Below are 57,671 nucleotides of genomic sequence, written 5' to 3' on the forward strand. Positions count from 1 at the left end.
CAACGGGTCGCCGAGATCGACTACCAGTACGGCGGCAAGCAGGGCCATGACCGGCTGCCGTACGCCCCGGTCATGGCCGCGTTCACGGCCGCGCACCAGGGCGGCGGGTGGTTTCGGGACCGGGATGGCCAAGCGTTTCGCGACTCCCTCTCGGCTAGCGGCGGACCGAAGGTGCGATACGGCAAGGACCGCAATGGCGTCCCGCTCGCTGAACGATCTTTCCAATTAGAGCGTGCGGTACGAGACGGCTGGATCCGCAAACTCCACCGCCTCGGTTCACCGCTCGCTTCTCGGCTGGACGCGTTGGTCGGTGGATCCTTCCTACGGGTCACCTCGGTGGAGCCGGTGTCGCCCGACGTCACCTACGACATTCAGGTCGGCAGCGACGAGCACGCCTTCGTTGCCGAGGGCTACGTCGTCCACAACTGCATGGGTAAGTACCATCCGCACGGCGACACGGCGATCTACGACGCCATGGTCCGCCTCGCGCAGGACTTCTCGCTCAACGTGCCCCTCATCGACGGGCATGGGAATTTTGGATCTCCAGACGATGGCCCGGCTGCCTCGCGTTACACCGAAGCACGAATGTCCCGTGAGGCCATGCTGCTCGTCGGTGAGCTGGGCGAGGACACCGTCGACGTCGAGCCCAACTACGACGGGTCACTGACCCAGCCGACAGTGCTGCCGGCCGCATTCCCCAACCTGCTGGTCAACGGCGCGTCCGGGATCGCGGTCGGGATGGCCACCAACATGATCCCGCACAACCTGGGCGAGGTCGTCCAGGCGGCCCGCTGGCTGATCAACCACCCGGACGCCACTCTGGACAAACTCATGGAGTTCGTCCCCGGCCCCGACCTGCCCACCGGTGGCGTGCTGCTCGGCCTGGACGAGGTGCGCCGGGCGTACGAGACCGGGCGCGGCGTGGTGCGGATGCGCGGCAAGGTGGAGATCGGCCCGATCGAGGGCAGCCGGGGCCGCCAGGCGATCACTGTGGTCGAGCTGCCCTACGGCGTCGGTGCGGAGAAGGTCATCGCGGCCATCACCAACGAGGTCACCAAGACCAAGCGTCTGACCGGCATCGCCGACGTCAAGGACCTCACCGACCGGGAGAGCGGCACCCGCCTCGTCGTCGAGTGCAAGGTGGGCGTCAACCCGCAGGCGCTGCTCGCCGACCTCTACCGGTTGACCCCGCTGGAGCAGTCGTTCGGCGTCAACAACCTGGTCCTGGACGGCGGTCAGCCGCGCACGCTGGGGTTGAAGGCGCTGCTGGAGGTCTTCCTGGCCCACCGTTACGAGGTGGTCACCCGGCGCACCTCGTACCGTCGGCGCAAGCGGCAGGAGCGGCTGCACCTGGTCGACGGTCTGCTGATCGCCCTGCTGGACATCGACGAGGTGGTCCGGCTGATCCGGGGCAGTGACGACGCGCAGGCCGCGAAGGACGGGCTGATGAGCCGGTTCGGCCTGTCCGACATCCAGGCCACCTACATTCTGGACACTCCGCTGCGCCGGTTGACGAAGTTCGACCGGATCGAGCTGGAGGCCGAGCAGGAGCGGCTGCGCGCCGAGATCGCCGAGCTGAGCAAGATCCTCGACGACGAGCGGGTGCTCAAGAAGCTGGTCTCCGACGAGCTGGCCGTTGTGGTCAAGCAGTTCGGCACCGAACGGCGTACGACGCTTGTCGACGGTGACCTCAAGGAGGTGCTGGCCGCGTCCGCGCCGGCCGGCCCGCTGGAGGTCGCCGACGACCCGTGCCAGGTGATCCTCTCCGCGACCGGGCTGGTCGCCCGGACCGCGGCCGAGTCGGAGGAGAGCTCCGAGGGGCGCCGACGCAACGGCCGGGTCAAGCACGACACCGTACGCGCCATTGCGCACTCCACCGCCCGTGGTCGGGTGCTGCTGTTGACCAGTGCTGGCCGGGCCTTCAAGGTCGATGTCCTGCCGCTGCCGGTGTTGCCGGAGCAGGCCGGCACGGTGTCGCTGCGAGGCGGGATGTCCGCGGCCGAGTTGGTGCCGTTGGAGGCGGGGGAGACCGTCGTCGGCCTGGCCCCCCTGGGTGGGCAGGCGGAGGGCTCGCCGGGGCTGGCGCTGGGCACCCGGCAGGGCGTGGTGAAGATCTGCGCTCCGGAGTGGCCGGTGCGCTCCGACGAGTTCGAGGTGATCGGTCTGCGCGACGGTGACGAGGTGGTCGGGGCGACCTGGCTGACCGACGGCACCGAATCGCTCACGTTCGTCACGTCGGAGGCGTCGCTGTTGCGCTTCCCCGCCGGGCTGGTTCGTCCGCAGGGCCTCAAGGGCGGCGGGATGGCCGGCATCAACCTGCCGGCCGGTGCGCGGGTGACGTTCTTCGGCGCGGTCCGCACCGACGACCCGGGGCACGGCGAGCCGATGGTGGTCACCTCCACCGGGGCGACGGTCAAGGTGACGCCGTTCAAGTCGTACCCCGCGAAGGGCCGGGCGACCGGCGGCGTGCGCGCGCACCGCTTCCTCAAGGGTGAGACGGACGTGGCGGTTGCCTGGGTGGGCCCGCGCCCGGTCGGCGCGACCGGCACCGGCGATCCGGTGGAGCTGCCGGCGGCGGACCCCCGCCGCGACGGCAGTGGCTTCGCGGTGATGCTCGGCCCAACGGTGGTAGGCCACCTCATCGAACGGGACTGACCCACCAACCCCGCCGCCCCCCGGGGCGTGCGGGGTGTCCCGACCTCAAGATCCGCGCAACTTCGGGGGAGTTGCTGCCTCCGACATGCCGCAGGCAGCGCTTTCCCTGAAGTTGCGCGGATCTTGGCGTCTGAACGCGGTCCGCGCGCGGGGTATGGTGAGGGTTCTTGTTGTCGGTGATGGCCTGGGTGCGCCGCCAAGCACCTTTCACATGATCTTTCTTCTGTCCGGCGGAGTCGCCGGCGCGGCGTGAGCGCCGCCATCCGGGTCCGGCCAAGGCGTGAGCTGCGTGCCGCCCGCCGACCCCGCCAGCATCGCTGCTGGGGTCATCTGATCGCCGCCCCGCTCTGGCCGCTGCACGGCGCGAACCTGGGCACCCTGCTGCGCACCTGTGACGCGGTCGGTGCCTGCCTGGCCGTGCCGCCGTTCCGGTGGGTGGACGAGGCTCTGGCCCGGGGCAACACCCTGCGCCGGCCGGGCTGTGTCCACCGGGTCGGCAGCCCGCTGCGGTGGCTGGCCGCCGAACGGGCCGCCGGCTCCCGGATTCTCGGGGTGGAGTTGGCCGACGAGGCCGTCAGACTCGGTGACCTGCCCGCCGCTCGGGGGCGCACCGTGGTGCTGCTCGGGCACGAGTCGACCGGCATCCCGCCCGAGGCACTCGACCACCTGGACGCGGCCGTGGAGATTCCCATGGTCGGGCACGGCCAGAGCCTGAACGTCGCCGTCGCCGGGTCGCTGGTCCTCTACAGACTCGCCGGCCTGCTGTAGGGCAGGCCGGGGTGGCGCCGCCAACGTCAGGCGACGTTGACGGGGCGGAACTGCACGCTGACCCGGGGGCCGACGGGGCGGGTGGTTTTCGGGATGGCATGTTCCCAGGTGCGTTGGCAGGAGCCGCCCATCACGATCAGGTCGCCGTGGCCCACCGGGAAGCGCAGGCTGCCGCCGCCGCCACGTGGGCGCAGCAGCAGCGGTCGGGGTGCTCCGAAGGAGACGATCGCGACGATGGTGTCGGTGTGTGCTGACCGGCCGATGGTGTCGCCGTGCCAGGCGACGCTGTCCCGTCCGGAACGGTAGAGGCACATGCCTGCGGTGACGAAGGGCTCGCCCAGCTCGGGCGCGTAGTGCCGGGTCAGCTCCGCCCGTGCCGTGGTGAGCACGGAGTGGGGGAGTTGCCGGTCGCCGCCATACCAGCAGAGCAGGCGGGGCACGTCGACCTCGGTGTCGTACATGGTGCGCCGCTCAGCACGCCAGGGCACCTCGGTGAGCAGGGTGTTGAGGACGGCGTCGGAGCCGCGCACCCAGCCCGGGAGGTGGTCGACCCAGGCGCCCCGGCTGAGCTCGTGTCGTCGGATCTGACCGGGCAGTGGCCCCAGGGCCGGCTCGGCGTCGGCGAGGTCGAGCATCGACGGCTGGTAGGCGGCCTGCATCATGCGGCCACCCTAGCAGCCCTTTCGTACACCCGTGCTATGCCTGTGCCACGCGGATCCCTCAAGATCGTGCTCGATCCTGGATGTAGTGCCCGTGCGATCGAGGAGACTATTTCCAGGATCGAGCGTGACCGTGGCGGGCGCGGCGTTGCTCGCGTGCGACAGCGTCAGTCGCCTACGCCGGCGGGCGTACGGCGTCGAACACCGCGTCCACGACCCGTGCCCTTCCCTGCCCGTCGACGGTGGACCAGGCTTGCGCGGCGCGGCGCGCGCCGCTGCGGCGAGCCGAGCAGCCCGTGCAGGATGCGCGCCGCCGTCGCGCGCGCGGCTCGGGTCCGCCACCAGGGCAGCCTGTGCCTACCCTTCTGCGTTGGCGGGGTGGAACGCGTCCGGTTCACCCGGGAGTGCCCCGGGTAGGGTGCCCCGGGTACGGCCCCTGCTGGGCCGTCGCGGGCGTCGCCGTCGCGCCGTCCGACGTCGTACCGAGGAGGACACGCACGTGCTGGTGACCTTGCCGAGCGTCGGGATCCCAGCATGACGAGCGCCGCCGCGGCGACGGCTGCCCGGCCCGCCCCCGCGTCGGCCCGGCTGCCCTCGCTGACCGGGCTGCGCTGGATCGCCGCGTTGCTGGTCTTCGGATTCCACGCGGGCACCATGCGGATCATCGCCGAGCCGGACTACAAGGCCGTGGTCGACGCGCTGTTCACCCTCGGCCTGTCCGGGGTGCAGTTCTTCTTCATCCTGAGCGGTTTCGTGCTGGTCTGGTCGGCCCGCGTAGGCGACTCCCGGCGCACCTTCTGGCGGCGACGGGTCGCCAAGATCTATCCGAATCACCTGGTGCTGTGGGGGGCGGCGCTGCTGGTCGCCTGGTGGTTCGCCGACCCGGTCCTGCCGGCGGTCGCGCTGGAGAACCTGCTGTTGTTGCAGGCCTGGGATCCCCGACCGGGCTGGTTCTACAGCATCAACACCGTGAGCTGGTCGCTCTCCTGCGAGTTCTTCTTCTACCTCTGCCTGCCGTTGGCGCTGCCGCTGCTGCGCCGGGCCCGGCCGAAGCTGCTCTGGGTGCTGATCGTCGCGCTACCTCTGCTGATCCTCGCGCTCTGGCCGGCCCAGCACCTGGTGCCGGAGGCGAGCCGCTGGTGGTTCACGCAGATCTTCCCGCCCGTACGGTCGCTGGAGTTCTGGATGGGCGCGGTGGCGGCCGAGCTGATGCGCCGTGGCCTCTGGCGGGGCCCGGGGCTGACCGCAGCCAGCGTGATCTTCCTGGCCACCTGGGTGGCAGCGGCAGAATGGATTCGCGCCGAGCTGTGGACCACGCTGCTCGCGGTGGTGTATCTGCTGGTGATCACTGCCGCCGCGGACGCGGACGTCCGAGGTAAGCGTTCCCCATGGCGGTCCCGACCGGTGGTCTGGCTCGGCGAGGTCTCCTTCGCCTTCTACCTGGTGCACGTGCTGGTGATGACGAGCGTGCTGCGCTGGAGCGGTGACTGGGGGACCGGCTTCCAGGGCTGGCGTGGCCCCGTCGCGGTGCTCGGCTTCCTACTGGTGAACCTGGTCCTCGCCGGGCTGCTGCACCGCTTCGTCGAGACCCCGATGATGCGCCGGCTCGCTCCACGCCGCCCGGCCCGCCAGGTGGCCGTCCCTCAGCAACGCACCGCCAGCATTGAAGTCAACGGCCGCGAAGACCGCACCGCCGATGGCGTCGGGACCCAGGCCCAGGCCGGCGAAGCCGCCGTCGGCGACGTCGAGCAGGCCAGCGATCGATCGACGTACGTCGACTCGCGCTGAGGCGTCCGCACTGGTCAGCACGGTCGGCGCGGCGTACGCCGACACGCCCGTGGTCGATGCGCCCGGGCCGGCGTGACGGTAGCGTGGGGGCGTGCTTCCGGTCGCGTTCACCTGTCCCCTGTGGTGGGTGGCGCGCTGGGCGACACGGGTGCTGACCAGCCTCGCCGTCGTCGCGGCCCTGGCGCTTGGCGCAGGCCCGGCCTCGGCCGCCGCGCCAACGCCGACCGCCGCGTCAACGCCGACCGTGCACGCGGCCTCAGCGGTCGCTGAGGGAGCCGCCGAGAAGGCCTTCCCGGTCTGCTCGGTCGACTCGCACCCGGCCCTGCGCGGCCGGGGCGTCATCGTGGTGGCCGGAATGCCGGTGGTGTGCGCGGCCGGGTCTGAACGGCTGCCCCTCGTGGACGGTCCGAGGAGCTGGGCGCCCCGGGCTCCGCCCGGGCGCTGATCCACCGGGAGGAGCGTCCCGTCGCCGCGCCCTGTCGATCCACCCGTCCCGCACCTCGCCGATCCGTGGCCCACCGTGGCCCGGTGGCCGGTGGGGCTCCCACCGCATTGTTCTCTCCCCGAGGTGCCGACCATGGAGACCGTCGTCTTCTACCAGTTCGTGACCGAGGTGCCGCAGGCCGCCGCCATCTGGTCAGCCCTGTTCCTGCTGGCACTGGGCGTACTCATCGTGCTGACCGCCCGCCCCGAGCGGGACCGGCCAACGGACGACCCGGCCCCGGTGGCGCCCACCGCCCGGGAGTTGGCTGAGGCCGAGGCCGTCGACCTGCGTCGGTACGCCGAGGAAGTGGCCGTCGCCGCGGCCGGCGCGGGGCAGAACGCCCGGCGGCGACGGGCTTCCTGGCTGACCGCTCAGGAGCAGATGGAGCGGGCCTGGGGCAGGTACGACGAGGCGGACGCGGCCGCGCGTCGCTTCGCGGGGGCCGGGGCGCTGCCCACCCCGCATACCCCCCGCACCCCCGCCGAGTACGCCTCCCGGGAGCGCTACCTGCATCGCGCGGCGGCGGCGGCGCACTGGCGGGGCGACCTGACCATGGCGCAGTTCGGCGACGTGTTCGGGCACCGGCACGGTTGGGATCCCCGGCGGCACCCGGTCGAGCAGGAGGTGCTGCTGAGCCGGGCGATCCGGGACGCGAGGCTGGCCGACTACCAGGCCGCCGCCACCCGGGAGCGGGCCGCCTGGCGGGACGCGGAACTGGCCGCCGAGTCGGCCCGCACTCTCGCCGAGGAGGCGTACGCGGCAGCGGCCCGGCTGCGGCCGAACCCGGTACCCGCCCGCCGGGCGGCTACCCGGGCGTTCCGCCCTGCCCTCGTGGCACGTTGGCGCCCGGCTCGCGCGGGTTGAGCCCGATCCGTTATGTGAGCCCGGTCATGTCAATGGCGAATCGGGCGTCGGGCACGATTGGCTCGATTTTTCCCGTGATTGTGGCCGCATATTCGGCGGCCTGTCCGGTTGTCGCCCGCAGGCGTCGCCGTAACCGGTTGTCCCATCGAGTCACATCATCGGCAATACGCGCAGAAATTGTCGCGCCGATTGGGGTTTACACAGGTGAACCCGGCTTGGCAGGGTGAGAGCCGGCCAGTACTGTCGTCCTGTCCGGTGCGGTAACCGTTCGCAAGAGGCGACGCCGCGCCGACCCGCTCAATCGTGATGAACGAACCGGGGACCCATCAGTAAGTCCGGGGTGAATCCGCGAGCCACGGCCCGCGGTAGGGCGATCTTCCCGCCCGAATCCGTCAGCTAACCCGGTAGGCGGTGTCGGAAGGAGTTCCATCCTCGTGCAGCACCTTTCCACCCCTCGGTTGTTCCCTCGCCTCCACGGCGTAGCGGTGCCCCCGCTCATTCGTCCAGTGACGGTGAGCTGACCCCCCCGGGTCATCGCCTAACCGCCCGGCCGCGCCGGGCGTTCCCCTGAGCGGTTCACCATCCGCGGACCATCGTCCGCGCGCTGGCGCCTGCCCGGATACCGGTCCCGCCCCGGTGTGCCGCTCTCCCCCCGATCCGTGGAGGACCCCGTGAAGCACACCCTGAAGCGTCAGCTCCGTCGCCTCGCCACCGAGCGTCCGTACCAGATCGTTGCCGCCTCCGCCGCGGCCCTCGCCATCGCCACCACCACCGGCGCCCTGCTCACCACCGCCGACGACGCGCCGGCCAGCCAGCACACCGCGACCACTGTCGCCGAGATGCGCAGCGACACCGCTGCCTCCCGCAGCGAGGCGCGCGACGCGTCCCCCTCGGCCAGCACCGCACCGACCACCGCCGCCCCCGCGCCGGCCACCAGTGCCGCGTCGCCCGCAGCCACGGCCAGCAGCAACCCGGATCTGACCCGTAAGCCGGAGCCGCCGAAGCCGCCCGCGACCAAGGTGCTCGACTACGACTACCAGGCGCAGAACACGTACTACAACTGCGGCCCGGCTGCCACCCGCAACGCGCTCAGCGCCGCCGGCATCGACCGCACCCAGAATGAGCTCGGCGCCGAGCTGGGCACCACCGAGATGGGCACCAACTCGGCCCTGGACACCACCCGGGTGCTCAACGCCGAGGTGAAGGGCTCCCCGTACCGGACCCGGATGTTCGCCGGCACGCCCAGCCCGGCCCAGATGGACCAGCTCCAGGCCGACGTGGTCAAGGCCATCACCGACGGCCGTGGCGTGGTCGCCAACGTCGTCGGCGACGCCACCGACACCAACGGCGGCTGGCACTCCTACGGTGGCGGTCACTACATCGCCGTCGTGGGTTACAAGGACAACGGCCGCACCGTGCGGATCGCCGACTCGGCGAACCCGGCCGACGCGTCGTACTGGATCACCACGATCAACCTGGCCAACTGGATCGCCAGCCGGGGCTACTCCGCCTGACCCAGGCACGTTGACCGCTTCGGGCGCCGTCCTCCACAAGGGGCCGGCGCCCGCGGCGTCTTCACCGGGCGGTCAGGCCTGCGCCGCATCGACGACCCTCGTACCTGGTCGCGAACCGTGGGAGACTGCGGCCGTGGTGGATGAATCAGGTGGCCGGGCAGGCCGTGGGCCGATCCTGTTGCTGCTGCACGGGATGGGGGCGACCGGGGACGTCTGGCTGCCCTCGGCCCCACTGCTGAAGCAGCACTGGCCCGGGCGGTGGCTGGCACCGGACCTTGCCGGTCACGGCTGGTCGGCCCCGCTGCCGTCGTACTCCTTTGATGGGTTCGCCGAGCGGATCGCCCACGGCCTGGTCGCCGACGACCGGATCGTCGTGCTCGGGCACTCGCTGGGCGGGGTGGTCGGCCTGGCGTTGGCCGCCCGCGCCGCCGGGATGCCGGTGGACGCGGTGGTCGGGCTGGGCATCAAGGCGGTCTGGTCACCCGACGAGCTGACCCGCGCGACCGAACTCGCCGCCCGCCCGGTGAGCTGGTTCGCCAGCCGCACCGAGGCGGCCCGCCGCTACCTGCGCGTCTCCGGGTTGGTCGGCCTGGTCGCGCCGGATCATCCGGTGGTGGACGCCGGGTTGCGTCAGGTCGACGGCCGGTGGCGCCTCGCCATGGACCCGACAGCCTTCGGCGTCGGCGAGCCAGACCTGGCCCCGTTGCTGGCGGCGACCGACGTGCCGGTGGTGCTGGCCCGCGGGGAACACGACTCGCTGGTCACCGACGAGCAGCTCAAGGCGTACGGCGTACCGGTCGTCACGCTGCCCGGTCTCGGCCACAACGCACACGTGGAGGACCCGGCTGCCGTGCTGGCGCTGCTCGACCCGTACCGACGCGGGTGAGCTGGATGAAGCGGACGCGGTGGCTGGTCACCTGGCTCCGAGCATCCGGCGGACCCGGCCGGCGACGGCCTGCTTGACCCGCTCGCGCAGTGACCGCGCGTGGAGGGTATTGACCTCTGTCTGGAGCGTCCGGGTTTCGTCCCGCAGCCACTGGATGCGCGTCAGCAACTCCTCGGGAGAGTAGGCGGAGACCGGCCGGACCGCAGCTGGGTAGACGGTCTGGCGGACCTGCTCGTCGAAGCGGGTGGCGCTGTCTCCATCGGCGAACGAGAGGCCGAGGTCGTGCTTGGCGAGGAACGCGGTGATCCGCGCGAAGCGCTCCTTGTGGCCCTCGTTCAGGGCCGTGTAGTCGGCTTCCGCATAAAGTTGGGCAGCGTCGACGTCGGCCGGCGCATCGCGCAACAACCGGTGCGGGATGTCGAAGTATCGGGCCAGCTCCAGGGTGCGCGAGTCGTGCGCCAGCAGATAGCCGGGGATGCCCGAGATCAGCGCCGTGATGGTGCCGTGGATCCGGGTGCCGAAGGCGAAGTCGAACCCGGAGAGATAGTCCATCCAGGGCCACGGGTCCATGAACATCCGCACCTTGTCCTCGACGAAGAGCGGGTGCGAGGTGTGGATCGGCATGTCGGCGGTCTTGCCCCGCAGCTTCGGCGCGTCGCCGTAGAGCAGGGTGCCGAGGGTGTAGAGGTCCTGTGCCACGTAGCGCAGGTTCGGGTAGCGCTGGTGGTGGTGCAGGATGAGGGGGGCCAGCGCCTTGACGTACGGCGAGATGACGAACGCGAGCCGGTCGTCGATGCCCAGGGTCGCCTTCGTCTTCTCGATGCGCAGGCTGTCGCCGTGTAGGAACATCGACGGGCAGCCGATCTGCTCGACAGCCGAGAAACCCAGCTTGCGTAGGTAGTTCTCGGTGATCTCGCCGCGTACGCCGATGCTGTGCGAGTGGTCGAGCACCGCCCGGCAGAACGCGCTGACCGGCTCGTCGATCGGGCGGAGCTGCTCCAGGTCGCCGTCCACGTCGGTCTGCGCCCCGACTCCGAGCACCACCACCGGGATCTTCAGCCGTTCGATCAGCCGAGCCATCGACGTCAGCCGCTTCGCGTAGTCATGGCGGAACGCGTTGGCCAGTGGTATCACGAAGACGTCGTACTTCTCGTTGATCTCGTCGGCGTCGCGTGGGTCCGCCCGGAAGCGCGACGGGGTGATCTCGGCCGTGGAGGTGGCCAGCAGCTTGTGCGCGGCGTGGCTGAAGACCAGATTGCCGGTGTTCTTACCGATCCAGTCCCGCTCGTACGTCTCCTCGGCGCTGAGGACGTCGAACGGGCCCTTGCGGGCGCGCAGCAGGATCCGCTTATGCATCGGTGGCTCCACCTCTCGTCCGGCGGCGGTGGCGTCCGACCCCGGAGATCGCCCGGCAGTGTCCCGGGAGGCAGCACATCCGTCACCTCCGGGCCCCGCGATACTAGGCCACCGGCCGGCCGGCGGCCGCACGCGGCGATCGGCCCGCAGGATCGCGGCGGGTCAACGATTCAACAAGCGTCGCACCCGGCCGCCGACCGCCTGCCTGACCCGGGTCCTCAGCTCTTGCTGCTTGAGGGTCTCGACCTCGGTCAGCAGCCTTCGGTTGTGGTCGCGCAGCCACTGCACCCGTTCCAGCAGCACATCGGAGCCGGTGGCGCCGGCCGGGCGGACGGCGGGTGGGAAGGTGGTGGCGCGGACCTGCTCGTCGAAGCGGGTGGCGCTGTCGCCATCGGCGAAGGCGTGCCCCAGGTCGTGCTTGGCGAGGAAGGCGAGCATGGTCTCGAAGCGGGCCTTGTGCCCGTTGTTCAGCGCCGTGTAGTCGGCCTCCGCGTAGAGGTCGGCGGCGTCGACATCGGCCGGCACGTCCGCCATCACCCGGTGCGGGATGTCGAAGTACCGGGCCAGCTCGAGCGTGCGCGAGTCGTGCGCGAAGAGGTAGCCCGGCGTGCCGGCCACCAGCGCGGTGATGGTGCCGTGGATGCGGGTACCAAAGGCGAAGTCGAACCCGGACAGATACTCCATCCAGGTCCACGGGTCCACGAACATGCGCACCTTGTCCTCCGTGAACAGGGGGTGCGAGGTGTGGACGGGGATCGCGCTGGTTTTCCCTCGGTCCGCGGGAGCGTCGCCGTAGAGCAGCGTGCCGAGGGTCTTCAGGTCCTGCGGGAGGTAGCGCAGGTTCGGGTAGCGCTGGTGGTGGGCGGAGACCACCTCCGCCATCGACTTCACGTACGGCGAGATGGTCAGCGCGACCCGGTCGTGCGGGGTCAGGAACTCCTTGCGCTTCTCCACCCGCAGGCTGTCACCGTGCAGGAACATCGACGGGCAGCCGATCACGTCGACCGCGGAGAAGCCCAGGGTGCGCAGGTAGCTCTCGGTGATCTCGCCCCGAACCCCGATGCTGTGCGAGCGCTCCAGCACGGCCCGGACGAAGCGGCTCACCACGTCGTCGATCGGGCGCAGGTATTCCCGGTCGCCGGCGACGTTGGTCTGCACGCCCACCCCGAGAACCACCACCGGGATCTTGAGCCGCTCGATCAGCTTGGTCATGGCCGCCACGCGATGCGCGTAGCTGCGCCGGAAGGCGTTGGCGAGCGGGATGACGTACACGTCGTACTGCTCGTTGATCTTGTCGGCGTCGCGCAGGTCGATCTTGAACTCGGTGGAGGTGATCTGCGCCGTCGTTGTGCGGAGCAGCTTGTGGGCGGCGTGGCTGAAGACCAGGTTCCCGTTGTTGTCGCCGATCCAGTTGCGTTCGAAGGTCTCCTCCGGCGCGTAGACGTCGAAGGGGCCCTTCTTGGCCCGCATAAGGATCCGCTGGTGCATCACTAGCTCCACCTCTCGTCCGTGGCGACGTCCGCCCGGAACACCCCGGACCGGCCGGGATCGGCGGTGCGCATCGAGCACCTCCGGCCCCGCGATTTTAGGGCACGCGACAGCTGACGCCTCGGACCGTACCCGTCCAACCGTTCCCCAGCTGGCCAAGCGGGCGGCCCGCCCAGGCTGCTCTCCCCGGACCGCCGGGGGTGACCGAGGCCGGGCCGCCCCCGGCGGCCCGGCGGCTCAGGTGGTGGGGGAGGCCGCCAACCGGTCCGGCTCGACCGGCCGCCCGGGCGACGGCGGGCTCCAGCCCGGTTCCAGCTCGCGCCTGGCGGCGTCCAGGAACGCGTCGGCGTACGACTCGGCGGGGAAGTCACCGAGGTAGCGCCGCCGGGTCGCCCAGCGCTCCGGTGCCATCGGATCGGCGCCGAGCAACCGGCCCAGCACATCGTCCAGGTTCGTCATGTCCCGGTGCAGCACGTAGCCCGCGCCGGCCAGCGGGAACCGCTCGGTGAACCGGTCACCCTCACCGCCCATGTCGGTCACCGCGAAGGGCTTGCCCGAGTAGAGGTAGTCCGAGATCACCCCGGAGACGTCGGAGATCAGCGCGTCGGAGCGGTTCACGCAATCCACCAGGCTCAGGTCGCGGCCGGCGGCACCCCAGACGTGTGGCCGGCCAGTCCGCGCCCGGTCCGCCGCGAGCAGCTCGGTCAGCCGACCCAGCTGCCGTGCCGATGTCGGGTTCTGCGTGGTGTACGGGTGGGCGCGCAGGATGACCGTTACGCCCCGGTCGAGCAGCTTGCGCAGCATCGGTTCGGCCACCGGCAGCGAGCAGTAGTCCGCGTCCGCGTGGTGTCCCGTCCAGGTCGGGGTGTAGAGCACCGTGCGGGGTGCCTCGGCAGCCAGGGGCTCCGGGCGTACGTTTATCGACTCGACCTGCGGGCGGCCCACTACCACGAACTTCTCCGCAGGGATCTGCACCCCGGCCCGGGCGTACCGGTCGATTGCCGCCGGGCCGGCCACGAAGATCCGGTCGAAGATCCCCGACACCGGGTTGGCGCTCGGCGCCTTGTCGCTGTCGCCGTGGTGCAGCTGGACGTGGGTGAGCTGGGTGAAACGGATGCAGTGGCTGTTCTTCGCACCGTGGTTGACGTAGAACGCCGCCCGGAGGCTCGGCACCAGCACCTCGTCCATCGCCCTCAGGGTGGGGCAGTAGACCACTGGCGCATCGGTGGCCGCGGCGATCGGGGCCAGGAACTCCGGCTCCCGCAGCACGACCATGAACGGCCGGCCGATCCGCTCCAGATACGGCAGCCACATGGTGACCTGGTACTCCGAGCCGGGAGGCGCGGAGAAGTAGAGCAGGAACTCCGGCTGGTGCCGGCGCAGCGCCTGGCCCACCGCCCCGCCGCCGGCCGGTGGCCGGAACCGGCGCCGGGCCAGATCCAGCGCGATCGCGCCGGCGCCGGCGCCGACCAGCAGGGCCGCCGCGAGAGCGACCAGGGCCGGCATGGTCGCTGCGGCGGCCAGCGCCACCACGGCGAGAAGCCCGAGCAGCGCGTCGCCGAGGTGCGTGGCGACCGGCACCGTCCAGGACCGCACCGGCAGGTTGGCCGCCCGGATCTCCAGGTTGCCGGCGTGCCGCAGCGGGCCCACCAGCAGCACCAGCCCGAGCAGCACCAGCGCGGCGGCGGCCAGCGCGGGGTCGAACCCACCGTCCAGCCGTCGGGCGTAGCCGACCAGGACGGCGGCGGCGATCAGTGTCGTCTCGGCGGCGGTGTCCGCGCCCTGGCGGATCCGTCGCTCAGCGGCGGTGGCGACGAGGGCGGCCACCGCCAGCGCCAGCCCCCAACCGGTCGCCCCGGTCAGCGCCACGACCAGGAAGGCCAGCACGGCCAGCCCGATGCTCAGGCACCGTGCGATCAGTTTCCGGACCAGGTCACCACGCATGTCGCTCCGTTCACCATCGTCCCGGTCAGCAGTGCTCGGCCGTCAGCCGACGGTCGCCGAGGCGACATTGGTCTCGTCGGCCACCCGCGGCGTCTGGGCCGGCACGGCCTGCGTCGCTTCGCCCGGCGCCCGGCGTACGTCGATGACCTGCCCGGTGAGCTCCGAGATCAGCACGTCCAGCGACGACTGGGCGACGGCCTCCGCGGCGAGCAGGGTGTGCTCCGGCTCCTCGCCGAAGGCCCGCGTCCGCATCGGGGTGGCGGTCCGCTCCGGGTTGATGCAGTTGACGCGTACGCCGACGTCGGCCCATTCGTCGGCGAGCGCCTGGGTGAGGTTGACCAGGGCGGCCTTGGTGGCCGAGTAGAGCGCGTAGCGGGCCCGTCCCCGGGTGTAGGAGCTGGACGTGTAGAGCAGCAGCTGGCCCTTGGTCTGCTGCAGATACGGAAGGGCCTGGCGGGCGATGGTCACCGGGCCGACGAAGTTGACCTGGAGCAGCCGGTCCATCGTCTCCTCGTCCATCTCGGCGAGGGCGCCCCTCTCCAGGATGCCGGCGGTCACCACCACGTGGTCGATCCGGCCGGTGGCCTCGAAGGCGGTCTTCAGCGCGGCCTCGACGTCCCCGGCCCGCTCCACGTGGGTGCCGGTGGTGGAACGGCTGAACGGGAAGACCTGGGCACCGTAGCGACGGGCCAGCTCGGTCAGCTCGTGGCCGATGCCGTAGCTGCCGCCGAACACGACGACGGTGCGGCCGATCAGCTCCTCGCTGTAGCTGCGGTGGTCGGTCAGCCGGGGCGCCTGCGCCGCGGCGAGCTGGAAGAGCTTGTCCGCCAGGTGCACGTCGACCGGGTGGGTGACCTTGATGTTCTCGTCCGAACCGTCGATAACCTTGATCGGCGTGCCGGGCAGGTAGCGCAGCACCACACCGCAGTCGTCGGTGGCGGCGAAGTTCGGGTCGCCCTCGGCGATCCGGTACGCCTCGCGGATGGTGGGGGAGCGGAACGCCTGGGGGGTCTGGCCGCGGCGCAGCGCGGAGCGGACCGGAATGTCGGTGATGCAGTCGTTCTCGTCGACCTGGATGATCGTGTCCGCCGACGGGATGGCCACGTCGACCGCGGAGTAGCTCCAGAGCGCGTTCACGCACTCGCGGACGATCCGACCGCTGACCAGGGGCCGCACCGCGTCGTGGAAGAGAATGTTGACGTCGCCCTCGCCGACCGCGTCGAGCGCGATGCGGGTGGTGGCGTTGCGGGTGTCGCCACCCTCGATCACCTTGGTCACCTTGCGGAAGCCGGCCTTGTCGACGATCTGCTGGGCGTCGGGGACGTGCCCGGTCGCCATCAGCACAATGATCTCGTCGATCTCCGGGGCGGCCTCGAAGATGGCCAGGGTGTGCTCGATGATCGGCTTGCCGGCGATCTTCAGCAGCTGCTTGGGGATGCCGAGCCCGAGTCGCGTCCCCGTACCCCCGGCGAGGATCACGGCCACTGTCCGCGAGGGGCGCCAGAGTGCCGGGCTCGCCGGCGTGGCACCCGGTGCGGGGCTGTGATCCTGGATCATTCTGCTGGTCCTCGCTTCCACCGAAAGGGTGTTTTGTGCGTCGATGACGAGATATGAACTGTGGTCGACGCCCTGGAAACCTTAGCGCCTACGACTGACCGCACCGACCGGGCAAGCGTGCGCCCGGCCGATGCGGTCGTCGACCTGTCTACTTGCCTTCGTAGGCGTTGCACACCTCGTCGGTCGGGCCGTCCATCTTCAGGACGCCACTCTCCAGCCAGATGGTCCGCTCGCAGGTGTCCCGGATCGAGCCGATTGAGTGGCTCACCAGGAAGACGGTGCCGGCGCTGTCGCGCAGTTCGCGGACCCGCTGTTCGCTGCGGCCCCGGAACTTGCGGTCACCGGTGGCGAGCGCCTCGTCGATGAGCAGCACGTCGTGCTTCTTCGCCGAGGAGATGGCGAAGCGCAGCCGGGCGCCCATGCCGGAGGAGTAGGTGCGCATCGGCAACGAGGCGAAGTCGCCCCGTTCGTTGATCCCGGAGAACTCGATGATCTCCGGAGCCAGCCGCTTCACCTCCTCGGGAGGCATGCCCATGGCCAGGCAGCCGAGCACCACGTTGCGCTCGCCGGAGAGGTCGTTGAGCAGGGCCGCGTTCACGCCGAGCAGCGAGGGCTGGCCGAGCGTGTAGACCGCGCCCCGGGCCGGGGGGAGCAGGCCGGCGATGGTCCGCAGCAGGGTCGACTTGCCGGAGCCGTTGCTGCCGATCAGCCCGATGGCCTCACCCTGGTACGCGGTGAAGCTCACGCCCTTGACCGCGTGCACCTCGCGGATGTTCGGCGCGCTGGTGCGGGACACGATGCGCTTGAGGGCGGAGACCGGGCTGGTGGTGCCGGTGGCGCCCTTGTGGATCTTGTAGATCACGTGCACGTCGTCCACCACGACGGTGGGCACGCGCCCCGTGTCCACCACGGTGGCGTCCACCGCGGGCAGGGTCTGCTCAGCCACGGCCGTACTCCTTTTCTCCGCGCCAGAAGTAAACGAACCCGCCGAAGCCGACGGCGACTGCCCAGCCCGCGGCGAGGAGCCACAGCCGAGTCGGTGAGGACGCGATGTGGTCGGGGTACGCCGATTCGAGCAGTGAATACCGGGCCAGCTCGATGTAGACCAGGATCGGGTTGGACTCCAGCGCGGTCGCCGCCCAACCGGGAAGCCGTTCCGCGAAGAGCGTGACGCTGTAGAGCACGCCGGAGCCGTAGAGCCAGGCCCGCATCACGAACGGCATGACCTGCTTCAGGTCGGTGACCTTCGAGCCGATCCGGGCCATGATCATGGTCAGCCCGATGTTGAAGATCGACTGGAGTAGGAGCGTTGGCGCGATCAGCAGCCAGCGGAAGGTGATCGGCTCCCCGGTGGCCAGCACGATCGCGGCCAGCACCAACATCGACATGAGCAGCTGCTGGAACTGCACCAGGGTGACAGTGATCGGCAGGGCGGCGCGCGGGAAGTGCAGCGCCCGGATCAACCCGAGGTTGCCCGTGATCGCGCTGGTGCCCTGCAGCGCCGCGCTCTGGGTGAACGTGAAGATGAAGATGCCGGTGCAGAGGTAGGCGATGAAGTTCGGCACGTGCCGGTCCTGCGCCACGATCACGCCGAAGATCAGGTAGTAGACCGCCGCGTTGGTGAGCGGGGTCAGCACCTGCCACAGTTGGCCGAGTTGCGTGTTGCTGAACGACGACGCGACCTTCGCCCGCGAGTATGCGGACATGAAGTGTCGATAAGCCCACAGTTGGCGGGCGTACGCGCCCAGGGACGGAGGTTCCCCGGCGACCTTCAGCCCGTACCGCTGCGCGAGCTGGGCGCGGGTCAGCCCGGATTCGAGGTCGGCCACCGCGGTGTTGGCCATGGTGAGGCGCTCCGATCTTTCGTGCTGATGGGGAGCAATGAGAATGCTTCGCGGCGATGAAATCTAGCGTGGCCGGTATGGGGAGGCCGCTCCGCTGCTGCGTGGAAGGTAGTGGAAAACACGTCAGGACGCAACCGTAGCGTCGTTGCGCTACATTGTCCCACGTGACGACCGAGAAGAGGCGTGCTCCCGCCGGTGCGGCCGTTCTTCGCGACGACATCACCACGGCCATCCGCCGAGCCGTCATGCAGGAACTGGCGCAGGCCGGCTACGGCCGGTTCTCCATCGAGGCGGTCGCCCGACGGGCCGGTGTCAGCAAGACGGCGATCTATCGGCGGTGGCGTTCGAAGCTGGAGCTGGTGATCGACATGGTGAGCGCGGTCGCCGGGAAGAAGCTGCCGCTGCTCGACACCGGCAGCCTGCAGGGCGACGTCCAGCTGCTGCTCATGGTCGCCTCGGGGGCCCTTGGCCACCCGCTGGCCTCGCAGATCATTCCGGACCTGCTGGCCGAGGCGGCGCGCAACCCGCAGATCGCGGAGACCCTCCAGCGGGCGCTGCGCGACTACCAGGTCCGGATCGGGGAGATGGTCGTCGGCCAGGCGGTCGACCGGGGAGAACTGCCGGCCGGCACTGACCCGTCGGCGGCGATCGATCTGATCATCGGCCCGATCTACTGGCGGCTCGCGATCTCCCGATCGCCGCTGGACACCACCGAGCTGACGAACATGGCTAACGCGATCGTGGCCGCGTTGCGGATAACATGTGCTGGTTTGGTGGAGAGTCAGGCGCCCAGAATGCCGGCCCAGTGACCGAGCCCCCACCCGACCAGGCCGCGCGTGAACCTGCGCCCGTACGAGTCTCCGCAGATTTCAACGGGCTAGTATCGCCATCCGAACCCCCGCCTGCACCGTCTAGACCCAGGAGGATCCCCCATGGCTGGGCAGAACCCAGACTTCATCCCACCGGCACGTCCGATCATCGGTGAAGCTGAGATCGAGGCGGCTGTGCGGGTGCTGCGCAGCGGAAAGGTGGTGCAGGGGCCGGAGGTGGCGGCGTTCGAGGAGGAGTTCGGCGAGCTCGTCGACGGTCGGCACTGCGTCGCCGTCAACTCCGGCACATCGGCGCTCCAGCTGACCCTGATGGCGCTCGGGTTCGGCCCCGGCGACGAGGTCATCGTGCCCTCGTTCTCCTTCGCGGCCAGCGCCAACGCCGTCCGGCTGGTGGGTGCTCAGCCGGTCTTCGTCGACATCGAGGCGGGCAACTTCTGCGTCGACCCGGAGGCGGTCGCCGCGGCGATCACCCCGCGCACCGTCGCGATCATGCCGGTGCACCTCTACGGCCACCCCGCCGCGATGGACAGGATCATGGCGATCGCCGAGCGGCACGACCTCGCCGTCGTCGAGGATGCCGCCCAGGCGCACGGGGCCGGCCTGCACGGCACCCCGGTCGGCGCCTTCGGCACCGCCGGCTGCTTCAGCTTCTACCCCACCAAGAACATGCACTCCCTGGAGGGCGGCATGATCAGCACCGGGGATGCCGGGCTCGCCCGCACCCTGCGGCTGCTGCGCAACCAGGGCATGGAGCAGCGCTACGCCAACGAGATCGTGGGCGCCAACATGCGGATGACCGACGTGGCGGCGGCCATCGGTCGGGTGCAGCTGACCCAGCTCGGCGAGTGGACCGAGCAGCGTCGCGCGAACGCGAAGTTCCTCGACTCCACCATCACCAGCCTGGTCACCCCGCCGGTGGCCGACGGCGCCCGGCACGTCTACCACCAGTACACGGTGCGCGCACGGGGCGACCGGGACGCCACCCAGCAGCGCCTGACCGAGCTGGGTATCGGCAACGCTGTCTACTACCCGACGCCGATCCACCGGCTCAAGCCCTACCTCACCGAGGACGGCAAGCCCGGTCCGTGGGAGCTGCCGGAGACCGAGCGGGCCGCCGCCGAGGTGATCTCGCTGCCGGTGCACCCGTCGCTGACCCAGGTCGAGCTCGACCGGATCGCCGAGGGTGCGAACCTCGCCGGGGGTGCCCGATGAACGAGCGGGGCAAGCTGCGCGCAGGCCTGATCGGCCTCGGTGCGATGGGTCGCAATCACGCCCGGGTGCTCTCCAACCTGGACGGCGTCGAACTGGTCGCCGTCGTCGACCCGGCCGGCGACACCACCGGCACCCTGCGGGCCCCGGTGGTCCCGGAGCTCGGTGACCTGCTGGCGATGGGCATCGACTACGCGGTGGTCGCCTGTCCGACCGCGCTGCACGAACGGGTCGGCCTGGAGTTGGCATCCAACGGGGTGTGCGCGCTGATCGAGAAGCCGCTGGCCCAGTCCGTCGAGACGGCCACCCGGCTGGTCGAGGCGTTCGAGTCCGCGGGTCTGGTCGCCGGCGTCGGTCACATCGAGCGCTACAACCCGGCGCTGCAGAGCCTGCGTACCCGGCTGGAGGCCGGTGAACTGGGCGAGGTCTTCCAGGTCGTCACCCGGCGTCAGGGCCCGTTCCCGCACCGGATCGCCGACGTCGGCGTGGTGATGGACCTGGCCACCCACGACATTGATCTCACCGCGTGGGTGACCGGTCAGGAATACGCATCGGTCTCGGCTCGAACGGTCTCCCGGAGTGGCCGGCTGCACGAGGACATGGTCGCCGTTGTCGGCCAACTCGCCGACGGCACGATGGTCAATCACCTGGTCAACTGGCTGAGCCCGCTCAAGGAGCGGTCCACCGTGATCACCGGTGACAAGGGCTGCTTCGTCGCCGACACGCTCACCGCAGACCTCACCTACTACGCCAACGCTGCCATCGACACCGAGTGGGAGGCGCTGCGCGCGTTCCGGGGCGTGGCCGAGGGCGACATGGTCCGCTACGCCATTCCGAAGCGGGAGCCACTGCTCGTCGAGCACGAGCGGTTCCGTGACGCGGTCGAGGGCAAGGAGAGCGACATCGTCACCCTGCGGCAGGGTCTGCGTACCGTGCAGGTCGCGGCGGCGCTGCTGGAGTCGGCCTCCGACGGCAAGGTCCTGTCGGTCGTGCCCGGCGGCAGCGACGCGGAGCCTGCACTGCGATGAGCCCGGCGCCGGCTCGGCGGGTGGTCTCGGTGGTGCGGCGGCGCGTTCCGCGGCGTTTGCGTATCGCGCTCCGCCGTGCCGCCGTGGGCACGCGGCCCTGGGAGACCCCTTCGGTACGCGAGCTCTGTGAGCTTCCCGCTGGTACGCCGCTGCTGGTGCACGCGGGCGGGGTCGCAGGCGACCGGGCGCTGGCCGGCGTGGTACGCGCCATGGCCCGGTTGCCCGAGTTCCACCTGGCGCTGGTCCGCGGCGAGGCGGAGCGGGCGGCCACCGAGGACCTGATCCGCCGGGCCGGCAAGGCCCGGCGGCGGATCCACGAGGTGCCGCGCCCGAACACGATGACCGCAGCGTTCCTCGCCTCGGCGGACGTGGCCGTGTTCGGGTTCGAGCCGGACGCCGGTCTCGCGCTGCTCGACACCTACCTCGCCGCCGGGCTGCGCGTCGTCGCGGCGGACAGCCGGGCGGCCCGCGAGCACCTGGCCCGGCACCGGGCCGGAGACTTCTTCGCGCCCGGTTCGCTGCCCTCCTTTGCGAAGGCGGTGGAGCGGGCCTGGCAGCGCGGGGACGCGCCGCCCGCACCGGACGAGCTGCCGGTCGCGCCGATCGAGGCTGGCACCCCGGGTCCCTGGCGGGCGCTCGGCGCCGGTCCCGTCCGGTTGGGGCTGGGCACGGCCAACTACGCCGGGCAACTCTCCGCCCTGGCGGTGGCGATCACCGCCGCGCGGGCGGACGTCGGCATCGAACTGGTGATGGCCAAGCCGCCGGCCACCTATCGCTACCCGGCCGACCGCTACCTGAACTACCCGGGCGAACACAGGCTCGACGTGCAGGCGGAGCAGGCCCTCCGGGTGCTCGGCTGGTACACGCACCTGATCGTGGACGCGTTCCGCCCGGTGCTCGGCCGGGGCAACGGCGACGACATCTCCGCAGACCTGCCCGCGCTGAGCCGGGCCCGGCTCAAGGTCGCGTTGCTGGCGCACGGCAGCGAGATCCGCCATCCGGGCGCGCACCTGGAGCGGCATGCCGAGTCCGCGTTCCGGGACGCGGACTCCGAACTGCGCGAGCGGCTCACCATGGTGGCCGAGCGGAACCGGCGCACCGCAGAGGAGAGCGGCCTGCCGTTCTTCGTGACCACCCCCGACCTGCTGGACGACGTGCCGTTCGCCACCTGGGCGCCGCTGATCGTCGACGTGGACGGCTGGGCCTGCGACCGCCCGGTGCTGGAGCGCGCCCGGCCGGTGGTGCTGCACGCACCGTCGAATCGCTGGACCAAGGGCACCGACCGGCTACTGCCCCGGTTGCAGGAGCTGCACGACCAGAGGCGGATCGAGCTACGGCTGGTGGAGGGACTGCCCTATAGCGAGATGCGCCGGCAGGTGCACGACGCTGACATCATCGTCGACCAACTCGTGATCGGCAGCTACGGCACGTTCTCCTGTGAGGGGATGGCCGCCGGCAAGGTGGTGGTGGCGTATCTCAGCGAGAGCGCGCACCGCGCGGCCGACGTCCAGCCGCCGATCGCGAACGCCACGCCCACCACGCTCGTCAAGACGATCGAGTCGTTACTCGACGACCGTGCCGGGGCGACAGCCCTCGCCGCGGAGGGTCTCCGTTATGTCCGTGAACACCACGACGGCCGGCGCACCGCGCAGGTCTTCGACGCTTTCCTCCGGTGATCGGCGCCGGTCGTCGCACCGGCGACCGCTGATCCGCGCCCGTGCAGGACCTTGAACAAGGAGAAGGCACCCGATGCAAGCTGTCCCGGATACCGACGCCCGGCCGACCCGGGGACGGGTGGTGATGCTTGTCGACAACGGGGTCCACGGTGACTCCCGCGTGCAGAAGGCCGCCCGGTCGGCCGCCGACGCCGGCTGGGAGGTGATTCTCGTCGGCATCCTCAAGGGCGGCAACCCCGAGGAGACCTGGCGGATCGGCGACGCCGAGGTCCGCCTGATCCGGGTGGCGCGGCGGATTCCACATCCGATCGCCCATCGCCGCGCGCTGCTGCGCCGCCCGCTGGCGTACAAGCCGGGACTTACCGCGAAGCGGAACCTGAACGTGCTCAAGGCGCGGCGCAACGACCTCGACTTCCGGCTGGCCGAGATCGAGGTCGCCCGTCGCGCGGGCGGGCCGCGCTGGGCGGAGTTGACCGGCAAGGCCCGCCTGGCCGCGCCGTACATCGTCAACAAGGCGAAGTTCCGGTGGGTCAAGCTTCGGACCCGTGAGCTGCAGCGCCTCCAGGAGCGCCAGCAGGACCCGAACGCCCTGCTGGACCGGGCCGCGCTGCGGCTCTGGCAGCGCCTGCACGGCGACCGGGCGTGGCGCCGCCTGGACCCGGAGCTGTGGGACTTCGAACTGGCCTTCGGGTCCGTTGTGGACGAGCTGCAGCCGGATCTGATCCACGCGCACGACTTCCGGATGCTCGGCGTGGGTGCGCGCGCGATGATGCGCGCCCGCGCTGCCGGGCGGGACGTGAAGTTGGTCTGGGACGCGCACGAGTTCGTGCCCGGCATCATCGGTCGGCCCAAGAATCTCCGCTGGCTGCCGGCTCAGATTGCCTACGTCCGCGAGCACGCCCCGTACGCCGACGGCGTCATGACCGTCTCCTCGACCCTGGCCGACCTGCTTCGGGAGACGCACGACCTGCCCGAGCAGCCGGCGGTGGTGCTGAACGCCCCGCCCGCCGAGCTCACCCTGGAGCAGCGTGCGTTGCCAATTCCCGACATCCGGGCGCTGTGCGGAATCGACGCGGGAACGCCCCTGCTGGTCTACTGCGGCGGCATCAACCCGTCCCGCGGGGTCGACATCATGATCCGAGGCCTGACCCGGATGCCCGACGCGCATGTCGCGCTCGTGTCGGTGCACCCTAACGGCAAGGTCCCGATCATGTACGAGCTGGAGGAACTCGCCGCCGAGTTGGGAGTGGCCGATCGAGTGCACCTGCTGCCGTACGTGCCGCACTGGCAGGTCTCCGCGTTCGTGGCCCCGGCCGACCTCGGCGTCATCCCGATCCACCACAAGCCGAACCACGAGTTGGCGCTGATCACCAAGTTCTTCGAGTACGCGCACGGCCGGCTGCCGATGGTCGTCAGCGACGTCAAGACCATGGCCGAGGCGACGCGGGCCAACGGCCAGGGCGAGGTCTTCCGGGCCGACGATCTGGACGACTACCTGCGTGCCGTGCGGGAGGTGCTGGCCGACCCGCAGCGGTACCGGGCGGCGTACGACCGGCCGGGTGTGCTCGACCAGTGGACCTGGGAGGCGCAGGCCCGGGTGATGGACGAGGTCTACACCCGCCTGCTGCCGGACCGCCCGAAGGCCCCGGCGCAGCGCACGACCACCCCGGCGCCCGTGGCGCACCGCTCCTCACTGCCCGTGAGCTGACCGAAAGGGGGCTTGGCCAGTCGGCCAAGCCCCCTTTGCGTACCTGCTGTTCCGCCTCGCCGGAGGCTTAGTCGTCGAGCAGCAGCCGGTCGAAGCCGGACTGGGTGACGCTCCAGTCCCAGGTCTTCAGCGCGTGTTCCGCCGCGGCCTGGCCGGTCTCCCGCCACTGCTCCTCGGTGGCGGTGGCGGCGAATATCCGCTCCGCCGCCTCAGCCGGACTCTCGACCACCCAGTCGGCCGGGAAGAGGGTTCGGGCGCCGTGCGGCTTGCCGGCGAAGAACGGCCAGTCACGCACCACCGGCACTGCCCCGCTTGCTGCGCCCTCCACCAGGCCGCAGTGGAAACTCTCGCGTACCGAGGAACTCACGATGACGCCGACCTCCTGCAGTGCGGCCGGGACGTCGTCGGTCTGCCCGTAGCGCCGCACCGCCCCCAGCGGCTCCAGTTCCGCCAGGTCCTGCTTGAGCAGCTTGCCGTAGTCCTTGGCGGGCTTGCTGGTCCGGTCGTTGAAGTTGCTGCCGATGAGCGTCAGCCGGTACCGCTCGTCCCGTTCGCGCAGCTTCCGTAGCACCTCGATAGTCCACCGCGGGTCCTTGGCCACCGAGCTGAACCCGACCATGCCGAGGTTGAACCGGGCGTCGGCTGGCTTTGACCGTGGGTAGCGTTGCAGGTCCATCGCGTTGTCGATGACCCAGAGGCGGGGCCCACCCGTGTCGGTGAGCTGCGGCAGCACGGCGGTGGAGAGGTCGCGTAGGTGGTCGGAGACGAAGACGACGTCGTCGACCCGGGAGAAATCCACGAGGTGTGGCCAGAAGTTGAACGCCTCGAAGCTGTGCAGCCGGACGATGATCCGGGTGCTGCCCGGGTCGTGCAGGGTGAAGAGCGCCGCGGTGGCTTGGCACCAGTCGACGAAAATGGTGTCAGCCCAGTCGAGGTGTGGTCGGAGCCACTCTTCGACCTTGGCGCCGTAGGACGAGTCACCTGCCAGCAGGTGTTCCATGACGGTGCTGCCGCTGAGCGCGAGCGGGCGGGTCACCTCGTCCTCGTAGAGGTCCAGGAAACGGACCTCCACGTTCGGCATGGCCTGGTAGCGCTCCAGAATCTCCGACAGGAAGTTGTCGTTGATCAACGTCGTCACCAGCAGGCGCAGCGGCCGGTCGGTCGGCGCAGGGGCTGCCGGCGTGAGCCGACCGCGCGGCTGGGACAGCTTTCGCGCTGCGGTGCTCTCCCGGAACGGTGCCACGAAGGCTCCCGGATCCGTGCTCATCGGCGAGGTGAGTCGATCGAAGTGCAAGACCCGGTTGGATGACAGGCTCCACGCCATGGAGACGGCCGCCGCGGCCTTCTTGGTGTCTCGGGGCAGCAGGTCGTCCGCCAACGCGAGCTGGGCCCGGATCGCGTCGTGCAGGCCGCTCGGCTGGTGGCCGAGCGTCAGCTCCGTCTTCGCAGCCTTCGTCAGCATGTCGGCGCGGGTGGCGAGGCTGTTGATCCGGTGTACGGCTGCGGAAGCGGCCCGGGTGCCGGCGGCCGGCCGGCCGGCCCGGACCGCGCTGTCGTGCAGGCGGACGGCGAGCTTGCTGCGGAGCCGGTCCGGGACGCGAGGCGCCGCCACGGCCCGGGTCCAGAGCCAGGCGCCCGCCGGGTTGCTCATCACCCGCTGGCCGGTGGCCTTCTGGAAGGTGGTCCGGATGGTCTGCTCCGCTGCGCTGCGGGCCCCGCGCGCGCCGATGCCGGCAGCGGCGGCGACCTGGCGCTCCAGCCGCTTCCCGACCGACTCGCTCCGGTCGGCGGCGAGGGCCTTCTGTGCGGGCACGAGCCCGTAGTAGGCACCGGCCCGGGTGTTGCGCTGCGCCATCTCCCAGACCGTGTGCACCGCGCGAGCGTCGAGAGCGACAAGCAGGTCGGCCCGGCGGTACTGCTGCCGCAGCCAGGTGCTGCGTCGAGCGTGCAGCCAGATCTTCCGATTGGCCGGTGCCCGCCCGAGGGCCTTGCGGAAGCGGGCGTCCCGCTTCTCGCCAGGTATGGCGAAGGTGCGGATCTCCGCCAGCGCCGGGTCGATCCCCAACTCCTCGCTGTCGAAGAAGCAGGCCAGCGTGACGGTGGCACCCTTGCTGCGGAAGCGCTCCAGCGCCTCGACTAGGACGGCCGGCTGCTTCGGCGCGGCGGTGGCCACGATGAGCACGGTGGTCATGGTTGGACATCTCCAGTCGAAGCGGTCGCGGCCGGGGCGGGAACGCCGGCCGAGCTCGGCCGCACGAGTTCGGTGAGGTGTCGCACGGCCGGGGCGAGCACGGCGGGCCGGGCGAACCGGCGAGCGAGCTGGCGTGCGATGGCCCGATCCTCGTCGGTGGCCTTCAGGGCCATTCGCGCTGCCTCCGAGAAGGAGTCCGCCAGCCGGTGCGGGTCCAGACCCACCGCGCCCGTCCAGAGTGGATGCCCGGCAAGGATGTTCGCTGCGTCGTGGTCGACGTCGTGGGCGGAGAGCACCGGCAGCCCGGTGGCCATGAACTCGTACACCTTGCCGGAGGTGACGAAGCGCCCGCCTACCAGCATCAGCACCAGGGCGTCCCAGGAGCCGTACGTCGCCGCCAGGTCCGCCTTCGGTACCGGCCCGCCGAAGCTGACGTTGTCGACGGCAGCCTCTTTGAGCAGGTCCATGTGCCGGTTGGCCTCCCGCATCGCGCCAGCGCCGATGTGGCCGCGCACCTCGAATCGGGAGCGGGCCAGGACCGGATCGTTGCGCCGTGCGATCCGCCACCCGTCGAGCACCGACTCCAGGAAGGCCGGGGTGAAGTTGACCGAGCCGAGGTAGCCGAAGGTCAGCCCCGCGGCCGGATCCGGTGAGCGGCCGCCGACATCGGGGAGGCTGTCCTCGTCGTAGCCATTGCGCACGACGTGCACCCGGTCGGCCAGGTGCGGGTAACGCTCACGGTAGAAGCCGGCGATGGGGTCGTTCACGCACCAGACCGCACGTGCGTGCTCAAGGACCTTGGACTCCCAACGCCCGGAGACCGAGTCGCGAGTGAAGGCCTCGCCGCCACCGATCACGTCCAGCGACCAGCCGTCCCGGAAGTCGACCGCGTAGGGAACCCTGTACTCCTCCCACAGCTTCCAGGTCGCCGCGAGGTTCACGTACGGGGCGCAGGAGGAGATCAGCAGGTCCGCGGGGTGCTTGCGGTGCTGCTGGATCACCGCCTTCTCCAACTCGTAGCGCCAGCCGCCGAAGACCGGCTCAGGGAAGATCTTCTGCTCGCGCTTGCGGAGCCGGCTGATCCACCCCGCCGGGTCGATCGACCGTGCTTCGGAGAAGGCGCGGATGTCGGTCTCCAGGTCCTCCCGGATCAGTGGCAGCTCGATCACCTTGACCCGGGGATCGACCTTCTCGGAGAGGGTGTGGTCCAGGCCGTACTCGCGCTCCCAGGCTTCCTGGCAGATGGTGATGACGGTGATGTCCCAACCCATGGCGACGAACTGATTCGCCGTCTCGCGCAATCGGTATGCGCTGCTCTTCGCCGCGGGCGGGAACCCGATCGCCAGGTAGATGGCGTGCGGTCGCCGCCCGCCGCCAGACCGGGGAAGGGGTGCAACTCGATTGCTCATCGCAGGTACCCGATCGTGAGGAGGAGATGCGCCATCATGCCAGGTGACGCCGCAGCGTCTCGGCGACCCGGTGGGCGGCCCGGCCGTCGCCGTACGGGGTGCCGCGCAGGGCTTGCGGGGCCGGGCGGGTCGCGGTGGTCGTCCACTGCGCACCCAGTTCGCGCGGGTCGGGGACCAGTGCGTTCCAGCCGCCTTCGAGGGTCTCCACCCACTCCGTCTCGGTGCGCAGCGTCGTGCAGGGGCGGTCCAGCAGGTAGGCCTCCTTCTGCAGGCCACCCGAGTCGGTGACCACCCCGACGGAGCCGAGCACCGCGGCGACCATGGCGCTGTACGGCAGTGGCCGGCCGGCGTGCAATGAGCCCCGGGAAAGCTTCAGGCGGTGCTCCTCGGCGCGGCTCACCAGCCGCGGGTGGGCGAGCAGCGCCACCGGCACCGGCAGGTCGGCCAGCGCGTCGAGCAGCGCGGCGAGCCGCTGCGGGTCGTCGGTGTTCTCGGCGCGGTGCAGGGTGGCCAGCAGGTACGGCTGCTCCGGGTCGATCCCTTCGGGCAGCGGCGGCCGGGGCTGGCCCTCGCGCGTCACGTCGTCCCGGACCCGCAGGCAGACGTCCACCATCACGTCCCCGACCAGGACCGACCGGGGCGCCAGACCCTCCGACGCCAGGTGCCGCATCGCCTCCTCGGTGGGGGCGAGCAGCAGATCCGCGGAGTGGTCGGTGAGCACCCGGTTGTGTTCCTCGGGCATCCGGCGGTTGAACGAGCGCAGTCCGGCCTCGAGGTGGGCTACCGGTAGGTGCTGCTTGACCGCCGACAGGGTGCCGGCCAGGGTCGAGTTGGTATCGCCGTAAACCAGAACCCAGTCCGGCCGTTCGGCGGCGAGCACCGGGTCGAGCGCGGCAAGCGTCCGGCCCGTCTGCACACCGTGGCTGCCGGAGCCGATGCCCAGGTGCACGTCCGGGTCGGGGATGCCGAGGCCGGAGAAGAACACGTCGGACAGGTCCGCGTTGTAGTGCTGGCCGGTGTGCACGATCACATGCTCACAGCCCTCCGCCGCGAACGCCGCGGCGATCGGTGCCAGCTTCACCAACTGCGGACGGGCGCCGACGATGCTGACGACCTTCACTACCTGACTCCTCGGGGGTCTGCGACGGGGACGATGAACGGGCGGTTGCCACCCGGGGCGCGGGTCGGCGCCGTTCACCTCGATCGGTTGGGGTGCCCCGGCCGATCGAGCTATGGAGCTGTGTGGCGCCGGACCCGGGTGGGCACCGGGGACGACCACGGCGGTGGCTGCGCCCGCCCATGCCGCAGTATCCGGCTGGCGGGCGACGGCACCTGGAATAGTAGTGCTTCGCGCAGCGCGCGACGACGCACGCGCTCGCCGCCTCGAAAGCCGGTGTCGACCGCACGACACAGCGTGCTCGGGCCGGTCGGCCCACCGGGAAGAAGCAGGCGGTGGCGGGAACACAGCGGCCAACCCTAGCGGATTTTGTCCGGTACCTCGTCTCTCGGGGCCGCCGTCCGATGCCGGGCCCGTACCGAGCGCGGCATCGGCACCGACGTGCCGGTGCCCGCGGGCGGACCGTCTGACCGGGGACGCGTCAGGCTAGGGCGAGGAGCGCCACACCAGGAGCAGGTAGCCGCCGAAGTAGGCGGACATGATCATCATGGCGGTGATCACGGCGGCCGCGCGGGCCCAGCCGGCCCGGGCCAACGCCACCGCTGGCGGGATCAGCAGCGGAAACGCCGGGAGCAGGAACCGGGCCTTGGAGTGGTAGTAGCCGGCCGCGCCGAGCGTGGTTACCAGCAGCAGGCCGCTGTAGAGCAGCAGTTGCCAAGGCTGCCTGTCGAGCACGCTCAGCACGAAGAGCAGGATCGCCAGGCCCGCTATCAGCGTCACCATGTAGAACTCCAGCGCCGACGCCTTGCTCAGCACCGTCTGACCCCGTTGCAGGGTGTCGACACCAAAGTCGAAGGTGGTGCCCCACCCGGCGTCCTGGATGTGAAACCAGCCGTCGGGCCGGCCGGTCTCCGTACCGACCCAGGCCAGGTAGCCCAGCCAGCCGAGGGGTGCCAGGATCATGGCGACCCAGGGGCGCCAGCCGTGGCGCCGCTTGATGACGGCGATGAGGGCGGCCAGCCCGACGACGGCGATCAGCGACGACCCAGTGGGACGGGTGAGGCCGGCGAGCAGGCAGAGCACGCCCGCGGTGAGCCAGCGATCGCGCAGCAGCGCGTAGAGCGTCCAGGCCGCGAGGGCCGTGAACAGGCCTTCGCTGTACGACATCGACTCGACGATGCTGTGCGGAAGCACTCCCCAGAGCGCCGCGAGCAGGATCCCGACCCGCCGACTGTGCAGCAGGTTGCCGACGGCGAACAGCCCCCAGGCGGCGGCGAGCGCCGCAGCCCAGGCCACGACGAGGGCGGTCTTGCGGTGGTCGAACGGGCTGAGTGGTTCCAGCAGAGCCAGAACGCCGGGGTAGAGCGGGAAGAAAGCCATGTTGCTCTGCAGCTTTTCGTACCCGTCGTAGCCGTGTTGGGCAATCAACAGGTAGTAGGTGCCGTCGAACCGGGTGAGCAGGCTCTCCGGGCTGCGGTTGGTGGCGCGGGCCCAGATATAGAGCGTGACTCCGCCGACCACGCGGGTCGCCGCGTACGCGACCAGGGCCGGCAGGGCCAGTTGGAAGGCGGCGCGGATCCGGAGCACGGCCCCCTCCCGGGGTGCCGGCGTCTCGGCAGGGCTTGGTTCCGTTGTCGACGGGCGGCGCTCGCCGGTCGTCACCACGTCCATTTTCGTCCTGTCTACGCTGAGGCGGGGTGATCGGTCGGGCGCGGACGGGATCCGGCGCCACCCCCGGAATGGCCGCCGCGCGGCACGGCGGTCACCGGTCTTCGACCAGGATGCAGGTTAGCAACCGACCTGGCTTCGGTGGGGACACCGAACGCCTCGCGGGGCGGGTCCGACGCCTGACTTGTCGTAGACTCGCTCGGGTCCCGCGGGCGCGGTGCTGGCTGACACGGAAACGGGCAGGAATGGGATCTGACGGCACGACCGCAGCGGTGTCCACCCGGGGACGGGTCGTCATGCTGGTGGACAACGGGGTCATCGGCGACTCGCGGGTACAGAAGGCGGCTCGGTCCGCCGCCGACGCCGGCTGGGATGTCGTCCTGCTCGGGCGTGCGCCGGCCGGGGGGCAGCCGCAGAGCTGGCGCCTCGGTGACGCCGAGGTTCGGCTGATCCCGATGCCCGAGCCGCTGGCCAAGCGCCGACACGAATTCCGACGCGCACTGCTGCGCGCGCCGCTTGCCTACCCGCCGAGCGGGATCGGCGCCCATCGTGCCCAGGCCGTGAAGGCCTGGCGTGCCGACCTGCAGGTCCGCCGCGCCGCCCTGACGCTGGCCGCCCGCGACGGCGGTCGTGTCCCGTCGCTGGCCTGGCCGACGCTGCGGTTCGAGGAGAAGTTCTCGACCCTGGTCCGTCTCTGGGTGTCGCTGCGCAACCGGGAGCTGAGCCGCGCCCGTCGTGGCCGCAAGCTGACCAGCCCCTGGGACCGGGCGTACACGCTCTTCTGGCAGCGGCTGCGCGGCGGCGGCGCGTGGCGTCGCCTTGAGCCGGGCCTGTGGGACTACGAGCTGGCCTACGGCCCGGTGGTCGACGAGATGGCACCGGACCTCATCCACGCCAACGACTTCCGGATGATCGGCGTCGGGGCCCGCGCCAAGATCCGTGCTGCCACCAAGGGCCGGCGGATCGCACTTGTGTGGGACGCCCACGAGTACCTGCCCGGCGTGCAGCCGTGGCGTGACAACGCCCGGTGGCTGCCGGGGAACGTCGCGCACGAGCGGGAGTACGTGCCGCACGCGGACGCCGCGATGACCGTCTCCGGCGGACTGGCCGATCTGCTGCAGCGCGAACACGGGCTGGCGGAGCGCCCCGCGGTGGTGCTCAACGCGCCGACGCTGGAGACGCAGCCGGCGGGCTCCGCCGAGCCGGTACCGGACATCCGGGCGCTCTGCGGGATCGGCCCGGTCACGCCGCTGCTGGTCTACAGCGGGGTGGCTGCGGCCAAGCGCGGGCTCGGGGTGATGGTCGAGGCGCTGCCGCAGCTGCCCGAGGCGCACGTCGCCTTCGTGACCAACAAGCCCCAGTCGGCGTACGTCAAGGGCCTCCTCCGCCGCGCCGAGGAGCTCGGGGTGGCCGGGCGGGTCCACCTGCTGCCGTACGTTCCGCATCACCAGGTGGTGCCGTTCCTGTCCGGCGCGCAGGTCGGGGTGATCCCGATCCAGCACTGGCCGAATCACGAGATCGCCCTGATCACGAAGTTCTTCGAGTATTCACACGCCCGGCTGCCGCTGGTCGTCTCCGATGTGCGGACGATGGCGGAGACTGTCCGCGAGACCGGCCAGGGTGAGGTGTTCGAGGCCGAGGACGTTGCCGACTTCGTCCGGGCGGTCACCGCGGTGCTCGCCGACCCGGCGCGCTACCGTGCCGCGTACGACCGGCCCGGGTTGCTGGCCGGCTGGACCTGGGAGGCGCAGGCAGAGGTGCTGGACGACGTCTACTCCCGGCTGTTGCCCGCCGCGCCTCCGCGCCCGATGTCCGCCCGCGACACCTCCACCGGCGCCGAGCAGACAGTGGTGGAGGTCGGGGCGTGAGCCAACCCGACGTGACGGTGGTGGTTGCCGTCTACAACACCATGCCGTACCTGACCGCCTGCCTGGATTCGCTGGTCGGGCAGACCATCGGGCTGGACCGGCTCGAAGTCGTCGCGGTCGACGACGGCTCCACCGACCGCAGCGGCGCGGAGCTGGACCGCTACGCGAAGCGGTACCCGGATACGGTCCGGGTGCTGCGCCAGGCAAACTCCGGCGGCCCGGCGGTGCCAAGCAACCGCGCCCTGGACCACGCCCGCGGCCGGTACGTCTTCTTCATCGGCTCCGACGATCATCTCGGCCCGGAGGCCCTGGAACGCCTGGTGGACGCCGCCGACCGGTGGGGCTCTGACGTGGTGCTCGGGCGAATGGTCGGCACCAACAAGCGCTACGTGCACCAGGCCGTCTACGCGGAAACCCGGGAGCAGGTCGATCTCGTCGACAGTGCACTGCCCTGGTCGCTGTCGAACACCAAGCTGTTCCGGCGGAACCTGATCGAACGGCACGGGCTGCGCTTTCGTACCGACATGCCGATGGGCAGCGACCAGCCGTTCACACTGGAGGCCTGCGTCCGCGCGAACAAGGTCTCCGTCCTCGCCGACTACGAGTACTACTACGCGGTCAAGCGGCACAACGCGCAGAACATCACCTACGCCAGCCGCTTCGAGGAGCGGCTGCGCTGCGCCGAGGAGTTGGTCGGCTTCGTCGCCGGCCTCATCGAGCCCGGGCCGCGGCGGGACGCGGTCCTGCTGCGTCACTTCAGCTGGGAGGTGGCGAAGCTCCTCCAGACGGAGCTGCTCGACCTCGGCGCCGACGTCCAGGAGCGCGTCCACGACCGGATCCGCAAGTTGGTCGAGGGGTACCTCACCGACGACATCCTGGCAAGGTTGGCCCCCGACCTGCGGCTGCGGCTGGTAGTCGCCCGCGACGCCACGCTGGGTCGGTTGCGTGAGCTGATCCGGCAGCAGGCCGAGCGGACGCCACCCGAGATCAGCATCGAGGATGGCCGCTGGTACGCCCACTATGTCGGCTTCCGTGACCAGTCGCTCGGCTACCCGGACGAGTGGTACGACGTGACCGACGGCTCCGCGAAGGTGCTGGCCATGCTCACCGCGACCCGGCTGGCCTGGGGGCGGGACGCCGCAGGCGCCCGATCCCTGGTGGTCACCGCGCAGAGCCGCTGGGCGGAGCTGGCCGACCTGCCCGCCGAGGCACTCCGGGTCAGTGCCGGGGAGGTGGTCGGCGTGACATCCGTCACCACCGGTGCGCCCGGTACCGTCGTACGGACGGTCTTCGCGGTGGACCGGCTGCTCGCGGCCGTGCCGCTCAACGGCGGACGGGAGACGGTACGGGCCGAGGTGAGCACCCCGGTCGGGGTCGGTTCCGCGCCGTTGCGGACCGACCGCCGGGTCGGCGCGCCCCGCCTGCTCACCCGCCACGGCGTCCGGTTGCACCTCGTCACGCCGACCACGAACCACAAGGGCCAGGTGATCGTCGCGATCACGCCGGTGACCACCGGTCGGTTCCTTGCCCGTCTGCGCCGAATTTGGCCCTCTGGAGGAAAGTAGTTTCATGAACATCTGCGTCGTCGCGCTCGGAAAGATCGGCCTTCCGCTCGCCGTGCAGTTCGCCTCGAAGGGGCACCGGGTGATCGGTGCCGACGTTTCCGAGCGGGTCGTCCAGCTCGTCAACGATGGTGCCGTGCCGTTCCCCGGCGAGGCCGACCTGGACGTGAAGCTGAAGGAGGTGGTGGCCGCCGGGCTGCTGTCGGCCACGACCGACACCGCCGCCGCGGTCGCCGACTCCGAGGCCGTCGTCGTGGTGGTGCCGCTCTTCGTGGACGCCGAGGGCGTACCGGACTTCGGTTGGATGGACGACGCCACCCGGGCCATCGCCCGCGGCCTCAAGCCGGGCACCCTGGTGAGTTACGAGACCACCCTGCCGGTCGGCACCACCCGCAGCCGTTGGGCGTCGATGCTCCAGGAAGGCTCCGGCCTCACCGCCGGAACGGACTTCCACCTGGTCTTCAGCCCGGAGCGGGTGCTCACCGGGCGGGTCTTCGCCGACCTGCGCCGCTACCCGAAGCTGGTCGGTGGCATCGACGAGGCGTCCGCCGCGCACGGCGTGCGCTTCTACGAGGCGGTCCTCGACTTCGACGAGCGGCCCGACCTGGACCGGCCCAACGGCGTGTGGGACCTTGGTTCGGCCGAGGCGTCCGAGCTGGCCAAGCTGGCCGAGACGACCTACCGGGACGTCAACATCGGCCTGGCGAACCAGTTCGCCCGCTTCGCCGACACCGTGGGCGTCGACGTCACCAAGGTCATCGAGGCGTGCAACACCCAGCCGTACAGCCACATCCACTCGCCGGGCATCGCCGTCGGTGGGCACTGCATCCCGATCTACCCGCGGATGTATCTCTGGAACGACCCGGCCGCCACCGTCGTCCGCTCGGCCCGCGAGGCCAACGCGGCCATGCCGGAGTACGCGGTCGACCTGCTCGCCGCCGCGTACGGGGACCTGACCGACGTGGGCGTGCTGGTGCTGGGGGCGGCCTATCGGGGTGGGGTCAAGGAGACCGCCTTCTCCGGCGTCTTCCCGACCGTCGAGGCGCTGCGCCAGCGGGGCGCCAAGCCGTACGTCTCGGACCCGATGTACACCAACGAGGAGTTGGTGGCGCACGGCCTGCCGGCGTACGACGGTGAGCCGCTCGGTGCCGCGGTCATCCAGGCCGACCACGCGGAGTACCGCAGCCTCGCCCCGGCCGACCTGCCGGGCGTGACCGTTCTGGTGGACGGTCGGCGGGTCACCGATCCGGCCCGCTGGGCCGGCGTCCGCCGGGTGGTCATCGGCGGCTGATCCCACCCGTCCGCTCCGGGCCCCGTCCGTTCCGCGGCCGGGGCCCGTTGTGCGTCTCCGCGCACGACGCTGTGAGTCGCCTCTCCCGCCCGTTCACCACCGAGACACCCCGGCGATACTTGGGTTACTTGCCCCGTTAAAGGTCGCGGCGGCCGGTATCGAACGCGCCAACATCGGCGAGCAGACAGGGAGTGTGTCGTTGTTCAGCAGAATACGGAGCGAACAGGGTGTCGCCGTCGTCGGCGTGACTCTGCTCGGCTACGGGATCATGGTTCTGGCCGGCGTCCTGGGCTGGGCGATTCCGTTCCTGGTCGCCGCGTTGGTCGCTACAGCGGGTGAGTTCGCCCTCGCCAACCGGTTCGCCGCCACAGCCGTGCTGCTGGAGAAGGCCGGTATCGAGCCGGTCTGGCGGTGGCTCGTCCGCGACCTCTCGGTGGTCCTGCTGATCGTCAGCACCGTCCGCCCCGGGGTGGCCGCCACGATCGGGATCATGCTGCTGCCGGCCGCGCTCTGGGCCGTGGCCGTCGGCACCACCGCGTTGAACCGGGTCGTCGAGGGCCGGGCCGCGACGCCGGCGTTCACCCGCAACATCGATTTCGGCGCGGTACGCCGGGTGCCGATCCCGCCGGCCTGGGCCGAACGCGTCGTGGGCCTGCGGATGCCGGTGCTCAACTTCCTGCTGCCGCCGGCGGCCGTGGCGGCCGCGCTGGTCGACCGGACCACGCCCGTGCTGGTGACCGGTCTGGTCACCCTGGCCATCGGGCTCGTCGCCGCGGCCGTGCTGGCTTCCACCCTGCTGCGTGGGCGCGGCCGTACCCCCGGGGTGCTGCCCGCCGTGAACGACTGGCTGGCCCGGGAGCGTCCGGAGGTGGCGCTCTACTTCGCCGGCCCCGGCAAGGACGTCTACCAGGCCAACATGTGGCTCGCCCCGGTGGAGGCGGCGGGCCGCCGCGCGGTCGTGCTGCTGCGCGCCGAGGACGCCTTCGAGGCGCTGGCTGACACCCGGCTGCCGGTGATCTGCGTGCCCGCCGGGGTCGACTTCATGAACCTCGACTTCAGCCCCGTCCGGGTGGCGCTCTACGCGGCGAACGTGGGCGCCAACATCCACATGATCCGCGAGCCGGGCGTCCGACACGTCTTCGTCGGGCACGGCGACAGCGACAAGCAGGCCAGCGTCAATCCCTACAGCAAGGTGTACGACGAGGTGTGGGTGGCCGGTCGAGCCGGGCGGGAGCGGTACGCGCAGGCCGGGGTGGGCGTGCTCGACCAGGACATCGTCGAGGTGGGCCGGCCGCAGTTGTCCGGGGTGCCGACCTTCGGCTCCGGCCCGACCGACCGTCGGTTCACCGTGCTGTACGCCCCCACCTGGGAGGGGTGGCTGGACGACGACCCGCACCACACGTCGCTGGTGGCGATGGGGGAGCGGATCGTGTCGGGCGTGCTCGCCGCGAACGTGCGCCTGATCTACAAGCCGCACCCGCTGACCGGCACCCGCTGGAACAAGGCCCGGGCGGCCAACGACCGGATCATCAACCTGATCCGGGCCGCCGGCGGCGAGGTGGACGTGAACTCGCTGGACGGCGACGCCCACCTGGTCGTCACCGGCCGGGTGCCGGCCCTGTTCGACTGCTTCAACGTCACCGACCTGCTGATCAGCGACGTGTCCAGTGTGGTCTCCGACTTCGTGCAGAGCCAACGGCCGTACGTGGTGGCCAACCCGGCGAGCCTGCCGGAGGACGAATTCCGTAGCTCGTACCCCACGTCCCGGGCGGCGTACCTGCTCTCCGCCGACTGCGGGGAACTGGGGAAGATCCTCGACCTCGCCCAAGCTGGCGACGACCCGATGACCGCAGCTCGGCGTGAGCTGAAGGAGTACCTGCTCGGCCCGGACGAGCCGAACCCGATGGATCGTTTCCGCGCGGAGATCGAGCGTCTCTGCGCCTGAACTGCGCCCGGTTGCCGGTGAGCGAGGATCCGCTCACCGGCAACCGGTAACGGTCAATCCCGACGCGGCGGGTTCGCCACGTCCCGGGAGACGACCTCGCCCTTCTCGTCGACCCAGCCCTTCGGCCGGGCCGGGTTGCCAGCCACCAGCTGGTACGGCGCCACGTCTCGAGTGACGACCGAGCCAGCGGCGATCATCGCGTACTCGCCGACCTCGATGCCGCAGACCAGTGTGGCGTTCGCGCCGATCGAGGCGCCCCGCCGGACCAGGGTCGGCGTGATCGTCCAGTCCGGATTCTGCGCCCTCGGCCGGAAGTCGTTGGTGAAGACCGCACACGGGCCGACGAAGACCTCGTCCTCCAGCGTCACACCCTGGTAGACGGAGACGTTGTTCTGGATCTTCACGCGGTCGCCGACCGTCACGGTGGCGTCGACATACACGTTGCGCCCGATCACGCAGCCCGCGCCCACCTGGGCCGACGATCGGATGTGGGCCAGGTGCCAGACCTTGGTGCCGTCGCCGACCTGGGCGCCGTCCTCGACGTCGGCGGTGGGGTGGACGAAGACCGAGGGGGTCGGTGAGGTGCTGTCAGTCATCCTTCAACTCGCATGGGTCGCAGGGCGCGCCGGGCGCCGTCGGTGACCCGCGCCGCCTCGGGCCGGAGACCGGGCACCGGGCGCGCGGATCGGGGCTGCCACGCTGCCCCGGGCACGGAGCGTGTCGTGGGGGCGCGGGACTCGGCGTAGCATATCGACCGCTCAGCCGAGCAGCGCCGCCACCGCCTCGGCGGCCGGGGTGTCCGCCGGCAACGCCTGCGCCGCCACCACCGCCGCGACCGGCAGCGGACCGTACACGTGTGGGAAGAGCTGCCCGCCGCGCGACGGCTCCCAGCGCAGCGTGTCGCCCAACCGCTCTTCGGCCACGCTGAGCAGGGTCAACCCGGTCGCACCGGCGAAGTGCCGCCGCGCTGTCTCCACCACCTGGTCCGCGCCGGAGAGGTGGATGAACCCGTCCTGCCGGTCCACGGCGGAGCCGGAGAAGGCGCCGGCGGCGAGGGTGTCGTCCCATTCCGTGTTCGACAGCAGTTTGTAGATCACCTCGGCAGCCTACGGGGGTCCGGTCGGCGTGCTGGCCCGGTTTTCGCCGGTACCGCCGCGCCCGTCGCCCCCCGCCGGGCATGCTCAGGTCAAGGGCCGCGGAGGGGATGGGCGATGCAGAGCTACGACGACGACTGGACCGACAGCCAGCGCGCGCTGTACGACGAGTGCTACCGGGCGGGCGGCGAGTGGGCCGAGGATCCGGACACTCCGTCCGACGACGTCCAGCACGTGATCAACCTGGCCGAGGCGGACGACGACGCCTTCCAGGATGCCGAGATCGACTATCCGCCCCTGGTCGACGCGGTGACGCAGGCCAGCGGCGTCAACGTCACCAGCGTGCCGGCCAGTCACGAGGACCCGGGCTTTCGCGGCTTCACCGACGGCGTCCGGGACGCCACCGCTGACGACGTCTTCGGCCTCTAGCTCGCACATCGCGGTATCCGGCCTCCCGTTCCGCGCACGCTTCTGCCACCATTCGCAGAACGGCGCTGCGACGGACGGGGGCACGGGTGCGGATCCTGCTGGTGGAGGACGACCGCCGGGTCGCCGCTGCGCTCTCCTCCGCCCTGACGCGCCGCGGCTACGAGGTCGAGCACGCGGGCACCGTCGCCGCCGCCCTCTCCGCCGCCCCGTGCGACCTGGTGCTGCTCGACCTGACCCTGCCCGACGGGGACGGCACCGACCTGTGCCGGGAGCTGCGCCGGCGCAGCAGTCAGCTCGGCATCATCGCGGTGACCGCGCGGGGCGAGGAACGCGATCGGGTGCTGGGTCTGCGCCTCGGCGCGGACGACTACGTCGTCAAGCCGTTCTCGATGGTGGAGTTGCAGGCACGGATCGAGGCGGTGCTGCGCCGGGCCGCGAACGCCGCGCCGCAGCGGCACCTCATCGAGGCCGGGTCGGTGCGCATCGACGTGCCCGCCCGGACGGTGACCGTGGACGGTCGAGACGTCACGTTGACCCGCAAGGAGTTCGACGTGCTGCTCTCGCTGGCCCGCCAGCCCGGGGTGGCGGTGCCGCGCGACCGCATCCTGCTCGACGCCTGGGGCACCACCTGGGCTGACCGGCACACGGTCGAGGTGCACGTGGGGTCGTTGCGCGGCAAGCTCGGTGATGCCCGTCTGGTGGAGACCGTGCGCGGTGTCGGCTACCGACTGCGCGACGCGTGAGGGGCTGACGTGCGCCGCCGTCTGGTGATCAGCTATCTGCTGCTGATGGTGCTGGTCCTCATCGCGTTGGAGACACCGCTGGCCGCGACGATGGCCAGCCGCGAGACGGAGCGGGTCCGCGCCGACCGGCTCGCCGACGCCACCCGGTTCGCCTCGCTGGCCGGGCCGGCGTTACGCGACGGCGGGCCGGGCCCGATCGAGTCGGAGCTGACCAGTTACGACAACCTGTACGCGATCGGCGCCGCGATCGTCGACCGGGACCGCAGCACGCCGGTCTCGTCGCCGAGGTACCGGCCCGGCCCGGTGACCGCGACGGTCCTGGACCTCGCCCTGTCCGGGCAGCAGACCAGCGCGCCCGAGTCGGTCTGGCCCTGGACGACCGACCCGGTGGCGGTGGCGGTGCCGATCAACGACGGCGGTGAGGTGCTCGGCGCGGTGGTGATCGTGACCCCGTCCGGCCCGATCCGCCGAGCTGTCACCTCGTGGTGGCTGCTGCTCGCCCTGGCTGGTCTGCTCGTCGTGCTGGCCTGCGTGCTCACCGCATTCGGGTTGGCCGGATGGGTGCTGCGCCCGGTCACCGAGCTGGACGCGGTCACCCACGAGATCGCCGAGGGCGACCGGGGCGCCCGGGTGCAGCACCGCCTGGGCCCGCCGGAGCTACGCCGTCTCGCGGCCAGCTTCAACCACATGGCCGACGTGGTCTCCGACGTGATGGACCGGCAGCGTGCCTTCGTCGCGCACGCCAGCCACCAGCTGCGCAACCCGCTCACCGCGCTGAGGCTGCGGGTGGAGGAGTTGGGCCTCAGCCTCACCGACCCGGACGGCCGGTCCGAGCACCAGTTGGCACTGGAGGAGACCGACCGGCTGGCGTTGGTGCTCGACGCGCTGCTCACCCTCGCCCGGGCCGAACGGGAGGAGAACGAGCGGGTCACCGTGGACGCCGCCGCGGTGGCCGCGTCTCGCGTTACCGCGTGGGCGCCGCTGGCCCGGCACCGTTCGGTCGCGTTGCGGTTGGCCACCACCGACGCCCCGGCGTACGCCCGGACGGTACCGACCGCCGTCGATCAGGCGCTGGACGCGCTGATCGACAACGCGGTGAAGTTCAGCGGGGCTGGCGGGGCGGTGACGGTGACGGTGGCCCGCCGCGACGACGGGGTGGCCCTGGAGGTGCGCGACTCCGGCCCGGGCATGACCGAGAGTCAGCTCGGCCAGGCGACCGAGCGGTTCTGGCGGGCCCCGGACGCGCAGAACGTGGACGGTGCGGGGCTGGGCCTGACCATCGCCGCGGTGTTGGTGGACGCGTCCGACGGGCGGCTCACCATGCGCCTGGGGGAGTCGCGCGGGTTGGTCGCCGCCCTGTGGTTCCCGGCGCCGGAATCCGACCCGTCGGTGGAGCCTGCGGACGAGGAGGTGCCCGCTGACCTGCGGCCCGCCCCGGCGCGGTGACGCCTGCCGTCAGGGTTTGGCCGCGCGGTACCAGGCGGCGGCCCCGGGGTGCAGCGGCAGCGGCGCGGTGACGATCGCCGAGCGGGGGCTCATCCGCCCAGCCGCCGGGTGCGCGGCGGCCAGTTCGGCCCGGCGCTCCATCAACAGCCTGGTCACCTCCCGGACCAACCGCTCCGGCAGGTTGGCCTGCACGATCAGGTAGTTCGGGTTGGCCACCGTGGTCACCGCGTCCACCCCGTACACCGAGTGGGGGATGTCCCGGGAGACGTAGACCTGCCCGTAGCGGGAGCGCAGCGGCTCGGTCCATTCGCTGAGGTCGACGATCCGGGTGGCGCTGCGCCAGGCCAGCTCCTCGATGCCCCGCACCGGCAACCCGCCGGAGAAGAAGAACGCGTCGATCCGCCCGGACCGCAGTGCCGCCACCGATTCGTCCAGCCCGAGCCGTTCCCTGCGGACCTCGTCACCGCCCAGGCGGGCGACCTCCAGCAGCCGGGTCGCGGTGATCTCGGTGCCCGAGCCGGACGCGCCCACGGAGACTCGGCGGCCCTGCAGGTCGGCGACCGTGCGGACCGGGCCGCCGCCGGTGGTGACCAGGTGCAGTTGGTCGTCGTACACCCGGGCGATGGCCTCGACCGCGGGGCTTTCCGCCGTGCTGGTGGGCAGCACGTCGGCCTGGGTGAAACCCAGCTCGGCCGCGCCGGACCCGACCAGTTGGACGTTCTCCGCCGAGGCGGCGGTGATCACCACGCTGGCCCGCACGTTGGGCAGTTCCCGGTTGAGGATGGCCGCCAGGGACTGCCCGAACGCGTAGTAGACGGCGGTGGGGCTGCCGGTGGCGATCCGGATCGTCGTCGGCGCGGTCGGCGCGTCCCGGCAGCCGGCGGCGGCCAGGGTCGCGGTCAGCAGCACCGTCAACAGGGCGGCCGGCCCCGCGCGGTGGCGGCCGGGCCGGCGGGACGAGGTACGACTCACGCGGTGCACTGTGCGCCGTCGCCCGGGCGCGCGCAACCCCCTGCCGTGCCGCGCCGGGTGGGTGTGGCCGGAACCTCGATCAGCAGGCCGGGCTGCGTGTCGGCGTCACGACCCCGCTCCGCGTCGCCACCGCCCCGCGCGCCGGTTCCAACGCCGCGCTGCTCAGGATCCGCGCCCGGTCCGGGCCGTCGGCGACGCTGACCAGGAAGCAACCGGTGCCGGGGCGCAGCCGGGCCGGCACGTCGAGCACGGCAGCGCTGCGGATCAGCACCGCGGCCAGCTCCCGGTCGGTGAGCCGCACGCCGAGGATGTGCCGGCGGACGTGCCGCCCGGCGGCCAGCAGCGCCGAGCGCCAGGCCGCCGCCGCGAGCCGGCTCACCAACCGTCGGCGCGCCGGCGAGGCACCGGGCAGCGGCCCGCCGAGCAGCTCACGCCGCCCCTGCCACCAGCCTGCGTCCAACACCCGGGTGTACGCCTCCCGGTGCTCCTGCGGCACCCAGAGCCGGTGCAGCTCGTAGCGGCGGCGCAGACCGCCCACGACGACCTCGTGGGTCACCGGGATGTCCAGCCGGGCGAGCAGTTGCCGGGTGCGCTGTGCGGCGTCCTCCCGGTTGAACTCCACGCCGGGGGCGTGCGCCAGGCGTGCCGCGCCCGGCCGGGCCGCGGTCGGCGGCGGTGTGCAGCGCAGCAGGCAGGCAGCCTCGAACGCGTCGCCCAGGGTCAGCCAGTCCAACGGAGAGGACGGTGCCGGGGACCGGGGTCGGTCGAGCAGGGCGGGTTCGAGGGTCAACGAAGGCTCCCTTGCCGGAGTCTGGGTTCCCCTACCGTGGTCCCTGCGTCGCCGTTACGGAACTCCTCCGGCCCAGCCTTGAGCAAATCTTGCGGCTGCCGGAACTGCTAGAGGTCGGTGACCACCAGATCGACCTGCCGTACCCGGCCGGGCGCGCTGGTCTGCTCGACGACGGTGTGCTTCAGCTCGCCCAGCGTGCCGACCAGCTCGTCGGCGGTGCGCGGTCGGGCGCCGGCGACGAGCAGGTCGCGGACCAGCCGCCCCTTGGTCGCCTTGTTGAAGTGGCTCACCACCGACCGGACCGGTACGCCGTCCACCTCCCGCTCGTGCAGCACCCGCACGGTGACGGTCCGCTCGGCCAGCGGCCCGCGCGGCGTCCAGGTGGCCGCGTACGCGCCGGAGCGCAGGTCCAGCACCGGACCCTTACCGGCGGCGTCCAACACCGGCGTCAGCTCCCGACGCCAGTACGCGGACAACGCCCCGACGCCCGGCAGGCGAGCGCCGATGGGGCAGCGGTACGGGGGGATCCGGTCGGCCAGCCGGACCGCGCCCCACAGCCCGGAACTGATCATGATCGACCGGCGGGCGGCGCGCTGCGCCGCAACCGGCAGCGAGGCCAGGTCCAATGCCTCGTAGAGCACCCCGGTGTAGAGCCGCTCGGCGGGCGCGGTGGCCGCCTCCCGCAGCCGGGCGTTGCGCCACAGTTCGCCGCGTTGGCCTTCGCTGAGCCCGAGCGCGGCCCGCGCGGCCTCCTCGTCCGGCCCGGCGCAGAGCGCCACCAGGGCGTCCAGCACCCGCTCACGGGCCGGGTTCAGCTCGGGCAGCGAGACCCGGTCCGGGGCCCAGCGCCGCCCGGTGCCGGCGTCGGCCTTCCCCTCCGAGGGCGGCAGCAGGATGAGCATGGTTCTCCTCGACGGGCGCGACGGCGGCGCCCCACGCGCCGGCCCGGCCAGCGTACGACCCGTCGCTACCGCCAGGGTCGTACCGGGGTGTCGGGGTGGTACACGCGATAGCCGCCGACCTCGCGTACGGGTGCGGTGTCGGCACGGTCGGCGAGCAGCTGGCGCAGCCGCCGATCCATCGGCGAGTCGACCTCCACCACGTACCCCGGTCGTTCGGCCCGCCCGACCTGCCGCCAGTACGGCCGGTAGCGGTTCTGCCCGGGGGACAGGTCGCCGTCGAGCACCCCGCAGACCACCGTCTCATCCGTGCTGAAGATCAACCGGTTGCAGGTCCAGTAGTCCCCGTACACCTCGTGGGGTCCGTCAGCGCGCAGCGCGGCGGCCAACTCCCGGGCCCCGCGCTCCTCGGTCCGCGACGCGGCGGTGCCGGTGGCCGCGAAGAGCACGGTGATCACCACCGTGGTCACGGTCAGCGCGGCCAGCACCGCGGTGGACAGCGCGCCGGTGAGCCGGCCGAGCGCCCCGACCGTGCCCCGCCAGCAGGCCACCGCCGCGACCCACAGCGGCCAGAGCACCGCCGGCAGCGACAGTTGCAGCACCGACAGGTACCGGGCGTTGTCCAGCGGGCTGGTCGCGGCGAGCGGGCTGCGCACGTACGACAGCAGGGTCAACGCGGCACCGGCGACCAGCGCGAGCTGCACGACCGGCCCGACCCGCTCCCCGCGCGGCGCCGCAGCCGCGCGACGGTACGCGAGCACCGCGACCACCGCGCCGACCACCAGCAGCACCGGATACAACACGCCGAACCACTGTTGCCACCGGCCGCAGCCGCCCACCGGGCAGAGCCCGTGCGCCAGCGGTACCCCCTCCAGCAGACCGCCCCGGATCCGGTCCGACCACGGCGGCACCGGCCCGGCCTTGGTGCTGACCTCGCGGAACACCGACAGCGAGTCCTCACCGGGCCCGGCCCGCAGGTTGTCGAGAATCATCGGCGCTACCCCGACGACGGCCCCCACCACCAGCAGCAGGCCGGACCAGCCGAGCAGTTCCCGCCGCACCGCCCACACCAGGGCGAGCCCGGCCACCGCCAGGTACGGCAGGATCAGCCAGTCGGACCAGACGGCCAACCCGACGAGCAGGCCGAACACCGCGACCGCGAGCCGTCGGCGGCGAACCGTGCCGGCGGCCAACCCCACGGTGATCAGCAGTATCAGCAGCACCGCGGGCTTCACCTCGGGCCGGCCACCGACCACCGTGATCTGGTCGCGGACCACCCGCTCTCCGCCGAGCGCGAGCAGGCCCACGACGAAGGTGGCGAACCAGGGTGTGCAGAGCCGGCGGGTCAGCCGGTGGATCAGGTAGAGGAACAGCGCGTACAGCGCGAGCATCGGCAACCGCAGCACCGGCCAGCTCGGCCCGGCCACCGCCAGCAGGGGAGCGGCCAGGTACGACTCCAGCATCCCCATGTAGTGCTGGCCGTAGAGGAAGACCGGGCGTTCCCGGCCCTGCCCGATGTGCAGCGCGGCGAGACCGAAGGTTGCCTCGTCGCTGTTCGACACCGGCACCGTGAACAGGGTCAGGACCAGCCGGTAGACGACACCAGCCAGCCCGAACAGCAGCGCGACGAGCGCCGGCCGGTCGAGTCGCGGGCGCCATCGCCCACGGTGCTGCTCCAGATCTGACACGACCACGCCCCCGTCGTCGTCCGGACGGAGTGTTTCACGTTCGGCGGGGTCGCCGGGGTGGATCGGCGCAGCCGGGACGGCTCACGTGGCCGTGGCTGACGGCGTGTGGCAGGGTTGGCGCGTGCCACCCACTCCCGCCGGCCAGTTGGCCGTTCCGAACCTGCACCGAGCCGCGCGGATCGAGGACGCCGTGCACGAGCTCGTCCAGCGTCGGCTGCGGCGCACAGGGTGGCGGGTCAACATCGTCGCGTACACCGGCTATGGCGCGCCGGGCTGGGTGCGGGTGATGTGCCGGGTCCTGCTGGGCCGTCCGGACACCCGCCAGCGGGGTCGGCTGGACAAGGTCCGCGGCTGGCGCAGCTTCACCACGCTGCCCAACAAGCACGTCACAGTGACCATCGAGGCCGGTGGGGTGCGGCACGAGACGCAGGCAGACCGCAGCGGCTTCGTCGACACCCTGGTCGAGGCCGACCTGCGACCGGGCTGGGGCACCGTCCGGCTCAGCGTGCCGGACGCCGAGCCGGTCGACGCGCCGGTGCGCATCCTCGACCCGGAGGTCAAGTTCGGCATCATCTCCGACATCGACGACACGGTGATGGTGACCGCGCTGCCCCGGCCGCTGCTCGCCGCGTGGAACACGTTCGTGCTCGATGAGCACGCCCGCAACGCCGTGCCCGGCATGGCCGTGCTCTACGAGCGGCTCGTCACCGGACACCCCGGCGCCCCGGTCTTCTACCTCTCCACGGGCGCGTGGAACGTGGCACCGACGCTGACCCGGTTCCTGTCCCGGCACCTCTACCCGGCCGGGCCGCTGCTGCTCACCGACTGGGGGCCGACCGCCGACCGGTGGTTCCGCAGCGGGCGGGAGCACAAGCGGGTCACCCTGGCCCGGATGGCCAAGGAGTTTCCCGACGTGAAGTGGCTGCTGGTCGGCGACGACGGGCAGCACGACCAGGAGATCTACCGCGAGTTCGCCGCCGCCCACCCGGAGAACGTCGCCGGGGTGGCGATCCGTCGGCTCTCGCCGACGCAGTCGGTGCTGGCCGGTAGCCTGCCCGCCCCGGCCGGCTCGTCGTCGGCGGGACCGGTGGGGCAGAAGTGGCTCTCCGCACCCGACGGCGCGGGGTTGTGGAAGCTGTTGCGCGACGCCGGGCTGGTCTGACCGTTCGACGTCGCCGTCGTGAAGGTTACTTGCACAACAGTCGGGCAACGTTGAAAATCTCTTCATGTCCAGAGACTGCTATCGATATTTTTCAGGCCTGGCGCTGGTAGCGGCGCTGATGCTCGGCGCAGCAGCGGCCCCCGCCTCCCCGCCGGACACCGTGCCGGTGGCCGCCCAGGCGGCCTGCGTGACCGATCCGGCCACCCCGAAGCGGCAGTTCCGGGGCATGTGGATGGCCAGCGTGGCCAACATCGACTGGCCCAGCCGCACCGGGCTCACCGCCGCCGCCCAGCAGGCGGAGTACCGGGGTTGGCTCGACCTGGCCAGGCAGCGTCGGATGAACGCCGTCGTCGTGCAGATCCGCCCCGCCGCCGACGCGTTCTGGCCGTCGACGTACGAGCCGTGGTCGCAGTGGCTCACCGGAACCCAGGGCGGCAACCCCGGCTACGACCCGCTGGCCTTCATGGTGGCCGAGGCGCACGCCCGCAACCTGGAGTTCCACGCCTGGTTCAACCCGTACCGGGTCGCGACCCACACCGACCTCACCAGACTGGCCGCCAGCCACCCGGCCCGGAAGAATCCGGGCTGGGCCGTCGCCTACAACGGCCAGCTCTACTACAACCCCGGCATCCCCGCCGTCCGGGCCTTCGTGCAGACCGCCATGATGGACGCCGTCAGCCGCTACGACATCGACGCGGTGCACTGGGACGACTACTTCTACCCGTACCCGGGCAGCGGTGGGGGCTTCCCCGACCAGGCCACCTACGCCCAGTACGGCGCCGGCTTCAGCACCATCGCCGACTGGCGGCGCAACAACGTCAACCTGCTGGTGCAGGAGATGAGTGCCAGGATCCGTGCGGCGAAGCCGTGGGTGAAGCTCGGCGTGAGCCCGTTCGGAATCTGGCGCAACGCCGGCACCGACCCGCTCGGCTCGCGCACCACCGGCCTCCAGTCGTACGACGCCATCTACGCCGACACCCGACGCTGGGTGAAGCAGGGCTGGATCGACTACATCGCCCCGCAGATCTACTGGCAGATCGGCCACCCCGCGGCCGACTACGCGGAACTGGTCCGCTGGTGGTCGGAGACCGTCACCGGCACCAACGTGCAGTTGCTCGTCGGGCAGGCCACCTACCGCGCCGGGGCATCGGGGCAGGACGCCGCCTGGCAGGACCCGACCGAACTGACCGACCACCTGACCCTCAACCGCACCTACCCCCGGATCCTCGGCGACATCCACTTCAGCGCCAAGGACGTACGCGCCGACCGCATCGGTGCCGTCTCCCGGGTGGCGACCGACCACTACCGCAGGCCCGCCCTGGCACCGGCCGGCGTGGGTGGCTCAGCGCCCGCCGCGCCGAACCTCACCTCGGCGGTACGCGGCACCGGCGGTGTGACAGTGAACTGGCAGCGTGGCGGAACCGGAAGCACCGCCGAGTACGCCGTGTACCGACTGCCCGGTGACGGCGCGGTCGACCCCTGCGACCTGGCCGACGCCCGCAACCTGCTCGGCACGGTGCGCGCGTCTGGCAGCACCGGGACGTTCACCGATGCCACCGCCGCGGCGGGCTCGACCTACCGGTACCTGGTGACCGCCCTGGACCGGCTGCACCACGAGAGCCCGGCCAGCAACGCGCGGGTCGTCACCGGCAGCGGCGGCACGTTCAGCGTGATCGTGGACAACACCACCGCTGGTGGCTTCACCGCCGCCACCACCTGGGGCACGTCGTCGTACCTCACCACGCGGTACGGCACGAACTACCGATTCGCCGCGCCGCAGGCGGTCAGCGACCCGGCCTGGTTCAGCGCGACGCTGCCCGCCGCCGGCTCGTACCGGGTCGAGGTCTGGTACCCGGCGGACCCCGGCTACAACAGCGCCACGCCGCACCTGGTGGCCACCGCGAACGGAACCGTGACGGCCTCCGTCGACCAGCGCACCGGCGGCGGCCAGTGGCGGGTGCTGGGCACCTACGACTTCGCCGCGGGGACGCGCCAGGTCGTCGGGGTCAGCCGCTGGACCAGCACCCAGGGGTACGTCGTAGCCGACGCCGTCCGGATCACCCGGCTCTGAGCCGCGCCGTTCCCCCGGGGCGTCTCGACGTTTCGGGGGAACGGCGTATTGCCCACCCCGGGCCATCGCCGACCTGAACGAGCACCTGAAGCACTGACGGAGCAGGCAGTCGAGGTGACCCTGCTCAGCCCTGGCGGAGCCAGACGGCACCGAGCGGTGGCACCTGGAGGGCCGCGGAGGCGACCATCCCGTGCCACGGCACGTCCTCGGCGTGCACCGCCCCCAGGTTGCCCACCCCCGACCCGCCGTAGTGGTGCGCGTCGGTGTTGAGCACCTCCTGCCACGTCCCGCCGGCCGGCAACCCGATCCGGTAGTCGTGCAGCGGCTGGGCGGAGAAGTTCGCCACGCAGACCAGGGTCGAGCCGTCCGGGGCGATCCGCACGAACGACACGGCGTTGTTGGCGACGTCGTCGCCGGCGATCCACCGGAACCCGGCCGGCTCGGTGTCCTGTGCCCAGAGCGCCGGAGTGTCCCGGTAGACGCGGTTGAGGTCGGCGACGAGGCGCTGCACACCGGCGCGGGCCGGGTCGTGCAGCAGGTACCAGTCGAGGCCGCGCTCCTCGCTCCACTCCCGGTCGTCGGCCAGCTCCGAGCCCATGAAGAGCAGCTGCTTGCCCGGGTGCGCCCACATGTACGCCAACAGCGCCCGCACGTTCGCCAGCCGCTGCCAGGTGTCGCCGGGCATCTTGCCGGCCAGCGAGCCCTTGCCGTGCACCACCTCGTCGTGGCTGATCGGCAGCACGTAGTTCTCGCTCCAGGCGTACGCCAGGGAGAAGGTGAGCTGGTGGTGGTGGTGCTGGCGGTAGATCGGGTCCTTCGAGGTGTAGAGCAGGGTGTCGTGCATCCAGCCCATGTTCCACTTGAACCCGAAGCCCAGCCCGCCCTCGGCCGTCGAGCTGGTGACACCCGGCCAGGCGGTGGACTCCTCGGCGATCATGACGACCCCGGCGTGGTGCTTGTAGACGGTCGCGTTCACCTCCTGCATGAGCGCGATGGCCTCCAGGTTCTCCCGGCCGCCGTACTGGTTGGGGGCCCACTCGCCGGGGTTGCGGGAGTAGTCCAGGTAGAGCATCGAGGCGACGGCGTCCACCCGCAGCCCGTCGACGTGGAACTGGTCGCACCAGTAGAGCGCGTTGGCGACCAGGAAGTTGCGTACCTCGTTGCGGCCGAAGTCGAAGACGTACGTACCCCAGTCGGGGTGTTCGCCACGGCGCGGATCGGGGTGCTCGTAGAGCGGGGTGCCGTCGAAGCGGCCGAGGGCCCACTCGTCCTTGGGGAAGTGCGCGGGCACCCAGTCCAGGATCACGCCGATGCCCGCGGCGTGCAGCCGGTCGACCAGGTGCCGGAACTCGTCCGGGTCACCGAAGCGGGAGGTCGGCGCGTAGTAGCCGGTGACCTGGTAACCCCAGGAGCCGCCGAACGGGTGCTCCATCACCGGCAGGAACTCCACATGCGTGAAGCCCAGCTCGGTGACGTACGCGGTGAGCTGGGCTGCCAGCTCGCGGTAGCTCAGCCCGGGCCGCCACGAACCGAGGTGCACCTCGTAGACGCTCATCGGCTCCTGGTGCGGCTGCCGCTCGGCCCGTCGGGCCAGCCAGTCCGCGTCGTTCCACCGGTACGTCGAGTGGTGCACCACCGAGGCGGTGGCCGGGGGCACCTCCGCGTACGCGGCCAGGGGGTCGGCCTTGTCCCGCCACTGCCCGTCGGCGCCCAGCACCCGGTACTTGTAGCGGGCTCCGACACGGGCGTTGGGGACGAACAGTTCCCACACGCCGCTGGAGCCGAGCGAGCGCATCGGCCAGCCGTCGTCGGGCCCCCAGCCGGTGAAGTCGCCGACCACCCGGACCCCGCCGGCGTTGGGCGCCCACACGCTGAACGCCACGCCCTCGTCGAAGACCCGTGCGCCCAGGGCGTCCCACAGTCGCTCGTGCCGGCCCTCGCCGATCAGGTGCAGGTCCAGCTCGCCGAGCGTCGGCGGATAGCGGTACGGGTCGTCGTGCGCGGTGCCGTCGACCTCCACCCGGTAGTCGAGCACTGTGCCCTCGACCTGGGTCTCGAAGACGCCCACGTCGTGCACCCGCTTCATCGGGTGTCGCTCGTCGCCGACGAGCAGCACCACGTCGCCGGCGCCCCGGCGCATCGTGCGGATCGTCGTCGAGGAATCGGCGGGGTGCGCGCCGAGCAGCGCGTGCGGGTCGTGCGTCGCGCCGGAGATCAGCTGGTCCATCGGGCGTCCTTCGGGGCGGCGTCGGTCGGTGCGGAGGCGGGCGGGCGGGTCGCCGATCGGCGCGGCGGGGTCGGTACCGGGCCCGACCGGCGGGGCGGAGTCGGAACGGGAGCTGTCGGCGCGGGAGGTGTCGGTGCAGGAGTTGTCGGCGCGGGAGCTGTCGGTGCGGTGCCGCCGGACAGGTCGTCCGGCACCTCGGCGACGGTGAGGTCCGCCGGCTCGGCGCCCGCCAGCTGCGGCTCGGTCGGCGGGGCCGGCCGACGCACAGTCAGCACGTGAGCCGGTTGCAGGTACGGGTCGAGTCGCACCGCGTTGCGTTGACCCCAGTCGTAGCTGGTGCCGGTCAGCTCGTCGTGCACTGTGAACCGCTCGTGCCAGTCGAAGCCCAGCGCCGGCATGTCGAGGGTGGTGTTGCCCCACTGCACCTCGCGCGAGTCGAACGAGCAGATCACGATGACCGTGTTGCCGGTCTCCGGGTCGTGCTTCGACCAGCAGAGCAACGCCGGGTTGTCGATCTCGTGGAAGCGCAGGTTACGAAGCTGGTGCAGGGCCGGGTTGTCACGGCGTACCCGGTTGAGGGTGGTGAGGAACGGTGCCAGCGAACGGCCCTGCGCCTCGGCGCCGGCCCAGTCCCGGGGGCGCAGCTCGTACTTCTCGTTGTCCAGGTATTCCTCGGCGCCCGGCCGGGCCACGTGCTCGAACAGCTCGAAACCGGCGTACATGCCCCAGGACGGGGAGAGCAGCGCGGCCAGCACCGCCCGGATCTTGAACATCGGCGGGCCGCCGTGCTGCAACGACTCGTGCAGGATGTCCGGCGTGTTCGGCCAGAAGTTCGGCCGCATGTGGTCGGCCGACTCGACCAGCTCCTCGCAGTACTCCCGCATCTCGGCGGCCGTCGTGCGCCAGGTGAAATAGGTGTACGACTGCGTGAAGCCGATCTTGCCGAGGCCGTGCATGATGGCCGGCCGGGTGAACGCCTCGGCCAGGAACAGCACGTCCGGGTCGAAAGTCTTCACCTCGGCGATCAACCAGTGCCAGAAGTCGAACGGCTTGGTGTGCGGGTTGTCCACCCGGAAGATCCGGATGCCCTCGCCGACCCAGTGCAGCACGACCCGCAGCACCTCGGCCCGGATGCCCTCCGGGTCGTTGTCGAAGTTGACCGGGTAGATGTCCTGGTATTTCTTCGGCGGGTTCTCCGCGTACGCGATGCTGCCGTCGGCCCGGGTGGTGAACCACTCCGGGTGCTCGGTGACCCACGGGTGGTCCGGCGCGCACTGCAACGCCAGGTCCATCGCGACCTCCAGGCCCTGCGCCGCCGCCGCCTCGATGAAGGCGCGGAAGTCCGCCCGCGTACCCAGGTCGGGGTGGATGGTGTCGTGGCCGCCCTCGGCGGCGCCGATCGCCCACGGTGAGCCCACGTCGGTCGGCCCGGCGGTGAGCGCGTTGTTGCGGCCCTTGCGGTTGACCCGACCGATCGGGTGGATCGGCGGCAGGTAGAGCACGTCGAAGCCCATCGCGGCCACGCCCGGCAGCCGGTCGGTGGCGGTGGCGAAGGTGCCGGAGCGGCCACCCACCGCCCCCTCGGAGCGGGGGAAGAACTCGTACCACGCCGAGTAGAGCGCCCGCTTGCGGTCAACCCAGATCGAGTGTGTGTCACCGGTGGTGACCAGCTCCCGCACCGGGTGCTCCCAGAGCAGGTCGGCCAGCGCCAGCGCCGGGTCGACCCGCTGCGGCAGCGGCAGGTCGGTCTCGACCAGCGCGGTGAGGGCATCGGCGACCCGGGGCCGGTCGGCGGTCGGGACGAGGTCCCGGGCGGCGGCGAGCACCCGCGCGCCCTCGGCCAGGTCGTTGGCCAGGTCCTCCGGCCCCTGCCCGGCGGCGATCTTCTTGGTCACCGCGTTCTGCCAGGTCAGGTACGGGTCCTGGAACGCCTCGACGGCGAAGGACCAGGAGCCGACGGCGTCCGGTCGGATCGTGGCGTGCCACCGGTCCTGGCCGGGCTCGCCGGGGCGCATCCGGGTGAACGGACGGGCTTCGCCGTCCGGACCCGTCCAGACCACATTGCAGCCGAGCGCGTCGTGCCCCTCCCGGTAGGCGCGGGCCGACACCGGGACCGGTTCGTCGACCACCGCCTTGGCCGGGTACCGCCCGCACGAGACGACGGGGGAGACGTCTTCGATCGGGAACCGTCCTGTCACCCCGCCAACCTACTGCGCGAGATCCGTTCGCGCGCGGGCAAGCACGCCTGTCCCTCCCTGCCCTCGCGGCGCGAGTCACGATCCGCGCGCTCGCGTCAAGATTTGCGCACTTTCAGGGAAACTGCTGCCTCAACGCTTGCTGACACAGCAGTTTCCCCGAAGTTGTCCGGATCTTTCCGGCGTGGCTGGCGTGACGTAGCCTCCGGCCATGATCAAGCGGGTGAAAGTCGCGGTAGTGGGTGTCGGCAACAACACCTCGGCGCTGGTGCAGGGCATCGCGCTCCACCGCCACAACGGCACTCTGGTGGGCGTCCGCAGGCCGACCGTCGACGGGCTCGCAGTCGGCGACATCGAGTTCGTCGCGGCCTTCGCCACCTCCCCGGAGAAGATCGGCAGGGACCTGACCGAGGCGATCTTCCTGCCGCCCAACAATTTCCCCCGGCTCGACTGCGACCTGCCCGCGGCAGATGTCCCTGTCACCGAGGGGCTTGTCGACGCGACCGGGGTGGACCGGGTGGCGGCGGCGCTGGCCGGGGCGGAGGTGCTGCTCTACTCGGCGCCGAGCGGCCGACCGGAGATCGCCCGGGCGTACGCCGAGGCGGCGTGCAGCGCGGGCGTCGCCTTCATCAACACCACCGCCGACCCGATCGCCCGCGATCCGCAGGTGATGAGCAGGTTCGAGGCGGCCGGTCTGCCGCTGCTCGGAGATGACCTGGCCAGCCAGTTCGGCACCTCGGTGGTGCACAACGCGCTGCTGCGGCTGCTCCAGGAGCGGGGCCTCACGCTGGTCAGCTCCTACCAGGTCAATCTGGGCGGCACCGAGGACTTCCGCAACCTTGTCGAGAACCCCAACACCAAGAAGCAGTCCAAGCTCAACGCCCTGCCGGACGCCGACAAGGTCGAAATGGCTCCGCTCGGGTACCTGCCGCACCTGCGGTCACAGAAGGTGGCGCACCTCAACATCGAGGCGCGGGGCTGGGGCGAAACGGTGGTGAGCCTCGACGTGAAACTGAAGGTGGACGACCCCAGTGGCGCCGCCGGGGTCAACATCGACCTCATCCGCATCGCGGCCAGCGCGCTCCGCAACGGGCACGGTGGTCATCCCGCTCAGGCGACGTCCCTGCTCAAGTCTCCGCCCGGAACGGCGATCTGACCGGCGTCGAACGGCGTCGGGACGACCAGGCGGGGGTGTCGACCGTACGGATGAGGGCTGCCCAGCCCGGGTGTCGGTGGAGGGCGACGGTGAGTGAATGGGCGAATGACAATCCTCGCCATCGTCGTCGGCGGTGGCATCGGCGCCACCCTGCGTTAGCTGCTGGGGCTCGGCCTCGCGCCGTCCACGCCACCTGACTTCCCCTGGGTCACCTTCGTGATCAACATGGTGGGCGCCTTCGCTCTCGGCGCCGTGACGACGCTTCTCGCGGCACACCGGCTGCCGGGGCCGTGGGGCAAGCCGTTTCTGTCGACCGGACTCATCGGCGGGTTCACGACCTGGTCGCACTTCATCGTCGAGGCTGACCAGCTGATCGGGGCGCGGCGCAGCGCAATTGGCATCACCTACCTCGTCGTGTCCATCGTCGGTGGGGTGATCGCGGCGGCGCTCGGCGCCCGTCTGGCGGAACTGCGGGTGGGGCACCCGGCGGGAAGGGGCGCGTGATGTGGGTGGGCATCGGAGTGTTCCTGGCCGGCGGCCTGGGTGCGCTGTCCCGAGCCGGGGTGGACGCGCTGGTGAAGCCGTGGTGGAGCGCGCGGGTCAACGGGCCCAGCAAGGCCTTCCCGGCGAGCACCTTCCTGATCAATGTCTCCGGCGCCTTCGTGCTCGGCATCGTCACCGGCTACGCGGTGAAACACACCGCCGGCGGCGCACAGGACTTCGCCACGATCGTCGGCGTCGGCTTCCTCGGCGCGTACACCACCTTCTCCACCGAGGAATGGCACTCCCTGGGGCTGCTGCGCAAGAACGCCGCCGTCGAGGCCTTCAACGTGCTCGGCAGTCTCTGCGCCAGCCTCGTGGTGGCCGCGCTCGGCCTGTGGCTGGGCAGCCTGCTCTAGGCGGCCGGTCCAGCGGCATTCTCCGTCAGGCCCCCTGCACCAGCAGCGAGCGGTAGATGTCGAGCGTCTGCCGGGCGATGGCGTCCCAGGAGAAGTGCTCCACGGCGCGCCGCCGACCGGCCTGACCGAACCGGGCGGTACGCGCCGGGTCGGCGAGCAGCGTGTTGATCGCCGACGCCAGGTCGGCGACGAACTTCTCCGGCTCCAACGGGGTCCCCGACCCGTCGCTGACCTGCTCGATCGGCACCAGCAGGCCCGTCTCGCCGTCGGACACGACCTCGGGAATGCCACCCGTCGCGGTCGCCACCACCGCCGTCTCGCAGGCCATCGCCTCCAGATTGACGATGCCCATCGGCTCGTAGATCGACGGGCAGGCGAAGACGGTGGCGTGCGTGAGCACCTGGATCACCTCCGGCTTGGGCAGCATCTCCGCCACCCAGACCACGCCGGAGCGGTTGGCCCGCAACTCGGCGACCAACTCCTCCACCTCGGCGGCGATCTCGGCCGTGTCCGGCGCGCCGGCGAGGAGCACGAGCTGGGTGTCCGCCGGCAGCTCCCGGGCGGCCCGCAGCAGGTAGGGCAGCCCTTTCTGCCGGGTGATCCTGCCCACGTAGACCACGCTGGGTCGGGACGGGTCGACACCGAGCCGGTCCAGCACGTCGGTGCCGGAGTCCGGGGCGTACTGGATGGTGTCGATGCCGTTGTAGACCACCCGGACCCGGGACGGGTCGATCTGCGGGTAGGCGGTCAGCACGTCGTTGCGCATCCCCCCACTGACCGCGATCACGGCGTCGGCGGCCTCCATGGCGGTGCGCTCGATCCAGGACGAGAGCGCGTAACCGCCGCCGAGCTGCTCGGCCTTCCACGGCCGCAGCGGCTCCAGGCTGTGCGCGGTCACCACGTGCGGCACCCCGTGCAGCAGCTTCGCGGTGTGGCCGGCCATGTTCGCGTACCAGGTGTGGCTGTGCACCACGTCGGTGCCGGCCGCGCCGGCGGCCATCTCCAGATCCACGCCCATCGTGCGCAGCGCGGCGTTCGCGCCGGTCAGGCCGGGCGGTTCGGCGTACGCGGTGACGCCCGGCTCGCTGCGCGGCAGACCGAAGCAGTGCACGCGGACGTCGGTGAGGCGGCGCAACTCCCGGGCCAGGTACTCGACGTGCACCCCGGCACCGCCGTAGACCTCCGGCGGGTACTCGCGGGTGAGCAGATCGACGCGCAGCGGGGTGGGTTCCGTCATGACCCCGCACCCTAGTGCAGAAGACTCCCCGTACGAGTGGTGAAGTGGGGCGAGGGTGGATAGCGTCGGGGCATGGCTGCCAAGGTGCTCGCGATCGTCCTGGCGGGTGGTGAGGGCAAGCGCCTGATGCCACTCACCACGGATCGGGCCAAGCCGGCCGTCCCGTTCGGCGGGATGTACCGCATGGTCGACTTCGTCCTCTCCAACCTGGCCAACGCCGGCTATCTCAAGATCGTCGTGCTGACCCAGTACAAGTCCCACTCCCTCGACCGACACATCACCAAGACCTGGCGGATGTCCACGCTGCTCGGCAACTACGTCACCCCGGTGCCCGCGCAGCAGCGTCGCGGCCCGTGGTGGTTCGCCGGCTCGGCCGACGCCATCTACCAGAGCTTCAACCTCATCAACGACGAGCAGCCTGACTACGTGATCGTCTTCGGCGCCGACCACATCTACCGCATGGACCCCCGGCAGATGGTCGAGGACCACATCGCCTCCGGCGCCGCGGTGACCGTCGCCGGCATCCGCCAGCCGCTGTCGATGGCCGACCAGTTCGGCGTCATCGAGGTCGGCGAGGACGGCAAGCGGATCCGGGCGTTCCGCGAGAAGCCCACCGACGCGGTCGGTCTGCCCGACGCGCCGAACGAGATCTACGCCTCGATGGGCAACTACGTCTTCACCACCCGGGCGCTCTGCGAGGCGGTCGAGCGCGACGCCGAAGACAAGACCAGCAAGCACGACATGGGCGGCAGCATCATCCCGATGCTCGTCGAGCGGGGCGAGGCCAACGTCTACGACTTCCGCGACAACGAGGTGCCGGGCAGCACCGACCGCGACCGCGGCTACTGGCGTGACGTGGGGACGCTCGACTCGTTCTACGACGCCCACATGGATCTGATCAACGTGCACCCCGTGTTCAACATGTACAACTTCGACTGGCCGATCTACACCGAGCAGCCGCCGTGGCCGCCGGCGAAATTCGTCCACCAGTGGGGTGAGCGGGTCGGCCGGGCGGTCGGCTCGATGGTCTCCCCGGGCGTGGTGATCTCCGGTTCGCTGGTGGAAAACTCGATCGTCTCGCCGAAGGTGCGGGTGCACTCGTGGGCGCACGTCGAGGGCTCGGTGCTGATGGAGGGTGTGGAGATCGGCCGGCACGCGGTGGTCCGGCGGGCGATCCTGGACAAGAACGTGTTCGTCCCGGAGGGCGCAGAGATCGGCGTCGACCTGGAGAAGGACCGGCAGCGCTACACCGTCTCCGACAACGGCATCGTGGTGATCGGCAAGGGCCAGAAGGTCGAGCCGTGACCGACCCGTACTCCCCGAGGAGGATCCCGCAGTGACCCACCCCCGTGCC

At 71.2% G+C, this 57,671-nt stretch carries 46 protein-coding genes and 1 riboswitch (1 of these 47 cut by a window edge); of the genes, 26 read left to right on the forward strand and 20 right to left on the reverse strand.

Annotated elements, in window-relative coordinates; all coding sequences use genetic code 11:
* Positions 1-72: 72 nt before the first annotated feature.
* Both CLT68_RS16295 and CLT68_RS16300 read left to right on the forward strand, forming a co-directional pair.
* Positions 73-2,655: a DNA topoisomerase (ATP-hydrolyzing) gene (locus CLT68_RS16295; protein WP_486482436.1), complete on the forward strand. Its 2,583-nt coding sequence runs from the start codon at positions 73-75 to the stop codon at positions 2,653-2,655.
* A gap of 249 nt (positions 2,656-2,904) precedes the next feature.
* Complete coding sequence (locus CLT68_RS16300; RefSeq protein WP_099851916.1) at positions 2,905-3,423, forward strand: TrmH family RNA methyltransferase; 519 nt, start codon at positions 2,905-2,907, stop codon at positions 3,421-3,423.
* A 26-nt stretch (positions 3,424-3,449) separates the two neighbouring features.
* Here CLT68_RS16300 and CLT68_RS16305 read toward each other — a convergent pair whose 3' ends face one another.
* Positions 3,450-4,082, reverse strand: a complete 633-nt coding sequence (locus CLT68_RS16305) for an alpha-ketoglutarate-dependent dioxygenase AlkB (protein WP_099857238.1) — start codon at positions 4,080-4,082, stop codon at positions 3,450-3,452.
* A gap of 534 nt (positions 4,083-4,616) precedes the next feature.
* Between CLT68_RS16305 and CLT68_RS16315 the strand changes: the two genes are divergently transcribed.
* The 5 genes from CLT68_RS16315 (at position 4,617) to CLT68_RS16335 (ending at position 9,618) form a co-directional block, all read left to right on the forward strand.
* Complete coding sequence (locus CLT68_RS16315) at positions 4,617-5,870, forward strand: acyltransferase family protein (RefSeq protein WP_099851917.1); 1,254 nt, start codon at positions 4,617-4,619, stop codon at positions 5,868-5,870.
* 91 nt (positions 5,871-5,961) lie between these two features.
* Positions 5,962-6,315: a hypothetical protein gene (locus tag CLT68_RS16320; protein ID WP_099851918.1), complete on the forward strand. Its 354-nt coding sequence runs from the start codon at positions 5,962-5,964 to the stop codon at positions 6,313-6,315.
* A 132-nt stretch (positions 6,316-6,447) separates the two neighbouring features.
* A complete protein-coding gene (locus CLT68_RS16325; protein WP_099857241.1) occupies positions 6,448-7,218 on the forward strand; it encodes a hypothetical protein in 771 nt (256 codons plus the stop codon).
* A 284-nt stretch (positions 7,219-7,502) separates the two neighbouring features.
* Positions 7,503-7,644: riboswitch (cyclic di-AMP (ydaO/yuaA leader) on the forward strand.
* A 233-nt stretch (positions 7,645-7,877) separates the two neighbouring features.
* Positions 7,878-8,732 (forward strand): C39 family peptidase, encoded by an 855-nt coding sequence (locus CLT68_RS16330; RefSeq protein WP_199177066.1) that lies wholly within the window; start codon positions 7,878-7,880, stop codon positions 8,730-8,732.
* A gap of 133 nt (positions 8,733-8,865) precedes the next feature.
* Positions 8,866-9,618 carry an alpha/beta fold hydrolase gene (locus tag CLT68_RS16335; RefSeq protein ID WP_099851922.1) on the forward strand — a complete coding sequence of 251 codons (753 nt, stop codon included), beginning with the start codon at positions 8,866-8,868 and terminating at the stop codon, positions 9,616-9,618.
* Between the two features lie 27 nt (positions 9,619-9,645).
* On the opposite strand, the gene CLT68_RS16340 is transcribed toward CLT68_RS16335, so the two are convergent.
* The 6 genes from CLT68_RS16340 to CLT68_RS16365 all read right to left on the reverse strand — a co-directional run bounded on the left by CLT68_RS16340 (position 9,646) and on the right by CLT68_RS16365 (position 17,807).
* Positions 9,646-10,974 (reverse strand): polysaccharide pyruvyl transferase family protein, encoded by a 1,329-nt coding sequence (locus tag CLT68_RS16340; protein WP_099857243.1) that lies wholly within the window; start codon positions 10,972-10,974, stop codon positions 9,646-9,648.
* Between the two features lie 162 nt (positions 10,975-11,136).
* Positions 11,137-12,462 (reverse strand): polysaccharide pyruvyl transferase family protein, encoded by a 1,326-nt coding sequence (locus CLT68_RS16345; RefSeq protein WP_088947201.1) that lies wholly within the window; start codon positions 12,460-12,462, stop codon positions 11,137-11,139.
* 237 nt (positions 12,463-12,699) lie between these two features.
* Complete coding sequence (locus CLT68_RS16350) at positions 12,700-14,406, reverse strand: CDP-glycerol glycerophosphotransferase family protein (protein WP_099851923.1); 1,707 nt, start codon at positions 14,404-14,406, stop codon at positions 12,700-12,702.
* Positions 14,407-14,448: 42 nt separating this feature from the next.
* Entirely contained in the window at positions 14,449-15,963 is a 1,515-nt protein-coding gene (locus tag CLT68_RS16355) for a bifunctional cytidylyltransferase/SDR family oxidoreductase (protein ID WP_099851926.1), read from the reverse strand.
* 148 nt (positions 15,964-16,111) lie between these two features.
* Positions 16,112-16,909 carry an ABC transporter ATP-binding protein gene (locus CLT68_RS16360; protein WP_099851928.1) on the reverse strand — a complete coding sequence of 266 codons (798 nt, stop codon included), beginning with the start codon at positions 16,907-16,909 and terminating at the stop codon, positions 16,112-16,114.
* Entirely contained in the window at positions 16,902-17,807 is a 906-nt protein-coding gene (locus tag CLT68_RS16365) for an ABC transporter permease (protein WP_099851930.1), read from the reverse strand. The genes CLT68_RS16360 and CLT68_RS16365 overlap by 8 nt, the downstream gene beginning before the upstream one ends.
* 164 nt (positions 17,808-17,971) lie before the next feature.
* Between CLT68_RS16365 and CLT68_RS16370 the strand changes: the two genes are divergently transcribed.
* From CLT68_RS16370 to CLT68_RS16390, 5 genes are all read left to right on the forward strand, one after another.
* Positions 17,972-18,616, forward strand: a complete 645-nt coding sequence (locus CLT68_RS16370) for a TetR/AcrR family transcriptional regulator (RefSeq protein WP_099851932.1) — start codon at positions 17,972-17,974, stop codon at positions 18,614-18,616.
* Between the two features lie 123 nt (positions 18,617-18,739).
* Complete coding sequence (locus tag CLT68_RS16375) at positions 18,740-19,849, forward strand: DegT/DnrJ/EryC1/StrS aminotransferase family protein (RefSeq protein WP_099851934.1); 1,110 nt, start codon at positions 18,740-18,742, stop codon at positions 19,847-19,849.
* Positions 19,846-20,874, forward strand: coding sequence for a Gfo/Idh/MocA family protein (locus tag CLT68_RS16380; protein ID WP_099851937.1), 1,029 nt, complete (start codon positions 19,846-19,848; stop codon positions 20,872-20,874). The genes CLT68_RS16375 and CLT68_RS16380 overlap by 4 nt, the downstream gene beginning before the upstream one ends.
* 83 nt (positions 20,875-20,957) lie before the next feature.
* On the forward strand, positions 20,958-22,550 hold the full coding sequence (locus CLT68_RS16385; RefSeq protein ID WP_486482198.1) for a glycosyltransferase: 1,593 nt from the start codon (positions 20,958-20,960) through the stop codon (positions 22,548-22,550).
* 73 nt (positions 22,551-22,623) lie between these two features.
* A complete protein-coding gene (locus tag CLT68_RS16390) occupies positions 22,624-24,258 on the forward strand; it encodes a glycosyltransferase family 4 protein (RefSeq protein WP_486482199.1) in 1,635 nt (544 codons plus the stop codon).
* A 67-nt stretch (positions 24,259-24,325) separates the two neighbouring features.
* On the opposite strand, the gene CLT68_RS16395 is transcribed toward CLT68_RS16390, so the two are convergent.
* The 4 genes from CLT68_RS16395 to CLT68_RS16410 all read right to left on the reverse strand — a co-directional run bounded on the left by CLT68_RS16395 (position 24,326) and on the right by CLT68_RS16410 (position 30,562).
* On the reverse strand, positions 24,326-26,449 hold the full coding sequence (locus CLT68_RS16395) for a glycosyltransferase (protein ID WP_099851941.1): 2,124 nt from the start codon (positions 26,447-26,449) through the stop codon (positions 24,326-24,328).
* A complete protein-coding gene (locus CLT68_RS16400) occupies positions 26,446-27,858 on the reverse strand; it encodes a glycosyl transferase (RefSeq protein WP_099851943.1) in 1,413 nt (470 codons plus the stop codon). Before CLT68_RS16400 ends, CLT68_RS16395 begins: the two co-directional genes overlap by 4 nt.
* A 34-nt stretch (positions 27,859-27,892) precedes the next feature.
* The gene (gene wecB, locus CLT68_RS16405) at positions 27,893-28,978 is read right to left on the reverse strand and encodes a non-hydrolyzing UDP-N-acetylglucosamine 2-epimerase (RefSeq protein ID WP_099851945.1); all 1,086 of its coding nucleotides are present in this window, start codon (positions 28,976-28,978) and stop codon (positions 27,893-27,895) included.
* A gap of 483 nt (positions 28,979-29,461) precedes the next feature.
* A complete protein-coding gene (locus CLT68_RS16410) occupies positions 29,462-30,562 on the reverse strand; it encodes a hypothetical protein (protein WP_486482200.1) in 1,101 nt (366 codons plus the stop codon).
* Positions 30,563-30,939: 377 nt separating this feature from the next.
* Between CLT68_RS16410 and CLT68_RS16415 the strand changes: the two genes are divergently transcribed.
* From CLT68_RS16415 to CLT68_RS16430, 4 genes are all read left to right on the forward strand, one after another.
* Positions 30,940-32,511: a glycosyltransferase family 4 protein gene (locus CLT68_RS16415; protein ID WP_099857247.1), complete on the forward strand. Its 1,572-nt coding sequence runs from the start codon at positions 30,940-30,942 to the stop codon at positions 32,509-32,511.
* Positions 32,508-34,076: a glycosyltransferase gene (locus CLT68_RS16420; RefSeq protein ID WP_099851948.1), complete on the forward strand. Its 1,569-nt coding sequence runs from the start codon at positions 32,508-32,510 to the stop codon at positions 34,074-34,076. Before CLT68_RS16415 ends, CLT68_RS16420 begins: the two co-directional genes overlap by 4 nt.
* A 4-nt stretch (positions 34,077-34,080) precedes the next feature.
* Positions 34,081-35,364, forward strand: coding sequence for a nucleotide sugar dehydrogenase (locus CLT68_RS16425; RefSeq protein WP_088947214.1), 1,284 nt, complete (start codon positions 34,081-34,083; stop codon positions 35,362-35,364).
* A 199-nt stretch (positions 35,365-35,563) separates the two neighbouring features.
* Positions 35,564-37,309 carry a CDP-glycerol glycerophosphotransferase family protein gene (locus tag CLT68_RS16430; RefSeq protein WP_099857250.1) on the forward strand — a complete coding sequence of 582 codons (1,746 nt, stop codon included), beginning with the start codon at positions 35,564-35,566 and terminating at the stop codon, positions 37,307-37,309.
* A 53-nt stretch (positions 37,310-37,362) separates the two neighbouring features.
* On the opposite strand, the gene CLT68_RS16435 is transcribed toward CLT68_RS16430, so the two are convergent.
* Both CLT68_RS16435 and CLT68_RS16440 read right to left on the reverse strand, forming a co-directional pair.
* Positions 37,363-37,905, reverse strand: a complete 543-nt coding sequence (locus tag CLT68_RS16435; RefSeq protein ID WP_088947215.1) for an acyltransferase — start codon at positions 37,903-37,905, stop codon at positions 37,363-37,365.
* A 162-nt stretch (positions 37,906-38,067) separates the two neighbouring features.
* The gene (locus CLT68_RS16440; RefSeq protein ID WP_099851949.1) at positions 38,068-38,406 is read right to left on the reverse strand and encodes a DUF952 domain-containing protein; all 339 of its coding nucleotides are present in this window, start codon (positions 38,404-38,406) and stop codon (positions 38,068-38,070) included.
* 114 nt (positions 38,407-38,520) lie between these two features.
* Here CLT68_RS16440 and CLT68_RS16445 point away from each other — a divergent pair, with 114 nt between their 5' ends.
* The 3 genes from CLT68_RS16445 (at position 38,521) to CLT68_RS16455 (ending at position 41,021) form a co-directional block, all read left to right on the forward strand.
* Entirely contained in the window at positions 38,521-38,832 is a 312-nt protein-coding gene (locus CLT68_RS16445) for a hypothetical protein (RefSeq protein WP_088947217.1), read from the forward strand.
* Between the two features lie 86 nt (positions 38,833-38,918).
* Positions 38,919-39,575 carry a response regulator transcription factor gene (locus CLT68_RS16450; protein ID WP_099851951.1) on the forward strand — a complete coding sequence of 219 codons (657 nt, stop codon included), beginning with the start codon at positions 38,919-38,921 and terminating at the stop codon, positions 39,573-39,575.
* A gap of 9 nt (positions 39,576-39,584) precedes the next feature.
* Positions 39,585-41,021 (forward strand): sensor histidine kinase, encoded by a 1,437-nt coding sequence (locus CLT68_RS16455; protein WP_099851952.1) that lies wholly within the window; start codon positions 39,585-39,587, stop codon positions 41,019-41,021.
* Between the two features lie 9 nt (positions 41,022-41,030).
* Here the strand turns inward: CLT68_RS16455 and CLT68_RS16460 are convergent, their stop codons facing one another.
* The 4 genes from CLT68_RS16460 to CLT68_RS16475 form a co-directional block, all read right to left on the reverse strand.
* Entirely contained in the window at positions 41,031-41,993 is a 963-nt protein-coding gene (locus CLT68_RS16460; RefSeq protein ID WP_486482201.1) for a TAXI family TRAP transporter solute-binding subunit, read from the reverse strand.
* A 79-nt stretch (positions 41,994-42,072) separates the two neighbouring features.
* On the reverse strand, positions 42,073-42,783 hold the full coding sequence (locus CLT68_RS16465) for a hypothetical protein (RefSeq protein ID WP_099851956.1): 711 nt from the start codon (positions 42,781-42,783) through the stop codon (positions 42,073-42,075).
* A gap of 107 nt (positions 42,784-42,890) precedes the next feature.
* Positions 42,891-43,685: a peroxide stress protein YaaA gene (gene yaaA, locus CLT68_RS16470; protein WP_099851957.1), complete on the reverse strand. Its 795-nt coding sequence runs from the start codon at positions 43,683-43,685 to the stop codon at positions 42,891-42,893.
* A gap of 65 nt (positions 43,686-43,750) precedes the next feature.
* Complete coding sequence (locus tag CLT68_RS16475; protein ID WP_099857251.1) at positions 43,751-45,370, reverse strand: hypothetical protein; 1,620 nt, start codon at positions 45,368-45,370, stop codon at positions 43,751-43,753.
* 121 nt (positions 45,371-45,491) lie between these two features.
* On the opposite strand from CLT68_RS16475, the gene CLT68_RS16480 reads away from it, so the two are divergent.
* Both CLT68_RS16480 and CLT68_RS16485 read left to right on the forward strand, forming a co-directional pair.
* Positions 45,492-46,532: a phosphatase domain-containing protein gene (locus tag CLT68_RS16480; protein ID WP_099857252.1), complete on the forward strand. Its 1,041-nt coding sequence runs from the start codon at positions 45,492-45,494 to the stop codon at positions 46,530-46,532.
* Between the two features lie 64 nt (positions 46,533-46,596).
* Positions 46,597-48,603, forward strand: a complete 2,007-nt coding sequence (locus CLT68_RS16485; RefSeq protein WP_099851959.1) for a family 10 glycosylhydrolase — start codon at positions 46,597-46,599, stop codon at positions 48,601-48,603.
* Positions 48,604-48,727: 124 nt separating this feature from the next.
* Here the strand turns inward: CLT68_RS16485 and glgB are convergent, their stop codons facing one another.
* Both glgB and CLT68_RS16495 read right to left on the reverse strand, forming a co-directional pair.
* Complete coding sequence (glgB, locus tag CLT68_RS16490; protein WP_099851960.1) at positions 48,728-50,830, reverse strand: 1,4-alpha-glucan branching protein GlgB; 2,103 nt, start codon at positions 50,828-50,830, stop codon at positions 48,728-48,730.
* Entirely contained in the window at positions 50,818-53,028 is a 2,211-nt protein-coding gene (locus CLT68_RS16495) for an alpha-1,4-glucan--maltose-1-phosphate maltosyltransferase (protein ID WP_099851962.1), read from the reverse strand. Before CLT68_RS16495 ends, glgB begins: the two co-directional genes overlap by 13 nt.
* 208 nt (positions 53,029-53,236) lie before the next feature.
* Between CLT68_RS16495 and CLT68_RS16500 the strand changes: the two genes are divergently transcribed.
* From CLT68_RS16500 to CLT68_RS16510, 3 genes are all read left to right on the forward strand, one after another.
* On the forward strand, positions 53,237-54,181 hold the full coding sequence (locus CLT68_RS16500; protein WP_099851963.1) for an inositol-3-phosphate synthase: 945 nt from the start codon (positions 53,237-53,239) through the stop codon (positions 54,179-54,181).
* A gap of 162 nt (positions 54,182-54,343) precedes the next feature.
* Positions 54,344-54,685 carry a fluoride efflux transporter FluC gene (locus tag CLT68_RS16505; protein ID WP_486482437.1) on the forward strand — a complete coding sequence of 114 codons (342 nt, stop codon included), beginning with the start codon at positions 54,344-54,346 and terminating at the stop codon, positions 54,683-54,685.
* Positions 54,685-55,080, forward strand: coding sequence for a CrcB family protein (locus tag CLT68_RS16510; RefSeq protein ID WP_143743197.1), 396 nt, complete (start codon positions 54,685-54,687; stop codon positions 55,078-55,080). Before CLT68_RS16505 ends, CLT68_RS16510 begins: the two co-directional genes overlap by 1 nt.
* A 25-nt stretch (positions 55,081-55,105) precedes the next feature.
* Here CLT68_RS16510 and glgA read toward each other — a convergent pair whose 3' ends face one another.
* Entirely contained in the window at positions 55,106-56,317 is a 1,212-nt protein-coding gene (gene glgA, locus CLT68_RS16515; protein WP_099851968.1) for a glycogen synthase, read from the reverse strand.
* A 72-nt stretch (positions 56,318-56,389) separates the two neighbouring features.
* Between glgA and glgC the strand changes: the two genes are divergently transcribed.
* Positions 56,390-57,622, forward strand: a complete 1,233-nt coding sequence (glgC, locus tag CLT68_RS16520) for a glucose-1-phosphate adenylyltransferase (protein ID WP_088947234.1) — start codon at positions 56,390-56,392, stop codon at positions 57,620-57,622.
* 31 nt (positions 57,623-57,653) lie between these two features.
* Positions 57,654-57,671, forward strand: partial view of a phosphoglucomutase (alpha-D-glucose-1,6-bisphosphate-dependent) gene (gene pgm / locus CLT68_RS16525; protein ID WP_099851970.1) — the start only. Its footprint extends 1,623 nt past the window's final position; only the first 18 of its 1,641 coding nucleotides appear in the window; the start codon lies at positions 57,654-57,656; the stop codon falls past the right edge of the window.

The sequence above is a fragment of the Micromonospora sp. CNZ299 genome, from assembly GCF_002754415.1.

What these genes read in the sequence shown, in the direction of transcription:
- CLT68_RS16295 (WP_486482436.1), top strand. Translation starts at nt 73, where the DNA reads ATGGCCGCGTTCACGGCCGCGCACCAGGGCGGCGGGTGGTTTCGGGAC.
- CLT68_RS16305 (WP_099857238.1), bottom strand. Translation starts at nt 4,082, where the DNA reads ATGCAGGCCGCCTACCAGCCGTCGATGCTCGACCTCGCCGACGCCGAG.
- CLT68_RS16315 (WP_099851917.1), top strand. Translation starts at nt 4,617, where the DNA reads ATGACGAGCGCCGCCGCGGCGACGGCTGCCCGGCCCGCCCCCGCGTCG.
- CLT68_RS16325 (WP_099857241.1), top strand. Translation starts at nt 6,448, where the DNA reads ATGGAGACCGTCGTCTTCTACCAGTTCGTGACCGAGGTGCCGCAGGCC.
- CLT68_RS16340 (WP_099857243.1), bottom strand. Translation starts at nt 10,974, where the DNA reads ATGCATAAGCGGATCCTGCTGCGCGCCCGCAAGGGCCCGTTCGACGTC.
- CLT68_RS16345 (WP_088947201.1), bottom strand. Translation starts at nt 12,462, where the DNA reads ATGCACCAGCGGATCCTTATGCGGGCCAAGAAGGGCCCCTTCGACGTC.
- CLT68_RS16350 (WP_099851923.1), bottom strand. Translation starts at nt 14,406, where the DNA reads ATGCGTGGTGACCTGGTCCGGAAACTGATCGCACGGTGCCTGAGCATC.
- CLT68_RS16355 (WP_099851926.1), bottom strand. Translation starts at nt 15,963, where the DNA reads ATGATCCAGGATCACAGCCCCGCACCGGGTGCCACGCCGGCGAGCCCG.
- CLT68_RS16365 (WP_099851930.1), bottom strand. Translation starts at nt 17,807, where the DNA reads ATGGCCAACACCGCGGTGGCCGACCTCGAATCCGGGCTGACCCGCGCC.
- CLT68_RS16375 (WP_099851934.1), top strand. Translation starts at nt 18,740, where the DNA reads ATGGCTGGGCAGAACCCAGACTTCATCCCACCGGCACGTCCGATCATC.
- CLT68_RS16380 (WP_099851937.1), top strand. Translation starts at nt 19,846, where the DNA reads ATGAACGAGCGGGGCAAGCTGCGCGCAGGCCTGATCGGCCTCGGTGCG.
- CLT68_RS16390 (WP_486482199.1), top strand. Translation starts at nt 22,624, where the DNA reads ATGCAAGCTGTCCCGGATACCGACGCCCGGCCGACCCGGGGACGGGTG.
- CLT68_RS16395 (WP_099851941.1), bottom strand. Translation starts at nt 26,449, where the DNA reads ATGACCACCGTGCTCATCGTGGCCACCGCCGCGCCGAAGCAGCCGGCC.
- CLT68_RS16400 (WP_099851943.1), bottom strand. Translation starts at nt 27,858, where the DNA reads ATGAGCAATCGAGTTGCACCCCTTCCCCGGTCTGGCGGCGGGCGGCGA.
- CLT68_RS16415 (WP_099857247.1), top strand. Translation starts at nt 30,940, where the DNA reads ATGCTGGTGGACAACGGGGTCATCGGCGACTCGCGGGTACAGAAGGCG.
- CLT68_RS16425 (WP_088947214.1), top strand. Translation starts at nt 34,081, where the DNA reads ATGAACATCTGCGTCGTCGCGCTCGGAAAGATCGGCCTTCCGCTCGCC.
- CLT68_RS16435 (WP_088947215.1), bottom strand. Translation starts at nt 37,905, where the DNA reads ATGACTGACAGCACCTCACCGACCCCCTCGGTCTTCGTCCACCCCACC.
- CLT68_RS16445 (WP_088947217.1), top strand. Translation starts at nt 38,521, where the DNA reads ATGCAGAGCTACGACGACGACTGGACCGACAGCCAGCGCGCGCTGTAC.
- yaaA (WP_099851957.1), bottom strand. Translation starts at nt 43,685, where the DNA reads ATGCTCATCCTGCTGCCGCCCTCGGAGGGGAAGGCCGACGCCGGCACC.
- CLT68_RS16485 (WP_099851959.1), top strand. Translation starts at nt 46,597, where the DNA reads ATGTCCAGAGACTGCTATCGATATTTTTCAGGCCTGGCGCTGGTAGCG.
- glgB (WP_099851960.1), bottom strand. Translation starts at nt 50,830, where the DNA reads ATGGACCAGCTGATCTCCGGCGCGACGCACGACCCGCACGCGCTGCTC.
- CLT68_RS16500 (WP_099851963.1), top strand. Translation starts at nt 53,237, where the DNA reads ATGATCAAGCGGGTGAAAGTCGCGGTAGTGGGTGTCGGCAACAACACC.
- CLT68_RS16510 (WP_143743197.1), top strand. Translation starts at nt 54,685, where the DNA reads ATGTGGGTGGGCATCGGAGTGTTCCTGGCCGGCGGCCTGGGTGCGCTG.
- glgA (WP_099851968.1), bottom strand. Translation starts at nt 56,317, where the DNA reads ATGACGGAACCCACCCCGCTGCGCGTCGATCTGCTCACCCGCGAGTAC.
- glgC (WP_088947234.1), top strand. Translation starts at nt 56,390, where the DNA reads ATGGCTGCCAAGGTGCTCGCGATCGTCCTGGCGGGTGGTGAGGGCAAG.